Consider the following 57,457-nt stretch of genomic DNA (forward strand, 5'->3'; position numbering starts at 1 on the left):
GGCGCCGGCAGCTTCAAGAGCCAATTCAAGAAGGCCGACAAGAGCGGTGCGCTGTACGCATTGATCCTCGGCGACGACGAACTGGCCCAACAAGTGGTAGGTTTCAAACCCCTGCGTGGCCAGGGCGAACAACAAAGCATTGCCTGGGATGCGCTTGCCGCGCACCTGGCCACCTGCGTCGTGCAGGGTTGAAGCTGTCAAACAGCCGATTTAGCGATTAAGGAGTATTGGGGTGTCGAGTACCGAAGATGAACAGCTGGCGGATTTGAAGGACTGGTGGACGCGCAATGGCAAGCCGCTGGTCACTGGCGGCCTGTTGGCGCTGGTCATCGTGTTCGGCTGGCAGGCCTACCAGAAATACCAGAGCAACCAGTCGCAAGGCGCCTCGATGCTCTACCAGCAATTGCTGGAAACCACCCTGACCCCGGACGGCAAGCCTGACGCGGCCCGCGTGGCGGACCTGGCCGGCAAGCTCAACAAAGAGTTCGGCGGCACCGCCTATGCCCAGTACGGCAGCCTCTTCGTGGCCAAGGTCGCGGTGGACAGTGGCAAGCTGGACGATGCGGCCACCGAGCTGAAAGCGATCGTCGACAAGCCGGCCAACCCGACCCTGGGCGAAGTGGCGCGTCAGCGCCTGGCACAGGTGCTGGCGGCACAGAACAAGGCTGAAGATGCATTGAAGCTGCTCGACGGCGACGCCGACAAGGCGTTCCTGGCGACTCGCGAAGAACTCAAGGGCGACCTGCTGGTACAGCTGGGTCGTGCCGATGAGGCCCATGCGGCCTACCAAAAAGCCAAGGCTGCGCTGTCGGATGAAGCCGCGGTCGGTGGCCTGCAAATCAAGCTGGACGACCTGGCCAAAGGGGATGCGTGACGTGATCCGTTGGAAACATGCAGCATTGCTGACCCTGGCCATTCTGGCCGCGGGTTGCAGCAGCAACAGCAAGAAAGAACTGCCTCCGGCCGAACTGACCGACTTCAAAGAAGAAGTCGTGCTGCAGAAGCAATGGAGCCGCTCCATCGGTGACGGCCAGGGTGAAACCTACAATATGCTGGTGCCGGCCATCGACGGCGACACCATCTATGCCGGCGACGTTACTGGCGTCGTCATGGCCATGGATCGCACGAACGGCGACGTGAAGTGGGAAAAAGATCTCGAGCTGCCTGTGTCCGGCGCCGTTGGCGTGGGTTACGGGCTGGTCATGATCGGCACGCTCAAGGGCGAGATCGTCGCCCTTGACGCGAGCAGCGGCGAAGAGAAATGGCGCGCCCGCGTGACCAGTGAAGTCCTCGCGCCGCCTGCCACCAACGGTGATGTGGTCGTGGTCCAGACCCAGGACGACCGTCTGATCGGCCTGGACGCCGCCACCGGCGACCAGCGCTGGTTGTATGACAGTACCCCGGCGGTCCTGACCCTGCGCGGCACCAGCGCACCGATCGTCACCAACCGCCTCGCGGTGGCTGGCCTGTCGACCGGTAAAGTCGTGGCCCTGGACATTTCCAATGGCGTGCCGGTCTGGGAGCAGCGTGTAGCGATCCCTCAAGGCCGTTCGGAACTGGAACGCGTGGTCGACATTGACGGTGGCTTGCTGCTGTCCGGCGGTACGCTGTACGTCGCCAGCTACCAGGGCCGCGTCGCGGCGCTCGACCTGGAAACCGGTCGTCCGTTGTGGCAGCGCGATGCGTCCAGCTACGCCGGTGTCGCCCAAGGCTTTGGCAGCGTCTACGTAAGCCTGTCCTCGGGCACCGTCGAAGGCGTCGACGAGCGTTCCACCACCGCATTGTGGAGCAACGATTCCCTGGCCCGTCGTCAACTGTCGGCCCCGGAAGTTTTCTCCAGCTACGTTGCAGTGGGTGACCTGGAAGGTTACCTGCACCTGCTCAGCCAGGTGGACGGTCGTTTCGTCGGCCGTGAGCGCATCGACAGCGACGGCCTGCGTGCCCGTCCGCTGGTGGTGGGCAGCATGATCTATGTGTATGGCAACAGCGGCAAACTGGAAGCCCTGACCATCAAGTAAGACTATGCTTGGGGCTTATCCCCCAAGCGGCCTTGTTCGCGAGGCTTGCAGTGCTTGCACAGGCTGCCCCGAGCACCAGCCGCTGCCTCGCAGCGGCTTTTGTATTTTCTGGAAATAACGAAGTGGAGAGCCGCATGGTTCCCGTAATCGCCCTGGTGGGCCGACCGAACGTCGGCAAGTCCACCTTGTTCAACCGCCTGACCAGGACTCGCGACGCCATCGTCGGCGACTTGTCCGGTCTGACCCGTGATCGCCAATACGGTGAGGCCAAGTGGCAAGGGCGTACCTATATTCTGGTCGACACCGGCGGCATCTCCGGTGATGAACACGGCATGGATGAAAAAATGGCCGAGCAGTCGCTGCTCGCCATCGAAGAAGCGGATGTGGTGCTGTTCCTGGTAGACGCCAAGGCCGGTTTTACCGCCGCCGACCAGATGATCGCCGAGCATTTGCGCAAGCGTAACAAGCGTTCTTACGTGGTCGCCAACAAGGTCGACAACATCGACCCGGACATGGCCCGCGCCGAGTTTGCACCGTTGGGCATGGGCCAGGCGATCCCGATCGCCGGCGCTCACGGCCGTGGCATCACCCAGATGCTGGAAATCGCCCTTGAGAGTTTCCCCAAGGACGATGAAGACGAGCCGGAAGAAGGCGAGGAAGAAGTCGTTGCCGAAGGGGAGGAAGCCAAGCGCATTCCGGGCCCGAGCGAAAAAGACGGGATCAAGATCGCAATCATCGGCCGCCCGAACGTGGGCAAGTCGACCCTGGTCAACCGCATGCTCGGCGAAGACCGGGTCATTGTGTACGACCAGCCCGGCACCACCCGCGACAGCATCTATATTCCCTTCGAGCGTAACGAAGAGAAATACACGCTGATCGACACCGCCGGTGTGCGCAAGCGCGGCAAGATCCACGAGGAAGTCGAGAAGTTCTCCGTGGTCAAGACGCTGCAGGCGATCAAGGACGCCAACGTGGTGATCTTCGTGATGGACGCCCGCGAAGGCGTGGTGGATCACGACTTGAACCTGCTGGGCTTTGCCCTCGAAGCCGGTCGTGCGCTGGTCATCGCGATCAACAAGTGGGACGGCATGACGCCGAGCGAGCGCGACTTTGTGAAAGTCGAACTCCAGCGTCGGTTGTTCTTCGTCGACTTCGCCGACATCCACTTCATCTCGGCCCTGCACGGCACGGGCGTGGGCAACCTCTACGCTTCGGTGCAGAACTCGTTCAAGTCGGCGGTTACCCGCTGGCCGACCAACCGCCTGACCCAGATCCTCGAAGATGCGGTCGGCGAGCACGCGCCACCGATGGTCAACAACCGTCGGATCAAGCTGCGCTACGCCCACTTGGGCGGTGCCAACCCGCCGATTATCGTGATCCACGGTAACCAGATCGAAAAGGTGCCCAAGTCGTACGTTCGTTACTTGGAGAACACCTATCGCCGGGTCCTGAAGCTGGTCGGCACGCCTATCCGCATCGAGTTCAAGGGCGGTGAGAACCCGTACGAAGGCAACAAGAACACGCTCACCGACCGCCAGGTCAACAAGAAGCGCCGCTTGATGTCGCACCACAAGAAGGCCGACAAGAAGCGCCGCGACAAGCGCTGAATCAGGTTTGCTCAGGACCGCTCTGTGGCGAGGGAGCTTGCTCCCGCTGGGCTGCGCAGCAGCCCCAAAGATGTACCTGCCACCGCAGTGCATCAGATGAAACACAGGGGCTGCTTCGCACCCCAGCGGGAGCAAGCTCCCTCGCCACGGTGGTTCGGCGACAATTGAAGAGGGTGCCCACGGGCACCCTTTTTCATGCCCGGCGATTGGGCTATCCTCGACCTCTCCCGCGCCGCACCAGAGCCGGGTGCAGACCCAGGGAACCCTCGATGATCACCAGCAAGTTGCCGAACGTCGGCATCACGATTTTCACCCAGATGTCCCAACTCGCCGCACAGACCGGCGCGCTGAACCTGTCCCAGGGGTTTCCCGATTTCGACGGCCCGCAAGCCCTGCGCGATGCTGTCGGCCGGCACATCGCCCAAGGCCACAACCAATATTCCCCCATGACCGGCCTGCCGGCGCTGCGCCAGCAGATTGCGGCCAAAGTTGCCCGCAGCTATGGCGCTACCGTCGATGCCGATCAGGAAGTCACCGTGACCCCTGGCGCGACCCAGGCGATTTTCTGCGCCATCGCGGCGGTGGTTAACAGCGGCGATGAAGTCATCGTCTTCGGCCCCGCCTACGATAGCTACGAGCCGTCCGTGCAACTGGCCGGCGGGCGTTGCGTGCATGTGCCATTGAGCCTGGGCGATTTCGCCATCGACTTTGAAAAGCTCGGCGAAGCCCTGAGCCCGCGCACGCGCATGATCATCCTCAACACGCCGCACAACCCCAGCGGTGCGTTGATCAGCCGCGCCGAGCTGGACCAATTGGCGGCGTTGATCCGCGACCGTGACATCTATCTGATCAGCGACGAGGTGTATGAGCACCTGGTGTTCGACGGCGTGGCTCATGTCAGCGTGCTTGCCCATGAAGAGCTGTATCGCCGTGCCTTCGTGGTCAGTTCGTTTGGCAAGACCTACCACGTCACCGGCTGGAAGACCGGTTATGTCGTCGCGCCACCGGCCCTGACGGCGGAGTTGCGCAAGGTGCATCAGTACGTCAGTTTTTGCGGCGTCACACCGTTGCAGTATGCGTTGGCCGACTACATGGCCGCGCATCCGGAGCACGTCGACGAACTGCCGGACTTCTACCAGGCCAAGCGCGATCTGTTCTGCGATCTGCTGGCACCGTCGCGGTTCAGCTTCAAGCGCGTCACCGGCACCTATTTCCAGCTGGTGGATTACTCGCAGATCCGCCCGGACCTCAACGACGTCGACATGGCGGTGTGGATGACTCGCGAACATGGCGTGGCGACCATTCCGATCTCGGTCTTCTACCAGAACCCACCGCAAGGCCAGCGCCTGGTGCGCCTGTGCTTTGCCAAGCGCGAGGAGACGCTGCGTGAAGCGGCGCAAAAACTATGCGTGATTTGAGCACCTTGCCCAACCTGAACGTTGCCTTGATCCAGACAACCCTGGCCTGGCATGACCGTCGAGCCAACCTTGAGCATTTCGACGCGCTGCTTGAACAGGCGCGGGGGGCGGACCTGATCATCCTGCCGGAAATGTTCACCACGGGCTTTTCCATGGAGTCCGAGACGTTGGCGGAGCCCGAGAATGGTCCGACGCGCCAATGGCTCAAGGACCAGGCGGCGAAACTGGATGCAGTGATCACCGGCAGCGTGATCGTCCAGGCCGGCGATGGCAGCCATCGTAATCGCTTGCTGTGGGCACGGCCCGACGGCGAGGTGCTGCATTACGACAAACGCCATCTGTTCCGCATGGCCGGCGAGCACAACCACTACACGCCGGGTGATCAGCAGGTACTGTTCGAGCTCAAGGGTTGGCGGATTCGCCCGTTGATCTGCTATGACCTGCGCTTTCCGGCGTGGAGCCGCGACGCCGAGGACACCGACCTGTTGCTGTACACCGCCAACTGGCCGGGCGCTCGGCGTCAGCATTGGAACCGTTTGCTGCCGGCACGGGCCATCGAAAACCTGTGCTATGTGGCGGCGGTGAATCGGATCGGCACCGACGGCAAGGGCTTCGCCTACACCGGCGACAGCCAGGTGCTGGACTTCCAGGGCGAGACCTTGCTCGGCGCCGGCGAAGCCGACGGTGTGTTCACGGTTTGCCTGAGTGCCGCGGACCTGGCTGAGTATCGCAAACGCTTTCCAGCGAACCTGGATGCCGATCGTTTCGAATTCATCTATTGAAACGATTCAGCCTCAAGGAACGGTGTTGCGCGCCGATAACCGTTCAGCCAAGGAGGAATCCCTATGACCAGCATCAGCGCAACGACCGTAAACCCTTATCCATTGTCTGCTCCCACAGTCACCATCCGCGGGGCTGAGGAAGACAGGGCGGTCAGTCCAGTGACACCGACCGAAACCGCCGAAGACAAAGACAAACCACTGAAAGTCGACACCAGCGGCGCGAACATCGCAGGTGCCGGCGGCAGCAGCGGCAGCAGCGATGTCATCGAACAGTTGAAGAAGCAGATCGAACGAACCGAAAAATTGCTGGCCGACCAGCAAGCCCAACTGGCCCGCGTCCAGAAAAGCCAGGCCGACCAGGCGCAGAAGTCCCAGCAAGCCATGGCGATCCAGACCCAGATCATGGCGACCCAGGCAACCTTGCAGACCCTGCAGGCTGCGCTGTTGCAGGCGATGACGATTTCGATCGATACCCATGCCTGAGATTTTTATTGGCTGACTCGCGAACAGGCCAGAGCAGCCAATTCAAATCATCAGCCAAACAAAAAGGCCCTGAGGTTCACACCCCAGGGCCTTTTTGCATTTCAGCCTTGGTCAGGCCGCCTTGGCTTCCGGCTGGCTCAGCGAGCGGTTCAGTGCGCTGAACAGCGCCTTGAAGCTGGCGGTGGTGATGTTTTCATCGATGCCCACGCCATGCACCGCACGCTCACCGTTGACCCGCAGCTCGATGTAAGCCGCCGCCTTGGCGTTGGTGCCGGCGCCGATGGCGTGTTCGTTGTAGTCCATGATTTCCACCGGAATCGGCAGGCCGGCCACCAGCGCTTCCAGCGCACCGTTGCCTTTGCCACGCCAGTGCAGGTTGGTTTCGCCCTGGCCTTTGCTGGCAACTTCCACTTCCACGGCGCTGTTGCCGTTTTCTTCCTGCAGGCGATGGCTGACCAGCGCATACGGGGTGTTGGCTTGCAGGTATTCACGCTGCAACAGGGCATGGATCTGCTGGGCAGTCATTTCCAGGCCCAGGCGATCGGTTTCGCGCTGCACCACTTGGCTGAATTCGATCTGCATGCGACGCGGCAGGCTGATGCCGTATTCCTGCTCCAGCAGGTAGGCGATGCCGCCCTTGCCCGACTGGCTGTTCACGCGGATCACCGCCTCGTAGCTGCGGCCGATGTCAGCCGGGTCGATTGGCAGGTACGGCACTTCCCACAGGGTGTCGGGTTTCTGCTGGGCGAAGCCCTTGCGGATCGCGTCCTGGTGCGAGCCGGAAAATGCAGTGTGGACCAGGTCGCCCACATAAGGATGACGCGGGTGCACCGCGATCTGGTTGCACTCTTCGACCACTTTGCGCACGCCGTCGATGTCGGAGAAATCCAGCTCAGGGTCGATACCCTGGGTGTAGAGGTTCAGCGCGACGGTCACCAGGTCGACGTTGCCGGTGCGCTCGCCGTTGCCGAACAGGCAGCCTTCGACACGGTCGGCGCCGGCCATCAGGCCCAGCTCGGTAGCGGCCACGCCGGTGCCACGGTCGTTGTGGGTGTGCAGGCTGATGAGCACGCTGTCACGACGGCTGATGTTGCGGTGGAACCACTCGATCTGGTCGGCGTAGATGTTCGGCGTGGCGACTTCCACGGTGGCGGGCAGGTTAAGGATCACCTTGCGCTCCGGGGTCGGGTTCCACACTTCGATCACGGCGTCGCAGACTTCCTTGGCGAACTCCAGCTCGGTGGCGCTGAAGGTTTCTGGGGAATATTCGAACTGCCACTGGGTTTCCGGCTGCTGGGCGGCGTATTTGACGAACAGCTTGGCCGCGTTCACTGCAATTTCCTTCACGCCTTCCTTGTCCTGGTTGAACACGATGCGGCGGAACGACGGACAGGTGGCGTTGTAGAGGTGGACGATGGCTTTCTTCGCGCCACGCAGGGATTCGAAGGTACGGGCGATGAGGTCTTCGCGGGCCTGGGTCAGCACCTGGATGGTGGTGTCGTCCGGGATGTGGCCTTCTTCGATGAGGGTGCGCACGAAGTCGAAGTCAGTCTGGGAAGCGGCCGGGAACGACGCTTCGATTTCTTTCACGCCCACCGCCACCAAGGTTTTCCAGAAGCGCAGCTTCTTGGCCGCGTCCATGGGCTCGATCAGCGACTGGTTGCCATCACGCAGGTCGGAACTGCACCAGATCGGCGCGGCAGTGATGGTCTTCGACGGCCAGGTGCGATCCGGCAGGTTGATGGTCGGGAAGGCGCGGTATTTCGAAGACGGGTCTTTGAGCATGCTCATGAGGAAATCCTTATTGTCGTGGCCGGAAAAAAGGCGGCCTGCCGGTGGTTCGAATGGGGTGGCTTGTCAGCCGGGACGAGTTGCCGCGATTCAGCCCGGCAGTCGTGCGCTGACGAGGCACAGGCTGCGGTGCTGACGAAGCTGAATGAGGGTGTGAGAGGTTTTCATGCCCTCAACCCTAACCGCGTGGACGGGGGGTTGCAAGCAGTCAGAAAAAATTGGGAGAAGTTCTGTTTTTGGATGGGTTTGCGAGATTTAATCGCGTAAGCGGTCAGAATAGGCTCAAAGGATTGCGCTGATATTTAGGGCTCGGCAATTCCAAGGATGGTGGTGCCAGGGCCTACGTCTTCGCGAGCAGGCTCGCTCCCACAAGGGATCTTTGTGGTTGCAATGTTGTGGTCTGCGCAGATCCCAATGTGGGAGCGAGCCTGCTCGCGAAGAGGCCAGTAGCCTGACCGAAATGCTCAGGGCTGAAACGCCCCGATAAAAATCGCCGGATCCACACGAGCATCGTTCAGGCTGATGTTCCAGTGCATATGCGGCCCGGTCGCCCGGCCGGTGGCGCCGACCTTGCCGACCACTGTGCCACGGGTTAACTGCTGGCCGACCTTCACATCTATTTCCGACATGTGGCAGAACATGCTGATGAAGCCCTGGCCATGGTCGACGAATACCGTGTTGCCGTTGAAGAAATAGTTGCCGGTGAGGATCACCTTGCCGGCGGCCGGGGTCTTGATCGGTGTGCCGGCGGGCACGGCGAAGTCCAGGCCTGCGTGGGGGTTGCGTTCCTCGCCGTTGAAGAAACGGCGCACACCGAACTTGCTCGACAGCGGGCCGTTGACCGGTTTATCCAGCAACAGATTGCTGGGGATGTTCGGGCTGAAGCTGCGGTAGGCCTTCAACTGCACCGCCAGCTCGGCGTCGATGCGCTTGAGGTCCGCCGGGTTAGGGTTGACCTGACGCTTGTTCTTCAGCGTGATGTGCTGCTCGGGATACTTCTTGTAACCGACCACGAAGGGCTGAGCGCTGCCGCCGCTGCTGATCTGCTGCGTGCCGGGTTGTACCGTCAACGGAATGCCGACAATTGCCAGCCAGTTCTGCTGCTCCTTGACCACCAGCACCGGTTTGCCCTGGTAGGTGGCTTTTGGCGCCTGGGCCGCGCTGCCCAGGTCCACCACGGCCACACCGCCGGGCACCGGTTTGTTCAACAGGCGGGTGATGTAGCTGTCGGCGTGGGCGTTGAAGGTCAGGCACAGCAACAGCAGCGGAGCGAGGAATCGCGGCATGAATCAATCCAATAAAGAAAGGGTGACTGGCGTCAGGTGGTTGTCTTCGACCCGCACCAGCAGTTCGCCTTCGCCGAGCTTGGCGGTCAGGCGCTGGCCCATCTGGGTTTGCCCGGCGTTGCGGATGGCATGGCCGCGCTCGTCGAGCAGGATGCTGTAGCCACGACCAAGAGTCGCCAGCGGGCTGACGATGTGCAGCGTCTGCATCTGGTTTTGCAACTGCACGCGTCGCGTTTTGAGCCCTTCGCGCATCGCCCGGGGCAAGCGTTCGGCAAGGCTGTCGAGGCGATGACGCAACATGGCCAATTGCCGGCCCGGATGCTGTCCGGCCAGACGGGTTTCCAGGCGGATCAGCCTTTCGCGGCGGGTGTTGAGGCTGCGCTCGAAGGCCCGGCGCATGCGCATGTCCAGATCGTCGAGGCGCTGGGCCTGTTGGCGCAGCCGTTCGCCGGGATGACGCAGGCGCCGCGTGAGACCTTCGAGGCGCAGTTGGTCGCGCATCAGCCGGTCACGCATGCGCATCACCAACCGGCGGTGCAGACTTTCAACCCGGCGGACCAGGTCGCCGGCATCCGGTGCCAGCAGTTCGGCGGCGGCGGACGGGGTCGGGGCGCGCACATCGGCGACGAAATCGCTGATGGATACGTCGGTCTCATGGCCGACGGCGCTGACGATCGGCGTGACGCAGGCATCCACCGCCCGGGCCACGGCTTCTTCGTTGAAGCACCACAAATCTTCCAGCGAACCGCCGCCCCGGGCCAGGATCAGCGCGTCGAAGCCGCGGGCATCGGCCAGTTTCAGGGCGCGAACAATTTGCCCGGTGGCTTCTCGGCCTTGCACTGCGGTGGGAATCAAGGTCAGGGAAATCTGCGGCGCGCGGCGGCGGAAGACGCTGATGATGTCGCGAATCACCGCGCCGGTGGGCGAACTGATGATGCCGATGCGTTGCGGATGGGCCGGCAGCGGCACTTTGCGTTCGGCGCTGAACAGCCCTTCGGCGCTGAGCTTTTCCTTCAGGGCATCGAAGGCCAGGCGCAGGGCACCATCGCCGGCCGGTTCCACGGTGTCGAGGATCAGTTGATAGTCGCCACGGCCCTCGAACAGCGAGACCTTGCCGCGCACCTTCACCGCCAACCCATCCTTCAAGGCCTGGCGCACCCGTGCGGCGTTCTGCCGGAACAGCGCGCAGCGCACCTGGGCGCCGCTGTCCTTGAGGGTGAAATACACGTGGCCGGAAGCCGGGCGGGCGAGGTTGGAGATCTCGCCCTCGACCCAGATGTTGCTGAACACGTCTTCCAGCAACACCCGTGCACGGCCGTTGAGTTGGCTGACAGTCAGGACCTCGCGGTCCAGGCCCAGTCGGGCAAAGGGATCTTTAATCATGGGCGGCATGATAAGGGGATTCGCCAATGGTGTGCAGACAATTAGACCGGGTTGTCTGCATCGCGAGCAAGCTCGCTCCCACAGGGGATCCATGTCGCACCGAAGATCCAGTGTGGGAGCTTGCTCGCGATAGCAGTAGCCCAGTCACCACAAATACTGGATATGCCCCGACACATCTGGCTAAAGTCCCCGCTCTCCTCATCAAGGAAGTGCCGGATGAATCTTCTCCCATGGTTGGGCCAGTGGGCATTTGCCCCGATGGAATGGCTGGTAATCGCCTCGGCCATTGTCCTGGCCTACATTGTGTTCGGCATCGCCGGGTTCGGCACCGCCCTGGTGGCCGCGCCGATCCTGCTGTTGTTCATGCCGCTGTCGAAGATTGTCCCGCTATTGGTCTTGCTGGATTTTGTCGCCGCCTTTGGCAACTTATTGCCGTCGCGGCGGGACGTGTCCCGGCCGGAGCTGCTGCGGTTGCTGCCCTGCATGGCTGTGGGCTGCACCTTGGGTGTGATTTTCCTGCTCAACCTCAAGTCAGATTTTTTGCTGCTGTTGATGGGGCTGTTTATTAGCGCCTATGCGATCTACAGCCTGTTGATAAAAACCAGGCCCAAGCAGTTATCTTCATTGTGGGCGTTGCCGATGGGCACGGTGGGCGGGATGTTCGGCGCGTTGTTTGGCAGTGGCGGCTTTTTATATGCCATCTACCTGAACAGCCGTTTGCCCAAGGATCCGGCCCGTGCCACGCAAAGTGCCTTGATCAGTTGCAGCACCGTGGTGCGCTTGAGCCTGTTTATCATCGCCGGGGTGTATGCCGAGCTACCCTTGTTGGTACTGGCGCTGTGTTTGTTGCCGGCCATGGCGCTGGGGTTGTGGGTGGGCCGTCGCTTGATCATGAGGTTGTCGCGCGAGGCGTTCGTGCGACTGGTCACCTGGCTGGTGCTCGCCAGCGGTGTTGCCTTGATCGGGCGCTACCTGAGTGCTTGACCTGGCCCCACCAGGGATTAAGCTGCCGGCCCTTTATAAGATCCGCCAGGGAAACGTCCAGGCCTCGCCATGAATTCGCAAAGCATTATCGTCCCGAAAATCTCCACACTGCCGGTCCACGAGCCTCGGGCCCGGGCAATCGTGCGCTGGCTGGTGCGCAAGAACATTATCGAAGAGCAATTGACCACTTGCGGCCGCACCGGCAATCGCATGGCCCACGCCATCGCTCCCGGTGCGCGCGACGTGGTCATGCACCCCGAAGCCTTGCCGTTCGGCGAGCCGATCAACGGCCTGGAGATCATCACCAAGCGTTGCATCTATACCCCGGCCAAGGGTTTTCTGGAGGAGGCCGGTTGCGCCGAGTGCCGCAAGGAAGTCGGCGAAGCGCTGTTCGAAAGCCTGGAAGACTGGATGCCGGGGCGCACCGACAATTTCACTTGTCCTGAGTGCGGGCATGAGGACGACATCAATGGCTTCCTGTTCCTGCAACCCTGCGCGTTCTCCAACCTGGGGTTCATCTTCAATAACTGGCTGGAGGCAGGGTTCAAGCAGGGGTTTCTTGATGAATTCGCCGACTGGCTGGATCAGCCGGTGAGTTGGGTGAAGGTGGAGTTGTAGATAGGTACATCACAGGATGCTTTTGTGGCGAGGGGATTTAGCGAAACGTCGCACCGCCCCGCTGGACTGCGCAGCAGTCCCAAAGCAGTCGACTCAATCTGTCCGATGTACCGCAGGGCCTGGGTTTAGGGCCGCTTCGCGCCCCAGCGGGGCGGTGCGACGTTTCGATAAATCCCCTCGCCACAGGGTTTGGTGTACCACAAGGACAGTGGTTTTAGCCCGTCAATCACCCCGCCAATAATAGACAGAGTTTTACATTGAGCCAGACGGGGTGCATGAGTATAATGGCGCGCTTCCATTTTCCCGCTCGGGAGCCCCCGCGATGCTGCGTATCAGCCAAGAAGCTCTGACCTTCGACGACATTCTCCTAGTGCCCGGTTATTCCGAGGTGCTGCCTAACGAAGTCAGTCTCAAAACCCGTCTCACCCGTGGCATCGAACTGAATATCCCCCTGGTTTCCGCCGCCATGGACACCGTGACCGAAGCCCGTCTGGCCATTGCCATGGCCCAGGAAGGCGGTATCGGTATCATCCACAAGAACATGACCATCGAACAACAGGCCGCCGAAGTGCGCAAGGTCAAGCGGTTCGAGGCTGGCGTGGTCAAGGATCCGATCACCATCGAGGCTGACGCCACGGTCCGGGATCTGTTCGAACTGACCCGCATGCACAACATCTCCGGTGTTCCGGTGCTGCACGATGGCGACCTCGTCGGCATCGTTACTTCCCGTGACGTGCGCTTCGAAAGCCGCCTGGACGCCTCTGTTCGCCAGGTGATGACGCCTAAAGAGCGCCTGGTCACGGTCAAGGAAGGCACCAGCAAGGACGACGTCCGCGAATTGCTGCACAAGCACCGCATCGAGCGCGTGCTGATCGTCGATGACAAATTCGCCCTCAAGGGCATGATGACCGTCAACGACATCGAAAAAGCCAAGGCCTACCCGCTGGCCAGCAAGGACGACCAGGGTCGTCTGCGCGTCGGCGCCGCTGTCGGCACCGGCAAGGACACTGGTGACCGCGTCGCCGCCCTGGTCAACGCTGGCGTTGACGTGGTGGTGGTCGACACCGCCCACGGTCACTCCAAAGGCGTGATCGACCGCGTGCGCTGGGTCAAGCAGAACTTCCCCGACGTACAGGTGATCGGCGGCAACATCGCCACCGGCGCTGCCGCCAAGGCCCTGGCCGAAGCGGGCGCCGACGCGGTCAAGGTCGGTATCGGCCCAGGCTCGATCTGTACTACCCGTATCGTCGCCGGTGTCGGCGTGCCGCAGATCAGTGCCATCGCCAACGTCGCCGCTGCCCTTGAAGGCACCGGCGTGCCGTTGATCGCCGACGGCGGTATCCGTTTCTCCGGTGACCTATCCAAGGCCATCGTCGCCGGTGCCTACTGCGTGATGATGGGTTCGATGTTCGCCGGTACCGAAGAAGCGCCGGGCGAGATCGAACTGTTCCAGGGTCGTAGCTACAAGGCTTATCGCGGCATGGGTTCGCTGGGCGCCATGTCCCAGGCCCAGGGTTCGTCCGACCGTTACTTCCAGGACTCCTCCGCAGGTGCCGAGAAGCTCGTGCCGGAAGGCATCGAAGGTCGCGTGCCGTATAAGGGCACCCTGAGCGCCATCATCCATCAACTGATGGGCGGCCTGCGTTCCTCGATGGGCTACACCGGCAGCGCTGACATCGAAGAGATGCGCACCAAGCCGGAATTCGTGCGCATCACTGGCGCCGGCATGGCCGAGTCCCATGTACACGACGTGCAGATCACCAAGGAAGCGCCGAACTACCGCGTAGGTTAAGGCTTCCAGCAAAACGTTAATCACCGGGGCTGTTCATTCAGCCCCGAGTTGTTTCTGATTCACTACATGAGAATGAGTCATGGCCCTCGACATTCACGCTCACCGCATCCTGATCCTCGACTTCGGTTCCCAGTACACCCAGCTGATCGCCCGCCGCGTGCGTGAGATCGGCGTGTACTGCGAACTGCATCCGTTCGACATGGATGACGAAGCGATTCGCGAATTCGCTCCGAAAGGCGTCATCCTCGCCGGCGGCCCCGAGTCCGTGCACGAAGCCAACAGCCCGCGTTGCCCGCAAGCGGTGTTCGACCTGGGGGTACCGGTGTTCGGCATCTGCTACGGCATGCAGACCATGGCTGAACAGCTGGGCGGCAAGGTCGAGGGTTCCGACCTGCGTGAGTTCGGTTACGCTCGCGTCGACGTGGTCGGCAAGAGCCGCCTGCTGGACGGCATCGAGGATCATATCGACGCCGACGGCCTGTTCGGCCTCGACGTGTGGATGAGCCATGGTGACAAAGTCACCAAGATGCCTGAAGACTTCCACATCCTGGCCAGCACCCCGAGCTGCCCGATCGCTGGCATGTTCAGCGACGAGCGTCGCTACTACGGCGTGCAGTTCCACCCGGAAGTGACCCACACCAAGCAGGGCGGCCGCATTCTGTCGCGCTTCATCCTCGACATCTGCGAATGCGAAGCCTTGTGGACTCCGTCGAAGATCGCTGAAGACGCCATCGCCCAGGTCCGCGCCCAGGTCGGCACCGATAACGTATTGCTGGGCTTGTCTGGCGGCGTTGATTCCTCGGTGGTTGCCGCACTGCTGCACAAGGCCATCGGCGACCAGCTGACGTGCGTCTTCGTCGACAACGGCCTGCTGCGCCTGCACGAAGGCGAGCAAGTGATGGCCATGTTCGCCGAGAACATGGGCGTCAAGGTGATTCGCGCCAATGCCGAAGAGCAGTTCTTGAACAACCTGGCCGGCGAGTCCGACCCGGAGAAGAAACGCAAGATCATCGGTCGTACCTTCATCGACGTGTTCGATGCCGAATCCTGCAAGCTGGACAACATCAAGTACCTCGCCCAGGGCACCATCTACCCTGACGTGATCGAGTCGGCCGGCGCCAAGAGCGGCAAGGCCCACGTGATCAAGTCCCACCACAACGTTGGTGGCTTGCCGGAAGAGATGAACCTGAAGCTGGTCGAGCCGCTGCGCGAACTGTTCAAGGACGAAGTGCGTCGCCTCGGCCTGGAGCTGGGCTTGCCGTATGACATGGTCTACCGCCACCCATTCCCGGGCCCAGGCCTGGGCGTGCGGATCCTCGGCGAAGTGAAGAAGGAATATGCCGACCTGCTGCGTCGCGCCGACCACATCTTCATCGAAGAACTGCGCAAGGCCGACTGGTACCACAAGGTCAGCCAGGCATTCGTGGTGTTCCAACCGGTGAAATCGGTCGGCGTGGTCGGCGATGGCCGTCGCTACGCCTGGGTCGTGGCCCTGCGCGCCGTGGAAACCATCGACTTCATGACCGCTCGCTGGGCACACCTGCCGTACGAGCTGCTGGAAACCGTTTCCGGGCGGATCATCAATGAAATCGAAGGCATCTCTCGCGTGACGTATGACGTGTCGAGCAAGCCGCCGGCGACGATTGAGTGGGAGTGATGGGGGCGCCGGCGCTGACCGGTAGCCTCTAGCAAGGAACACCCTGAGCCCGCTTAATTGCGGGCTTTTGGCGTGTTGGGGGTCGGCACCTCCTTAGTCGGTCCGCGCCAGCACGCGGTCGGCTTCCAGATCCCTCTATTGCGGGATCAGCACTTTGTCACTGACGTGATGAGACTTGAAAGGCTCGCGTCATTGTCCGCCAAACACAAAACTGTGGCGAGGGAGCAAGCTCCCTCGCCACAGGGGTAGAGGCGATTCCAAGCTGTTTGTGCCCATCCATGCCAAATTTCCTATCGTTGTCCCTGGCTTGCCCACGTTTGTCCTTCGCTCCCTGTTAGGGAATGTCGCCTGGCGGTTCGGTCACCTTTCGCTACGATTCCTTGCCTCAACGGGCACCGAGAAATGCTTATCATCGGACGGCGAAGCCCCGCGGGAATTTCGCCGGCACGCCTCGCGAAACGCTGTCGCGTGCCAAGTAATGCGCCTCGTGCCCCCTGTGTCCATGCTCCGGCCGGGCAAACGTGATCCCGCTGGGCAGAGCGTCGTTTGAAAGAAAGAGTCAGGTTGTCATTTGACAACCTGGCTAATCATGCGAATACTGGAGATCACGGATGATTCGTCCAACGCACCCGAAGAAAGAAATCGAAGAAACGCTGAGGTATGCCGAAGGGCAAGGGTGGCGCGTAGACGTTGGCGGCAGTCACGCCTGGGGGCGGGTTTATTGCCCGTACAAAGAAGTGGAGTGCCGTTGCGGCGAGTTCTGCATCACCTCGATATGGAGCACGCCGAAGAGTCCTGGCAACCATGCGCGAGCATTGCGACGCGTCGTGGACAATTGCACTGCGCATCGCAATCGGCGCGAGGCTGATGACGATGCTGAGGAATAGAACAATGGAATATATTTTTACCTTGAAATATCAGCTTGCTGACGATGGCTGTGCCATGGATGAACTGGTGGAGCGGCTGGGCGAAGCGGGCTGCGACGATGCCTTGGTCGGTATCGGGCAACCGGGACGACTGGCGCTTGAGTTCACTCGCGAAGCGCCTGATGCGCTCAAGGCCGTGCTTAGCGCTCTGGCCGATGTCCAGCGCGCGGTGCCGTCGGCTAAATTGATCGAGGTTGCGCCTGATTGGGTCGGGCTGACCGACGTAGCGGAGATCGTAGGCGTATCTCGGCAGAACATGCGCAAATTGATGTTGGCTCATCCAGGCAGCTTCCCGACACCCGTGCATGAGGGGAGTACATCCATTTGGCATTTGGCGGATGTTCTGAGCTGGCTCCAGGCCAAGGGCAGCTATTCGCTTGCCGAGAGCGTGCTGGATGTGGCCCGGGTGGCCTTGCAGGTCAACGTTGCGAAAGAGGGCCGACGGTTACCTGGCATGGTTAAAGAGTTGGAAGCTCTGGTGGAGTGACTGCGTTTGGGGGGCTTTGCTTGGGCCTGCGTCAATATGGACGATTACCTGGCTGAACGAGCTCGATTAGAGGCTCGGTACGGTACAGCGACAATCCTTCACTTAATATTTCTCAATTGCAGGTGTATCGTATTCGCCTTTTGCGGCCCGCCGGTCCGTCGCAGATCCAGAGGTAGTTGCGTTCATGTCTTTCACCCGTCGCCAAATACTCGGTGGCCTGGCCGGTCTTGTTGTCGTTGGTGTGGGGGCGGGAGGCGCGTCGCGGTACTGGCTGGGGAAAATGGCCGATGCCGAGGCCGGTCACGACTACGAGCTGATCGCGGCGCCTTTGGACGTGGAGCTGGTGGCCGGGCACAAGACCCAGGCCTGGGCGTTTGGCCCCTCGGCACCGGGGACGGAGTTGCGGGTGCGTCAGGGCGAGTGGTTGCGGGTTCGCTTTATCAACCATTTGCCGGTCGCGACGACCATTCACTGGCACGGTATCCGTTTGCCGCTGGAGATGGACGGCGTACCTTATGTCTCGCAACTGCCGGTGCTGCCGGGTGAGTACTTCGACTACAAATTCCGCGTGCCGGACGCCGGCAGCTATTGGTACCACCCCCACGTCAATAGCAGTGAAGAACTCGGGCGCGGGCTGGTGGGGCCGCTGATCGTCGAAGAGCGCGAGCCCACCGGTTTCAAATACGAACAGACCCTGAGCCTCAAGAACTGGCACGTGGACGAGCAGGGCCAGTTCGTCGAATTCAGCATTCCCCGCGAGGCTGCGCGTGGTGGTACGGCTGGACGGTTGTCGACCATCAACGGCGTGCCGCAGGCGGTAATCGATCTGCCGGCAGGGCAGATTACCCGGGTGCGTTTGCTCAACCTCGACAACACGCTTACCTATCGCATCAACATTCCAGGCGTAGAGGCGCAGATCTATGCGTTGGATGGCAACCCCATCGAGCCGCGCCCGTTGGGCAAGGAATACTGGCTGGGGCCAGGCATGCGCATTTGCCTGGCGATCAAGGCCCCGCCGGCCGGTGAAGAATTGTCGCTGCGCAATGGCCCGGTGCGCTTGGGGACCCTGCGTTCGGTGCCAAACAATGAGGCGCCGACCCCATGGCCGCCGGCATTGCCGCCCAACCCGGTGGCTGAGCCGGACCTGGCCAATGCCGAGAAGCTCAACTTCAATTTCGAATGGGTCGGTTCGGTGTCGGTCAATGTCGACAATGGCAAGCCGCCGAGCCTGTGGCAGATCAACGGCAAGGCCTGGGACATCACTGACAAGACCTGTTCCGACCGGCCGATCGCCACGCTGAAAAAAGGCCAGAGTTACATTTTTGAATTGAAGAACATGACTCAGTACCAACATCCGATCCATCTGCACGGCATGAGCTTCAAAGTGATCGCGTCGAACCGGCACAAGGTCATCCCGTACTTCACCGACACCTACCTGCTGGGCAAGAACGAGCGGGCGCAGGTGGCGTTGGTGGCGGATAATCCGGGCGTATGGATGTTCCACTGCCATGTGATCGACCACATGGAAACCGGCCTGATGGCCGCCATCGAGGTGGCGTGATGCGCCAGATTCGTCCCGCCAAGATCATTGATCGTAGCCGTGACCAGGATTTCATGCGCGAAGCCCTAGCCCTCGCGGCACAAGGCGCCGCCCTGGGCGAAGTGCCGGTGGGTGCGGTGCTGGTGCAGGACGGTGAAATCATTGGGCGTGGTTTCAACTGCCCGATCAGCGGCCACGACCCCAGCGCCCATGCCGAAATGGTCGCCATCCGTGCCGCCGCCCAGGCGGTGAGCAACTATCGCCTGCCGGGTAGCACCCTTTATGTCACGTTGGAGCCGTGCAGCATGTGCGCCGGGCTGATCGTGCATTCACGCATCGCCCGGGTCGTCTACGGCGCATTGGAGCCCAAGGCCGGAATCGTGCAGAGTCAGGGGCAGTTTTTCAGCCAGGGGTTCTTGAACCATCGGGTACTGTTCGAGGGCGGGGTGCTGGCTGAGGAGTGCAGCACGGTGCTGAGTGAGTTCTTCAAGACACGAAGAGCCAAATCGCAAGGTTGAACACATACCCTTGTGGCGAGGGAGCTTGCTCCCGCTGGGCTGCGCAGCAGCCCCAAACCGTTCAACACAGTGCATCAGGAAAAACGGTTGGCAGCTTCTACGACTGCTGCGCAGCCGAGCGGGAGCAAGCTCCCTCGCCACAATGATTGGTAGCCCTTAGGTGAGTAGGTTGCTCTCCCACAGGGGGCTCGGGCGATTTATTTGCGCGCCACAATCACCGCCCGCATCGGCGCCGGCAGTCCTTCGATGGTCTTGCTGTGGTCCGCCGGATCGAGGAAATCACTGAGCGACTGATACTTCATCCATTCGGTGCCACGCTGTTCCTCCACGGTCGTCAGGCTCACGTCCACGCAGCGCACGTCGCTGAACCCGGCGCGACGCAGCCAGCGCTCCAAGGCCGGAACCGATGGCAGGAACCACACGTTGCGCATCTGCGCGTAGCGATCTTCGGGCACCAGCACTTGATGCTCGTCGCCCTCGATCACCAGGGTTTCCAGCACCAGTTCGCCGCCCTTGACCAGGCAATCCTTCAAAGCAAGTAGATGCTCGATTGGCGAGCGGCGGTGGTAGAACACGCCCATGGAAAACACCGTATCGAAGCCTTCGAGCTCTGGCGGCAGGGCCTCGAAGGGAAACGGCAGGTGCCAGGCATTGGGCTGGGACAGGTAGCGCTGTACCGCCTGGAATTGGCAGAAGAACAGCCAGTTCGGGTCGACGCCGATCACCATGTCGGCTCCGGCGCCCAGCATGCGCCACATGTAGTATCCGTTGCCGCAACCAACGTCGAGGATCCGCTTGCCCTTGAGATCCAGATGCGGGGCGACGCGCGACCATTTCCAATCCGAGCGCCATTCGGTATCCACATGCACGCCAAACAGATCGAACGGACCCTTGCGCCAAGGCGAAAGGCCCATCAACGCGGTACGCATTTGGGCGCGGGTTTCGTCGGAGCAATCGGCGTCCAGCGTCAGCCCATTCAGCAAATCCACCGTGGTGGGCTGCAAGAGCGGCAGCGCATCGAGGGCGCTTTGCCAACGCTCCAGGTCGCCGTGGCCCTTTTCCATCTTGACGTCGAGCTGCGTTTGCAACGTCGCGGCCCAATCGGCCAGGGGCGTGCCGGCCAGATGGCGGGCGAGGGGGGACAGATCGATCATGGCAGGGCAATCAACGAGGCAAAGTTAAGACACTGGAACCACGGCACGACTTTCGAGAACCCGGCGGCCAGCAGGCGCTCGCGGTGCTCTTCGAGGCTGTCGGGCTTCATGACGTTTTCGATGGCGCTGCGTTTCTGAGCGATTTCCAGTTCGCTGTAGCCGTTGGCGCGCTTGAACGCCACATGCAGGTCGGTGAGCAACGCGTGTTCCTCGGCATCGTTGAAGCGCAGCTTCTCCGAAAGGATCAGGGCGCCGCCGGGTAGCAACGATTGGCGAATGCGGCCCAATAGCGCGGTGCGCTGGTCCGGCGCGATGAATTGCAGGGTGAAGTTCAACGCCACCACCGAGGCCGGTTGAAACGTCAGGGCCAGGATGTCACCTTCGATCACTTCCACCGGCAGCAGCTCTTGGAACATCGAGTCCTGGCCGTTGAGGTATTCGCGGCAGCGCTCGACCATGGCCGAAGAGTTATCCACCGCAATCACCCGGCAACCCTCGGTGCGCACGTGGCGGCGCAATGCCTGGGTCACGGCTCCGAGGGAGGAGCCCAGGTCATAAAGCACGCTGTTGGGCTGGGCAAATTGCGCCGCGAGCACACCGAGGTTCTCGACAATGGTCGGGTAGCCTGGCACTGACCGCTTGATCATGTCCGGGAACACCCGCACCACGTCTTCATTGAAGGCGAAGTCGGGCACCTGGGCCAAGGGTTGGGCGAATAGGCGATCGGGCTCTTTGCTCACGGCGGTTCCAGCGGCTGGGGTGTTGAAAAGGCCGGCATTTTAACCAGAAAAATGCTGCTTTAGTGCGGCTTTCGGGGGAACGCCGATGCGGTGATGCCCCACTGTCCCAGCCAGTAACTGATGATGATCAGGTAGGGCGCGGCATGGAACGGCGCCACGAACCGGTTGATCCCGATCAGGCTGTCGGAAAAGACAAACCCCAGCGCTCCAACGGCTGCGAGCAGGGCCGAGCGTTTCGGCACCTCGGTCCCCAAGCGCGCCAGGGCCCTCCAGAGCATAGCGCTGATGACCAAGCCATAGACGACCACCGGCACCAGCAGCGGCCCGAGGCCGTTCGACACCAATATTCCCAACAGCAAGGCGCCAATGAACAAGGCAATCGTCAACGGCATGAGCGCCGGGCGGCGGCAGTCACTGAGGTAGGCTTTCAAATAGGCCAGGTGCGCCAACAAAAAAGCGCCGAGCCCCAATACAAACAAATCTCCTGGCCAGGCCAGCAATACGTCGCCCACCACTGAAAATATCAGGCCCAGGCTTATCCAGCGTCGGTATTCGCCCGGCGGCGCGTCGTGCAGCCAGCCCAGCAGGGCCAGCACCGGCATTGGCTTGACCAGCAGGCACAGCAACGTGGCATGCACGCTCAGGCCATATAGAAAGGTGGCCGCACCCATCAGCGCGAGGATCAGCCAACCCACAGTCATTTCACCGAAATAGCGCAGTCAAACGTTTCCACGGGTGGCACTTCGGGTGCCCATGGCTGTTGATAAGTCAGACGCAAGCGCCCGGTGCCAGCGTCGAACGCCTGGAAGCGCCAAGTCGAGACACCGGCGGCGCCGACGATGCCGGCGTCTTCCGGGTTACGGTAAACCTCGGGGCCGAGGCCTTTGAGAACACCGCCGGCCGAATCCTGGATGCTCCAGCGATAGCCGGTGGTGGGATTGCTCGGCAAACTCAGGATCAGGTTCTGCCCGCTTTTGAGCTGCACCGGGCATTGGCTCTGTTTTTCCACCGTCACATTGTGTTTCGGCAGTGTGGCGCAGGCGCTCAGCAAGGCGAGGCTGACGGGGACAAGCAGGCGGGTGAGGGACATAAGGGCTCCGGCATTCACGACGAACGGCGAGCATAACCGAAGATGCTACTGGGTGTGTCAGCTGGACATGTGCTGGTGCAGATGACGCCTTCGCGAGCAGGCTCGCTCCTACAAGGGTTCGTTGCGAATCACATACCGTGAACACCACAAATCCCCGGGGGAGCGGGCCTGCTCGCGATGAGGCCGATGCAGTCACTGCAGAACGATCAGAACAACACCTTCACCACGTCCGCAAACCGCTTGGCAAAGTGCACCGTGACGCCTTCCTTCAGGTAGTCCGGCAGCTCCTCGAAGTTGCCACGGTTGGCTTCCGGCAGGATCAACTCATTGATTTTCTGCCGGCGCGCCGCGATGACCTTTTCGCGTACGCCGCCAATCGGCAGGACGTGGCCGGTAAGTGTCAATTCGCCAGTCATGGCCACGCCTTTCTTCGCCGGCTGGTTGCGCGCAAGGGACAGCAAGGCGCTGGCCATGGTCACGCCGGCACTCGGGCCGTCCTTGGGCGTGGCGCCTTCCGGTACGTGCAGGTGCACGAAGGCCTCGTCAAAGAACTTCGGATCGCCACCGAATTGCTTCAGGTGGGAGCTGACGTAGCTGTGGGCTATCTCCGCAGACTCCTTCATCACCTCGCCCAGTTGCCCGGTGAGCTTGAAGCCGCGATTGAGAGTGTGGATCCGCGTTGCCTCGATCGGCAACGTGGCGCCGCCCATGCTGGTCCAGGCCAGGCCGGTGATGACCCCGACGCCAGACAGCACCTGCTCGTTGCGAAATACCGGTTTGCCCAGGGAGGCTTCGAGATCCTTGGGCCCGAGCTTGATCACGGCTTTTGGATCTTCGATCAGTTTCATCACGGCCTTGCGCACCAGTTTGCCCAGTTGTTTCTCCAACTGGCGTACCCCGGCTTCACGGGCGTAGCCGTCGATCAGGGCCTTCAGGGCGCTATCGTTGATGCTCAGGCTGCCCTTGGACACGCCGGCCTTGGCCAGTTGCTTGGGCCACAAGTGACGCTTGGCGATGGCAACCTTCTCTTCGGTGATGTAGCCCGACAGGCGAATGACTTCCATGCGGTCCAGCAGCGGGCCGGGGATCGAGTCGAGGGTGTTGGCGGTGCACACAAAGAGCACTTTCGACAGGTCCAGGCGCATGTCCAGGTAATGATCGAGGAATTCGACATTCTGCTCGGGGTCGAGGGTTTCCAGCAGCGCGGATGCTGGGTCGCCCTGGTAGCTCTGGCCCATCTTGTCGATTTCGTCGAGCATGATCACCGGGTTCATCACTTCGACGTCCTTGAGCGCCTGCACCAGCTTGCCCGGCTGGGCCCCGATGTAGGTGCGCCGGTGACCCTTGATTTCGGCTTCGTCGCGCATGCCGCCGACGCTGAAGCGATAGAACGGCCGCCCGAGGGATTCGGCAATGGATTTACCGACGCTGGTCTTGCCCACGCCGGGCGGGCCCACCAGCAACACAATGGAACCGCTGATCTCACCCTTGTAGGCGCCCACGGCGAGGAATTCCAGGATGCGCTCCTTGATGTCGCCCAGCCCGGCGTGGTGCTGGTCGAGAATCTTGCGCGCATGCTTGAGATCGAGCTTGTCCTGGCCATACACGCCCCAAGGCACTGATGTTGCCCAGTCCAGGTAATTGCGTGTGACGGCGTACTCCGGCGAGCCGGTTTCCAGGATGGAGAGTTTGTTCATTTCCTCTTCGATGCGCTTCTCGGCCTGGGCCGGCAATACCTTGCCTTCAAGGCGCTGTTCGAACTGTTCCAGGTCTGCGCTGCGGTCGTCCTTGGTCAGCCCCAGCTCCTGCTGGATGACCTTGAGTTGTTCCTTGAGGAAGAACTGGCGCTGATGTTCGCCGATCTTGCTGTTGACCTCGGCGGAAATTTCTTTCTGCAGCCGCGCGACCTCGACCTCCTTGCGCAGCATCGGCAGGACTTTTTCCATGCGCTTGAGCATCGGCACGCAATCGAGTACTTCCTGCAATTCGCTGCCGGTGGCGGAGGTGAGCGCGGCGGCGAAATCGGTCAGCGGTGACGGGTCGTTGGGGCTGAAGCGGTTGAGGTAGTTTTTCAGCTCTTCGCTATACAGCGGGTTGAGCGGCAGCAGCTCCTTGATCGCGTTGATCAGCGCCATGCCATAGGCCTTGACCTCGTCGGTCGGCTCGCTCGGCTGGTGCGGGTATTCGACTTCCACCAGGTACGGTGGGCGGTGGTGCTTGAGCCAGGTGCGGATGCGCACGCGGGTCAGGCCCTGGGCAACGAACTGCAATTTGCCGGCTTCACGGCTGGCGTGGTGGACCTTTACCAGCGTGCCGTAGAGCGGCAGCTTCGAAGTGTCGAAATGGCGCGGGTCTTCCTGGGGTGAGTCCATGAAGAACAGCGCCAGGGAATGATGTTCGGACTTGGCCACCAGTTCCAGGGTTTCGGCCCACGGCTCTTCGTTGACGATGACCGGCAGCACCTGGGCCGGGAAGAACGGGCGGTTGTGGATAGGAATGATGTAGACCTTGTCCGGCAGGCTCTGGCCGGGCAGGGCCAGGCCGGTGCCGGAAACGGTGTGTTCGATGTGCTCGGATTCTGTGTATTCGTTATTCGCTTCAGTAGAGTGCTGGTCGCTCATGGGGCACCTGCGCAATGGGGTATGGACCTTAGATGGGGCGGGCAGGGGGTTGTTTCAATGGCGGGCAATTGTCAGCGGTTATTTCATTGATGGGTATTCAGGTGGGCGACAGGTTGGCGTGGCGAGGGGGTGCCCCCCTCGCCACGCGTTTCAGCCTACGCGGTTCAGGTCGTTGTGGCGTGTTTCCTTCAGGCACAGCACCGCGATCACGCTGAGCACCGCGGCAGCGGATACGTAACCGCCGACGTAGCTCAGGCCGCCCATCGCCACCAGCTTCTGCGCGAAGAACGGTGCCGCAGAAGCGCCGACAATGCCACCCAGGTTGTAGGCCGCCGACGCGCCGGTGTAGCGCACATGCGTAGGAAACAGCTCCGGCAGCAACGCGCCCATGGGCGCGAAGGTCACCCCCATCAGGAACAGCTCGATGCACAGGAACAGCGCCACGCTTCCCGTGGAGCCTTGAGTCAGTAGGGGCTCCATGAGGAAGCCCGAGGCCACCGCCAGCAGGCCGCCGGTGATGAGCACCGGCTTGCGGCCAAACCGGTCGCTTGCCCAGGCCGACAGCGGCGTGGCGGCGGCCATGAACAACACTGCAAAGCACAGCAGGCCGAGGAAGGTCTCGCGGCTATAGCCCAGGGTCGCGACGCCATAGCTCAAGGAAAATACCGTGGAGATGTAGAACAGGGCGTAACACACCACCATCGCGGCCGCGCCAAGCAGTGTCGGCGCCCAGTACTGGCTGAACAACTCCACCAGCGGGATTTTCACCCGTTCCTGGCGGGCCATGGCGTTGGCGAACACCGGCGTCTCGTGGAGCTTGAGACGTACATAGAGGCCGACGATCACCAATACGGCGCTGAGCAAGAACGGAATCCGCCAGCCCCATGAGCGGAACTGCTCGTCATCCAGGGTCATGGCAAGGGTAAGAAACAATCCGTTGGCCGCCAGGAAACCGATAGAGGGGCCCAGTTGCGGGAACATGCCGAACCAGGCGCGCTTGCCTTTTGGGGCGTTCTCGGTGGCCAGCAAGGCCGCGCCGCCCCATTCGCCGCCAAGCCCCAACCCTTGGCCGAAACGCAAAAGGCACAAGAGAATCGGGGCCCAGGCGCCAATGCTGGCGTAGCCAGGCAGCACGCCGATGAGCGTGGTACACACGCCCATCAGCAGCAGCGAGGCCACGAGTGTCGACTTGCGCCCGATGCGGTCGCCGAAGTGACCGAACAACGCCGAGCCCAGGGGGCGGGCGAGAAACGCGATACCGAAGGTCAGAAAGGACGACAGCATCTGTGCCGTGCCTGAGGTCTGCGGAAAGAATACCGGTCCGATCACCAGGGCCGCGGCGGTGGCATAGACGTAGAAATCGTAGAACTCGATGGCGGTGCCGATGAAGCTCGCGGTCGCCACGCGGGTGGCGGAGTTGGTCGGCTCGACAGGCACTGCTTCGTTGCAGGTAGTGGTTGTCATGCGGTTGTCCCTGACAGTCATATGCTCCGTTGGAGCGAATTATTATGGTCAAACACCCAGGGATGTGGGGTGGGCGCTGTCGCTGTTTCGGGTAGGAACAGTCGCAGGGCTGAAGCGAATAGAACCGGTGAACGGCCCGGAACCGTCTGGGTGCAGGGTAGGCACGAGGTTCGGGCGGGGCTGGGTAAGCGGGTTGAGTATAGGAAGGAGGCTAACGAATCAACAAGTGAGCCCGCACACAATTTGGAACATGCGCTGAGCTTTTGTAGCGAGGGAGCAAGCTCCCTCGCCACGGTGCGGTGATTAGAGAACTACCGGCACCGAACTGTTATGCCACACCAGCACCTGGCTGACGCGGTTGTCGACGGTCTCGATGATTTCCAGGCGGTAGCGGCCGATCTTCAGGCACACCGGGCTTTCCGGGATGGTTTCCAGTGCTTCGGTCACCAAGCCATTGAGCGTCTTGGGGCCGTCGCAGGGCAAATGCCAACCGAGGGTCTTGTTCAGCTCGCGGATCGACGCGGCGCCATCGATCATCAAGCGGCCGTCGGGTTGGGGATGAACGTGGGGATTGTCGAGGCTGTGCTCGCTTTCGAACTCGCCGACAATCTCCTCCAGGATGTCCTCCAGGGTCACGATGCCCATGACTTCGCCATATTCGTCCACCACCATGCCCAAGCGGCGTTGCTGCTTGTGGAAGTTGAGCAACTGCAGCTGCAGGGGGGTGCTCTCGGGAACGAAATACGGTTCGTGGCAGGCTGCCAGCAGTGCTTCCTTGGTCAGGCTCGCATCCGCCAGTAGATGGCGAACCTGGCGGGTATTGAGGACTGCTTCGACCTGGTTGATATCGCTGTGGAACACGGGCAGGCGGGTTCGCCGATTCAGGCGCAACTGCTCGATGATGTCGCCGATGGGGTCGTCGAGATTGATCCCGTCCACCTCGCTGCGAGGGACGAGGATGTCGTTGACGGTGATGTTGTCCAGCGCGTGGATACCGGAAACCGGATGCACCCGACCGCTGGTCTGTTCCTGTTCCTCGGCACGCGGCGTCGCGGGGGGCTCGTCGTCGCTTTGCTGGACCGCGCCAGCCTTGCGGGCAAAAGGGCGCAGCAGCAACTGGCTGAGGCCATTGAGCAGCCAGGCCACCGGATAAACGATTTTCAACGGAACGCCCAGCAAACCGTTGCCCAGGGCCAGCACCGCATCGGGATGACGGGTGGCGAGCGTGCGTGGCAGGTAGTCGGCGAAAACCAGCAGGGCCACGCTGGTGCCGAGCCAGGCCAGCCAGGGACCGTTTTCCAGCCAGGTGAAAATAGCCAGCCACGTGCCGATGACCACGGCGAGGGCGCGACAGAGGGTGTTGCACAGGATCAGGCTGGCCAAGGGAAAGCTGAGCTTCGCCAATGGCTTGTCGCCGGAGCGCGAGGCCCTGCGTTGGGCGAGCAGATACTGTTGGGCGGCTTCGATGGCCGTGAACAGGGCTGACCACAGGATCAGCACGACCATTACCGCAAACAATGGCCCCAAGGGCAGCCTATCCATCAGCGTCGTCCGTCAGACATGCAGGATGTATTCGCGGACCAGCTTGCTGCCGAAGTAGGCCAGCATCAGCAGGCAGAATCCCGCCAGGGTCCAACGAATGGCTTTGTGGCCACGCCAGCCGAGGCGGTTGCGACCCCACAGCAGCACGCTGAAAACGACCCACGCCAGGCACGCCAGCAGAGTCTTGTGCACCAGATGCTGGGCGAACAGGTTCTCGACGAACAGCCAGCCGGAGATCAACGACAGCGAGAGCAGGGTCCAGCCGGCCCAGAGGAAGCCGAACAGCAGGCTTTCCATGGTTTGCAGGGGCGGGAAATTGCGGATCAGACCGGAGGGGTGCTTGTGCTTGAGCTGGTGGTCCTGCAACAGCAGGAGCAGTGCCTGGAACACCGCGATGGTGAACAGGCCGTAGGCGAGGATCGACAACAGGATATGCGCCAGGATGCCCGGTTCCTCGTCGATGATCTGCACGGTGCCCGAGGGCGCGAATTGCGCCAGCAGCACCGTGGCCAGCCCGAGGGGGAACAGCAGCACCAGCAGGTTTTCCACGGGGATGCGCGAGCAGGCCAGCAGCGTCAGCGCGATCACGGCCATGGCGATCAGGCTGGCGGCGTTGAAGAAGTCCAGGCCCAGGCCGATCGGCGTCATCAAGTGGGTGAGCAGGCTGACCGCATGGCCGAGCACCGCCAGCACGCCGAGCGTGACCAGCAGGCGCTTGTTCGCCTTGGCGCCGGAGGCCAGACGGGTGCCCTGATAGAAGGTCGCAGCGGCATAAAGACAAGCGGCGGCGAGGGTTGCAAGCAAGCTGGGTGACAAGGGGAGCATAAATCCTGTTAGGCAGGCCCGAAAGGCGCTGAGTTTGGCATAGAACCCCTACCGCACGAAAGACCGCCGCAACCGACGGCGAGGTGTACGTCGCACGCTTCTTCGCTATAATCCGCGACCTGCCCACGCCGCAGGCTCGCCGAGCACATATTTCACGGTCTGGGCCGCCATTATCCCGGTCTTATCTGGGCCTGAAAGGATCGCGCATGTTTGAAAACCTAACCGACCGTCTCTCGCAGACGCTGCGCCATGTCACCGGCAAAGCGAAACTGACCGAAGACAACATCAAAGACACCTTGCGCGAAGTGCGCATGGCGTTGCTCGAAGCCGACGTTGCCCTGCCGGTGGTGAAGGACTTCGTCAATTCGGTGAAGGAACGCGCCGTCGGCACCGAAGTGTCCCGCAGTCTGACCCCGGGCCAGGCGTTCGTGAAGATCGTCCAGGCCGAGCTCGAAAGCCTGATGGGCGCCGCCAACGAAGACCTGAACCTCAGCGCCGTGCCGCCAGCGGTGGTGCTGATGGCCGGTCTGCAAGGCGCGGGCAAGACCACCACCGCCGGCAAGCTGGCGCGCTTCCTTAAGGAGCGCAAGAAGAAGTCGGTGATGGTGGTGTCGGCGGACATCTACCGTCCGGCGGCAATCAAGCAGCTGGAAACCCTGGCCAGCGATATCGGCGTGACGTTCTTTCCGTCCGATCTGAGCCAGAAGCCGGTGGACATCGCCCAGGCGGCTATAAAGGAAGCGAAGCTCAAATTCATCGACGTGGTCATCGTCGACACCGCCGGTCGCCTGCACATCGATGAAGAGATGATGGGTGAGATCAAGGCGCTGCATGCCGCGATCAACCCCGTGGAAACGCTCTTCGTGGTCGATGCCATGACCGGCCAGGACGCGGCCAACACCGCCAAGGCGTTCGGTGACGCACTGCCGCTGACCGGCGTGATCCTGACCAAGGTCGACGGCGACGCCCGTGGCGGTGCCGCGCTGTCGGTACGCGCCATCACCGGTAAGCCCATCAAGTTCATCGGCATGGGCGAGAAGAGCGAAGCGCTCGAGCCGTTCCACCCCGAGCGTATCGCTTCGCGCATCCTCGGCATGGGCGATGTGCTCAGCCTGATCGAGCAGGCCGAACAGACCCTCGACAAGGACAAGGCCGACAAACTGGCCAAGAAGCTGAAGAAGGGCAAGGGCTTCGACCTCGAAGACTTCCGCGACCAGCTGCAACAAATGAAGAACATGGGCGGCCTCGGCGGCCTCATGGACAAACTGCCGAACATCGGCGGCGTGAACCTGGCGCAGATGGGCAATGCCCAGGGCGCGGCTGAAAAGCAGTTCAAACAGATGGAAGCCATCATCAACTCCATGACCCCGGCCGAGCGCCGCGACCCTGAGCTGATCAGCGGTTCGCGCAAGCGTCGTATCGCCATGGGGTCCGGTACCCAGGTGCAGGACATCGGACGCTTGATCAAGCAGCACAAGCAGATGCAGAAGATGATGAAGAAATTCTCCGCCAAGGGCGGGATGGCCAAGATGATGCGCGGCATGGGCGGTATGTTGCCCGGCGGCGGCATGCCGAAAATGTAAAGAATCTGCGCCGGCTGTCATGTCGGCGTTGCCCCGCACGGAAGCGGGGATTTCCAGCAAACCCGCGCTACGCGGGAGCTGACCCGCCGTTTTTCATGACGGCTCTATGGCAAATCTTGATTGCACCGCGCCAGGCGCCGGAAAAAGTCATTTGCAAAAGTCCGGATATTCCTTAGAATATGCGGCCTTTCGGGCACCTATGCCCGCTGTGCATTTAGATTTGCAGCACCGACTACAGGAACGATGTTCACATGCTAACAATCCGTCTTGCCCTTGGCGGCTCCAAAAAGCGCCCGTTTTACCACCTGACCGTAACCGACAGCCGCAACCCGCGTGACGGTTCCCACAAGGAACAGGTTGGTTTCTTCAACCCTGTTGCCCGTGGTCAGGAAGTTCGTCTGTCCGTGAACCAAGAGCGCGTAGCCTACTGGCTGAGCGTTGGTGCACAGCCTTCTGAGCGTGTTGCTCAGTTGTTGAAGGAATCGGCTAAGGCCGCGGCCTGAGCAATATGAACGCGACGCCAAAAGATGCCGGTGATTTGATCGTTGTCGGCAAGATCTACTCTGTACATGGCGTTCGCGGCGAAGTGAAGGTGTATTCCTTTACTGATCCGATCAAGAACCTGTTGGAGTACAAAACCTGGACGCTCAAGCGCGAAGGTAGCGTGAAACAGGTGGAGCTGGTCAGCGGACGCGGGAACGACAAGTTCCTGGTCGCGAAGCTCAAGGGTCTCGATGATCGTGAAGAAGCGCGTCTTCTGGCCGGTTATGAGATCTGCGTGCCGCGCAACCTGTTCCCTGAACTGACCGACGGCGAGTACTACTGGTACCAGCTGGTGGGTCTGAAGGTCATCGACCACCTCGGGCAATTGCTCGGGAAGATCGATCATCTGCTCGAGACCGGTTCGAACGATGTCATGGTGGTCAAGCCTTGCGTCGGCAGCCTGGATGATCGCGAACGCCTGTTGCCCTATACGGAGCAATGCGTGTTGGCAGTCGACCTTGAAGCAGGCGAGATGAAGGTGGAATGGGATGCGGATTTCTAAACGTGGCTAATTTGCGCGTTGAAGTCATCACGCTGTTTCCCGAGATGTTTTCCGCCATCAGCGAATACGGCATAACCAGCCGCGCGGTGAAACAGGAGCTGTTGCAGCTCACCTGTTGGAATCCGCGAGACTACACCACGGATCGGCATCACACTGTGGACGATCGCCCGTTTGGCGGTGGTCCGGGCATGGTGATGAAGATCAAGCCCCTGGAAGATGCGCTGGTTCAGGCCAGGATGGCAGCCGGGGAGGGTGCGAAGGTGATCTACCTGTCGCCCCAAGGCCGTCAGCTGACTCAGTCGGCGGTACGCGAGCTGGCGAATTCGGATGCATTGATCCTGATTGCCGGCCGTTATGAAGGCATTGACGAGCGTTTCATTGAAGCTCATGTCGATGAAGAGTGGTCGATTGGCGACTATGTACTGTCTGGCGGCGAGCTGCCGGCGATGGTCCTGATCGATGCGGTTACACGACTGCTGCCTGGAGCTTTAGGGCATGCGGATTCCGCCGAGGAAGATTCCTTTACGGATGGTCTGCTGGATTGCCCGCACTACACCCGACCGGAGGTGTATGCGGATCAGCGTGTTCCCGACGTGTTGCTAAGTGGCAACCACGCGCACATCCGGCGTTGGCGTTTACAGCAGTCCCTTGGTCGGACCTCTGAACGACGCGCCGATCTTCTGGAAAGCCGCTCGCTTTCTGGAGAAGAGAAGAAGCTGCTCGAGGAATACATCCGCGAGCGGGACGATAGTTAACAACGTATCGATGGTAAGTCCGTTGACTTGCCTTAGGAGCACAGCATGACTAACAAAATCATCCTTGCACTCGAAGCAGAGCAGATGACCAAAGAGATCCCTACCTTTGCCCCAGGCGACACCATTGTCGTTCAGGTGAAAGTGAAGGAAGGCGACCGTTCGCGTCTGCAAGCGTTCGAAGGCGTTGTTATCGCCAAGCGTAACCGCGGCGTAAACAGTGCATTCACCGTTCGTAAAATCTCCAACGGTGTTGGCGTAGAGCGTACTTTCCAGACCTACAGCCCGCAAATCGACAGCATGGCTGTGAAGCGTCGCGGTGACGTGCGTAAAGCCAAGCTGTACTACCTGCGTGACCTGTCGGGTAAAGCAGCTCGCATCAAGGAAAAACTGGCTTAAGTCCAGCTTCCGATGCAAAAAAAAGCAGCCTGCGGGCTGCTTTTTTGTTGCCTGCGATTTGTGCTTTGAGCACTCTTCACTCGTCGTTTTTATGCGACGCAGCCTTCGCTAGCTCATGAGTCTTTATGCCAGCCATCGACCATCCACTGATAGACCAGTTCCTCGACGCCCTGTGGCTGGAGAAGGGGCTCTCCGATAACACCCGCGGCGCCTATCGCAGCGACCTGGCCTTGTTCAATGGCTGGTTGCAGGAACAGAACCTGGAATTGATCAACGCCGGAAGGGAATTGATCCTCGACCATCTGGCGTGGCGTTTGGAGCAGAACTATAAACCCCGCTCTACCGCCAGATTTCTTTCCGGGTTGCGTGGCTTCTATCGCTATTTGCTGAGGGAAAAAGTGATTGCGGTGGACCCGACCTTGCGCGTGGAAATGCCGCAACTGGGCCGTCCGCTGCCAAAATCCCTGTCGGAAGCGGACGTGGAAGCATTGCTGGCGGCCCCCGACCTCAGTGACCCCATCGGCCAGCGCGACCGAGCGATGCTGGAAGTGCTGTACGCCTGTGGTTTGCGGGTCACCGAACTGATCAGCCTGACACTTGAGCAAGTGAACCTGCGCCAGGGCGTGCTGCGGGTGATGGGCAAGGGCAGCAAGGAACGCCTGGTGCCCATGGGCGAGGAAGCGATCGTCTGGGTCGAGCGCTACATGCGCGATGCGCGTCATGACCTGCTGGGTGGGCGTCCCAGCGATGTGCTGTTTCCGAGCCTGCGCGGCGAGCAGATGACCCGCCAGACTTTCTGGCACCGCATCAAGCACCAGGCCAAGGTGGCGGGAATCAATAAATCGCTATCCCCCCACACCTTGCGCCATGCCTTCGCCACGCACCTGCTCAATCATGGCGCTGATCTGCGGGTAGTACAGATGTTGCTGGGGCATAGCGACCTGTCCACCACCCAGATCTACACCCACGTGGCTCGGGCGCGGTTGCAGGACCTGCACGCCAAGCATCATCCCCGCGGCTGAAGAAGAACCCCACGGATAAGCGCTCGCCATTGCCTTGCATCACCGGCATTCGGCCACGCCAGCCTTATGTGGTAGGCTTTCCCGGTTTGCACGGTGGGCGGCTGGAACCCGAATCTGCGGGTCGTTGGTTCCCGTCCCATTTGTTCGCCTCAGGAGTCCTCATGCGTTTGATCCAGATGTTCACCGCCGCCGCCATTGCGTTGGCCAGCACCTTTGCCATCGCCGACGACGCGGCTGACCAGGCTATCCGCAAGAGCCTGGCCAACCTCGAGCTCGAAGTGCCGATCGAAGCCATCTCTGCCAGTCCCATGTCCGGGCTCTATGAAGTCAAGCTCAAGGGCAGCCGCGTGCTGTACGCCAGCGCCGACGGCCAGTACATCGTCCAGGGCAACCTGTTCACGCTCAAGGACGGCAAGCCGGTCAATCTCACCGAGATCACCGAACGCCAGGGCATTTCGAAGTTGATCAACGGCATCCCGGTCGCCGAAACCGTGGTCTATCCAGCAGTCGGCGAAACCAAGTCGCACATTACCGTGTTCACCGACACCACCTGTCCTTATTGCCACAAGCTGCACGCTGAAGTGCCCGAGCTCAACAAGCGCGGCATCGAAGTGCGTTATGTAGCGTTCCCGCGCCAGGGCCTGGGCTCGCCGGGTGACGAGCAGTTGCAAGCGGTCTGGTGTTCCAAGGACAAAAAAGCGGCCATGGACAAGATGGTCGATGGCAAGGAGATCAAGTCCGCCAAGTGCGAGAATCCGGTTTCCAAGCAGTTCGTCCTCGGCCAGTCCATCGGCGTCAACGGTACGCCGGCCATCGTTTTGGCGGACGGCCAGGTGATTCCGGGCTATCAGCCGGCGCCGCAAGTCGCCAAACTGGCTTTGGACGCAAAATGACCTGCGTCGATCCGCTTTTGAAGATCACGGCTCGGCGAAAACGTTCGTCGGGCCGTTAAACACAAAGTCGCGTTGCTGCGCGGCTGTATTTCACGGCCGACCTTGCGTCGGCCGTTTCATGGGGAGTCAAGAGTGAATCCGGTCAAAGTAGGCATCTGTGGGTTAGGTACCGTCGGTGGCGGCACCTTCAACGTACTTCAGCGCAACGCCGAGGAAATTGCTCGTCGTGCCGGGCGTGGAATCGAAGTGGCACAAATTGCCATGCGCACGCCAAAGCCTCAGTTCCAGACGACCGGTATTGCGATTACCACCGATGTCTTCGAAGTGGCCACGAACCCTGAGATCGACATCGTGATAGAGCTGATGGGCGGCTATACCGTTGCCCGAGAGCTGGTACTCAAGGCCATCGAGAATGGCAAGCATGTGGTCACCGCGAACAAGGCGCTTATCGCCGTTCACGGTAATGAAATCTTCGCCAAGGCACGAGAGAAAGGCGTGATCGTGGCGTTCGAAGCCGCCGTGGCGGGTGGCATCCCAGTGATCAAGGCGATTCGCGAAGGCCTGTCGGCCAACCGTATCAACTGGCTTGCGGGAATCATCAACGGCACCGGCAACTTCATCCTCACCGAGATGCGCGAGAAAGGTCGCACCTTCGAGGACGTCCTCACCGAGGCCCAGGCCCTGGGTTATGCCGAGGCGGATCCAACCTTCGACGTGGAGGGCATCGACGCGGCGCACAAGCTGACGATCCTGGCTTCCATCGCCTTTGGTATACCGCTGCAATTCGACAAGGCCTACACCGAAGGCATCACCAAGCTGACCACCGCTGACGTGAACTATGCCGAAGCCTTGGGCTACCGCATTAAACACCTGGGCGTGGCGCGCAGCACCGCCAGCGGCATCGAATTGCGCGTACACCCGACGCTGATCCCGGCCGACCGCCTGATCGCCAACGTCAACGGTGTGATGAACGCAGTGATGGTCAATGGTGATGCCTCCGGGTCGACGCTGTTCTACGGGGCTGGCGCGGGCATGGAGCCGACTGCATCGTCGGTGATCGCCGACCTGGTGGATGTGGTTCGCGCGATGACCTCGGATCCAGAGAACCGAGTGCCGCACCTGGCCTTCCAGCCGGATTCGCTGTCGGCCCATCCGATTCTTCCGATCGATGCTTGCGAAAGTGCCTACTACTTGCGTATCCAGGCCAAGGACCATCCGGGCGTATTGGCCCAGGTGGCGAGCATTCTTTCGGAGCGCGGCATCAACATCGAGTCGATCATGCAGAAGGAAGTCGAGGAACATGATGGCCTGGTGCCGATGATCCTGCTGACCCATCGCGTGGTCGAGCAGCGCATCAACGATGCGATTGCGGCATTGGAAGCGCTCCAGGGGGTCGTTGGCCCAGTGGTCCGTATCCGCGTCGAACATTTGAACTAATTTAGCGGCAAGCTATAAGCTGCAAGCTGCAAGTAAAAGCCGAACCGCTTTTCACTTGTAGCTTGCAGCTTGAGGCTTGAAGCTCAAACCGAAGGTTTGCCCCTATGCGCTATATCAGCACCCGCGGCCAGGCACCGGCCCTGAATTTCGAAGATGTCCTGCTGGCCGGCCTGGCCACGGATGGCGGTCTTTATGTGCCGGAGAACCTGCCACGTTTCACCCAGGAAGAGATTGCCTCCTGGGCCGGCCTGCCGTACCACGAGCTGGCTTTCCGGGTCATGCGCCCGTTTGTTGCCGGCAGCATTCCGGACGCCGATTTCAAAAAGATTCTGGAAGAGACCTATGGGGTCTTTTCCCACAATGCCATCGCACCGTTGCGCCAGCTAAACGGTAACGAATGGGTTATGGAGCTGTTCCACGGTCCGACCCTGGCGTTCAAGGATTTCGCCCTGCAGTTGCTCGGCCGCCTGTTGGACTACGTGTTGCAAAAGCGTGGCGAGCGCGTAGTGATCGTCGGCGCAACGTCCGGCGACACCGGCTCGGCCGCGATCGAAGGCTGCAAGCATTGCGAGCACGTCGATATTTTCATCCTGCACCCGCACAACCGCGTCTCGGAAGTGCAGCGTCGGCAGATGACGACGATCTTCGGCGACAACATCCACAACATCGCCATCGAAGGCAACTTCGATGACTGCCAGGAAATGGTCAAGGCCAGTTTCGCCGACCAGAGCTTCCTCAAGGGCACCCGGTTGGTGGCGGTGAACTCGATCAACTGGGCGCGGATCATGGCCCAGATTGTCTACTACTTCCACGCGGCGCTGCAGTTGGGCGGCCCGGCCCGTTCGGTGGCGTTCTCGGTGCCTACCGGCAACTTCGGCGATATTTTCGCCGGTTACCTGGCGCGCAACATGGGCCTGCCGATCAACCAATTGATCGTCGCCACCAACCGCAACGACATCCTGCATCGCTTCATGAGCGGTAACCAGTACGTCAAGGAAACCCTGCACGCCACGCTGTCACCTTCGATGGACATCATGGTGTCGTCGAACTTCGAGCGCCTGTTGTTCGACTTGCACGGTCGCAATGGTGCCGCGATTGCCGGCCTGATGGACAGCTTCCGCCAGGGTGGCGGTTTCAGCGTCGAAGCCGAGCGCTGGACCGAAGCCCGCAAACTGTTCGACTCCCTTGCAGTGGATGACGCGCAGACCTGCGAAACCATCGCCGAGGTGTTCGAGCAGAGCGGTGAGCTGCTCGACCCACACACCGCCATTGGCGTGAGAGCTGCACGCGAGTGCCGCCGCAGCCTGGATACCCCGATGGTCGTCCTGGGCACCGCACACCCGGTCAAGTTTCCGGAAGCCGTGGAGAAAGCTGGCGTAGGAAAAGCGCTTGAACTGCCTGCACATCTTTCGGATTTGTTTGAGCGAAACGAGCGTTGCACGGTGTTGCCCAATGACCTGAAAGCCGTGCAGGCCTTTGTCAGCCAGCATGGCAACCGCGGCAAGCCTCTCTGATAGCTGGAAGTTGTCACATTTTGAAGCCCGTCTCCTGACGGGCTTTCTTGTTTCTGCATGCCAAACTGGCCGGGTTTCCGCCCTTGGAGGGACGGGCGGGTAATCTCGAAGGAAGTGCAGATGTTGTTCTTTATACGTTGCAAACCAGTGATGAGCTGGATGATGGGCCTGGTGTTTTTGTTTGGGGCGCCATGGGGAGGCGCGGCCCAGTTGGCGGCCTCTGGCAAGCCACCGTTCGAATCCAGCGGACGGATCGCGCTCGATGCCCAGGAGCTGAAGTGGATCAGCGAGAACCCTCGCGTCGTCGTCGCCTCGATGCAGTTCCCGTTGTACCTGTTCAAAAATGAACGTGGGCAATGGAACGGGCTGAACGACGATATTCTCCGGCGTATCGAGCACATGACCGGACTTGAATTCGTTCATCGGGAGTCGTTCTCTCCCGATCAATTAATGGCCCTGTTGGAAAAAGGCGAGGCCGACATGACGACTACCCTGGCGATGAACGACGAGCGCAGGGAGTTCTTGAGTTTCAGCCACGCCTTCGGAGGTTCCGGTTGGGTCTTCGTCGGACGTGACGCAGAGCCCGCACTTCGTTCGCTGGAGCAACTCGAAGGCAAGGTGCTGGTGTTGCCGGCACGGCATGCGTTGGAGTCGGAGATCAGGCGCAATCATCCAGCCATCGAGTTGCGCACGGTCAAGACGTACGGTGAAGCTCGGGCGCTGGTGGAAAGCGGTGAAGCCTACGCCACCATTGAAAATGAAACCGGCGCGCACCTGTACCCTGCGGGACAGCTGCAAGTAGGAAGCAATCTCGAAGGCAAGTGGGAGCCCGACTATCTGGCTGTGCGCCAAGACCTTCGGCCATTGTTAAGCATCCTGAACAAGGCGCTGGAAGCGTTCCCCGCCGAAGAGATGCGAGCGCTGCGCTCGAAGTGGCTGACAGGCATCGCTCCCCATCCGTCACCGTCTTCCTGGTTGTACATCAAACAGTGGGGCTACTGGTGTGTCGTCGTGTTCGGGGTGTTTGGCCTGTTGTCCCTGCTGTCGCTGTTATGGAACCGACGCCTGCAGGTCCAGATTGATCAACGCCTCAAGGTCGAGGCCGTACTCAATGACCAACTGAAGTTCCAGCGAGCCCTGATGGACGCGATTCCCGATCCGATCTTCATTCGCGACCTGGAAGGTCGCCTGATCATGTGCAACAAAAGTTATGAGGATCAGTTCGAGACTCGCTTCGAGAAGCTGCTGGGCACGCGCCTGACCGATTCCGCGACGTTTCCAGCAGCAACCGCCGAATTGTTGCACGGCGAGTTGATGGAGCAGCTGCAAACCCGCCAGCCGCGTTTTGTGGACCGCCAACTGATGTTCAGCGGTGGCTTGCGGGACATCTATCACTGGTCAGTGCCGTTCTATGGGGCCGATGGTCAGTTGCGCGGTCTGCTGGGAGGGTGGATCGATGTTGGGCATCGTTGGCGCCGCAACCGCTTCCTGGCTTGATGATGGCCGTGCCTGTTGCCAACCTGTCATATTGGGCGCGCATGCTCGGTTGAACACGCTGCAAAAGTGTCGGTTCGTTGCGCTGGCAGAACTTTAGGCCATGGCCCACGGTCACTTAATATGCAGTTGTTTTCTCGGACTATTGAAGGGTGATCGAATGGAAAGTATCAGCCTGTTGCTGAATGAAGCCTTGAGCCCGTATCAGGTCACGCTCACTCCCTCCGGTGCCAAGGGTGAATGCCTGGTAACGCTGAAAAACCCCACGGGGGCCATCATGGTCGAGCGGGTGTTCAACCAGGCCCAGCTGGCCGACAAGCGCCAGCTCACCGACGTGGTCGATGGCCTGCACCGCGATGTACTGATCGCCGAAGGCCGCCTGGAGCCCTGCGTGATCGCGGCTTTGCGTAATCTGGCAGGGGACAAGGCCATGGCTGTCCCTAATTGAGCGACGGTTTGAGGGAACCTTCCTACGTCCCTGTGAGTCAGACCTTTTACCAACAAGAGCGAGCATTGTGCTCCGGTGCTTGTCGCTTGTTGCACGGACCTTGAATGGTCACGTTTAACCCCGAGTTGTCTCCCCACTTCTCGGGGTTTCTTTTTGCCTGGCGTTCAGGGCTTGGCTCGTTCTATCCCGCCAAGGGCATCGCTCCCACAGTTAAAGATCTGACAACGTGCTTTAGCTGCTTATTTCAAATAGCACCATCGGCCCGCAGTTTGGCGATCCGCTGCGCATCGTAGCCCAGCTCGCCGAGTACCTGTGCCGTGTGCTCACCCAGCGCCGGCCCGACCCATTCGGATGTGCCCGGCGTGTCCGACAGTTTCGGTACGATGCCCGGCATCTTGAACGCCTTGCCGTCCGGCAGCTTGGCCTGCAAGAACATTTCCCGGGCGAGAAACTGCGGGTCGCTGAACATGTCTTCGGCGCTGAAGATCCGGCTGGCCGGTACTCCGGCCTGGTTCAGTTGGTCGATGACAGCCTCCAGCGGCAGTGAGTTGACCCAGCGATCAATCACGCCATACAGCTCGTCGCGGCGACTGTCGCGTCCATCGTTGCCGGCCAGTTGCGGGTCGTTGGCCAGGTCGTCGCGGCCGATGATCTGCATGAAGCGCTTGAAGATTGCGTCACCGTTAGCGCCGATCTGCACGTGCTTGCCGTCGGCACTGGTGTGGATGGATGACGGGGTGATGCCGGGCATGATATTGCCGGTGCGCTCGCGGATGAAGCCGAACACATCGAACTCCGGCACCATGCTTTCCATCATGGCGAAGATCGCCTCGTACAGCGCCACGTCCACCACTTGTCCGGTCCCGCCATTTACCTCGCGGTGACGCAAGGCCATCAGTGCGCCGATCACGCCCCAGAGTGCGGCAATGGAGTCGCCGATTGAAATTCCGGTACGCACTGGCGGACGATCCTCGAAACCGGTGATGTAGCGCAGGCCGCCCATGGATTCGCCGACGGCGCCAAACCCCGGTTGATCCTTCATCGGCCCGGTCTGGCCGAAACCGGAGAGCCGCACCATGACCAGTTTAGGGTTCAGCGCGTGCAATACGTCCCAGCCCAGACCGAGCTTTTCCAGCACGCCCGGGCGAAAATTCTCGATCAGGATGTCCGCTTCGCCGATCAGCTGTTTAAGGATCGACAGGCCTTCGGGGTGCTTGAGGTTCAGAGTCAGGGACTTTTTGTTGCGTGCCTGGACGAACCACCACAAGGACGTGCCTTCATACAGCTTGCGCCATTTGCGCAGCGGATCGCCGCCGTCGGGGGATTCGACCTTGATCACCTCGGCACCGAATTCACCGCAGATCCGCGAGGCGAAAGGGCCGGCGATCAAGGTGCCGAGTTCAATGACTTTGACGCCGGCAAGGGGTTTGGCAGTAAGCGACATGACGAATCCTGTAGGACAAAGGCAGAACGAATAGAGCGTTTTATCATAGGCCAACGCCTGTCGCCGCAGGTTGATGGTCGGCAATTCGTGGATTGGCCGCCTCATCGGTTAGACTTGCCGACTTTCCTCGTATCAAGAAGCCCGTTCATGGCCCAGCCGTCCACGACCTACAAATTCGAACTGAACCTCACCGACCTCGACCGCAGTGTGTATGAGAGCGTGAAGCAGACCATCGCTCGCCATCCTTCGGAAACCGAGGAACGCATGACCGTGCGCTTGTTGGCCTACGCGTTCTGGTACAACGAGCTGCTGGCGTTTGGTCGTGGCCTGTCAGACGTCGATGAACCTGCCCTGTGGGAAAAAAGCCTGGATGACCGTGTTCTGCATTGGATCGAAGTCGGCCAGCCGGATGCCGAACGCCTGACGTGGTGCTCGCGTCGTACCGAGCGCACCAGCCTGCTCGCCTATGGCAGCCTGCGTGTCTGGGAGGGCAAGGTGATTCCAGCCGTGAAGACCTTGAAAAACGTGAACATCGCCGCCGTGCCCCAGGAAGTCCTCGAAACCCTGGCCAAGGACATGCCCCGCGTCATCAAGTGGGACGTGATGATCAGCGAAGGGACCATTTTCGTGACCGACGACCGTGGCCAGCATGAAGTCCAGTTGCAATGGTTGCTGGGCGAGCGTGGTTGAGCCATTGACAAGTATTGAGTGAACTCATTGTGGCGAGGGAGCTTGCTCCCGCTTGGGTGCGCAGCGCCCACAATCAAGGGGGCCGCTACGCAGCCCAGCGGGAGCAAGCTCCCTCGCCACGGTCCAGGACCAAAAAGTAGAGAAATGTCCGTCCCCCATGCGCATAGAACCCCGCCAACTGCCCGACACCCTACCGTTCCTCGGTGACCTGCCGCCCCTGTTGACCCGCCTGTACGCAGCACGCGGCGTGCAGTCCGAGGCCGAACTGGACAAGAGCCTGGCGCGCTTGATTCCGTTCCAGCGGCTCAAGGGGATCGACGCCGCGGTGGATCTGCTGGTGACCGCGCTGGAGCAACGCCAGCGGATCCTGATTGTCGGCGACTTCGACGCCGACGGCGCGACGGCCAGTGCCGTGGGTGTGTTGGGCCTGCGGCTGCTGGGCGCGGCTCATGTCGATTACCTGGTGCCCAATCGCTTCGAATACGGCTATGGCTTGACGCCGGAGATCGTCGAAGTCGCCCTGACACGCGAGCCACAGTTACTGATCACCGTGGACAACGGCATTTCCAGCATGGAAGGCGTGGCGGCGGCCAAGGCGGCGGGCCTGAAGGTGCTGGTTACCGATCACCACTTGCCTGGGTTGGAGTTGCCGCAGGCCGATGCCATCGTCAACCCGAACCAGCCGGGCTGCGAATTCCCGAGCAAGGCTTTGGCGGGCGTCGGGGTAATTTTTTATGTACTGATGGCGCTGCGGGCGCGCCTGCGCGGCCTGGGCTGGTATGCCAGCACGCCCCAGCCGAACATTGGTGAGTTGCTGGACCTGGTGGCGCTGGGCAGCGTGGCCGACGTGGTGCCCCTGGACGCCAACAACCGGATCCTGGTTCATCAGGGTCTGGAGCGTATTCGCGCTGGCCGCGCGCGTCCCGGGATCAAGGCTATCCTGGAAGTGGCCAAGCGCGATCCGTCGCGCATCACCTCCACGGACCTGGGTTTCATCGTCGGTCCACGACTGAATGCGGCGGGACGCCTGGACGACATGAGCCTGGGCATCGAATGCCTGCTGACCGCCGACCCAACGCTGGCCCGTGAGATGGCGGCCCAGCTGGACGGAATGAACCAGGATCGCAAATCCATTGAGCAGGGCATGCAGCGTGAAGCCCTCGCTCAGCTCAAGGACCTGCCGGTGGAGTCGATGCCGTTCGGCTTGTGTCTGTTCGACCCGCAATGGCACCAAGGCGTGATCGGTATCCTCGCCTCGCGCATGAAGGAGCGTTATTTCCGTCCGACCATCGCTTTCGCCGATGCCGGCGACGGTCTTCTGAAGGGCTCCGGTCGTTCGGTGCCGGGCTTCCATATCCGCGATGCCCTGAGTGTCGTTGCGGCACAGCATCCAACCCTCATCAGCAAATACGGCGGCCACGCCATGGCGGCGGGGCTGACATTGCCCGAGGCGAATTTTCCGTTGTTCGCCGAGGCATTCGACGCTGAAGTTCGTAGGCAACTGCGTGAGGAGGACCTGACTGGACGACTGCTGTCGGACGGCACCCTGGCGGTCGAGGAATTCCATCTGGAACTGGCCCGGGCACTGCGCCATGCGGGACCGTGGGGCCAGCATTTCCCGGAGCCAGTGTTCCATGGTGTTTTCCAGTTGGTCGAGCAGCGAGTGGTGGGCGAACGTCACTTGAAGGTTGTTCTCAAAAGTGAGTGCGGCTCGCTGAAGCTCGATGGCATCGCCTTTGGCATCGACCGTGAGATCTGGCCGAACCCGACTGTGCGCTGGGTGGAACTGGCCTACAAGCTTGACCTCAACGAGTTTCGTGGCCAGGAAACGGTGCAACTGATGATCGCCCATATCGAGCCGCGATAGCAGAACCCAAGCGAAACCTGTGGCGAGGGAGCAAGCTCGCTTGCCACAAGACCCAGGCAAACAGCTTGGCCGGCCAGGGTCGGTTTTTGGAATCGGAACCCTCCCTCCTTCGAAGTTGTCGACTAGTCTCTAAGCACTGCTTGATAGCCCTTGTGACGTCTTGTCGGATTTTTTGCCCGCGGGGGCGGGTGTTGTACCTTTTTGTCACTCGTCGACTTTTCAAACAGAACCCTGGAGCCTGCCCACTGATTCGAGAGGTGCCCCATGAGTCTGCTGCTGGAACCCTATACCCTTCGCCAACTGACCCTTCCCAATCGCATCGCGGTTTCGCCGATGTGCCAATACTCGAGCGTCGATGGCCTGGCCAACGACTGGCACCTGGTACACCTTGGCAGTCGCGCCGTGGGCGGCGCCGGACTGGTGTTCACCGAAGCCACCGCAGTCACCGCGGACGGCCGTATCACCGCCCAGGACCTTGGGTTGTGGAACGATGAGCAAATCCCGGCGCTGCAACGCATCACCCGTTTCATCACCGCCCAAGGGGCCGTCCCCGGCATCCAGCTGGCGCACGCAGGTCGCAAGGCAAGTACCTGGCGGCCCTGGTTGGGCAAGCATGGCAGCGTCAAGCCGGAGGACGGCGGCTGGGTGCCGGTCGGTCCTTCGCCAATCGCCTTCGACCCACAACACACCCAGCCGATGCAATTGGACGAGGGGCAGATCGCTGGCGTGATCCAGGCATTCGTGGACGCGGCCAAGCGTGCCCTGACCGCAGGCTTCAAGGTGGTCGAGGTCCATGCGGCCCACGGTTACCTGCTGCATCAGTTCCTGTCGCCCTTGAGCAACCAGCGCCGCGATCAATACGGCGGGTCGTTCGAAAACCGTATCCGGCTGGTGCTGCAAGTGACTGAAGCGGTGAGGGCGGTGTGGCCAGAAGAACTACCGGTGTTCGTTCGCGTCTCCGCCACCGACTGGGTCGAAGACGGTTGGAACCCGGACGAAACCGTGGAACTGGCGCGACGATTCAGGATGTTGGGGGTGGACTTGATTGACGTGTCGTCGGGCGGAACCGCCGCGAATGCGGAAATTCCCACCGGCCCGGGTTATCAGACCCGCTTCGCCGAGCGGGTACGTAAGGAGTCGGAGATTGCCACCGGCACCGTGGGCATGATTACCGAGCCGGCCCAGGCCGAGCACATCCTGCGCACCTGCCAGGCCGATATCATCTTCCTCGCCCGGGAATTGTTGCGCGATCCGTATTGGGCCTTGCATGCCGATGATGACTTGGGTGGGCGCAAGGCCACTTGGCCGGCGCAGTACCAACGGGCGACGCATCGGGACCAGCCGATCCATGAGTCGGATCTTCGGGACTGAATTGGCGATGAAACAAAAAGCCCCGGTCATTGGCCGGGGCTTTTTGTTTTTTGTTTATCGGGTGTCCAGAGTTGGTTCAGGGATACTTACGCCGATCCGGCGCCGGCGGGAAATACTGGTACAGCCAGGTCTCGCTCAACGTGCGGTCCTTGGAACGCAGGAAGAGCCGCATTTCTACCGGGTCCACGCGATCGTCGGTCGGGTACCAGTCGAAAGTAATGCGGTAGCCCTTGATCGCGTCCAGTACCAACACGTTGAAGTCCTTGACCTCGCCGTGGGAGCAGGTCACGACCGGTTCGATACCGGTGCCCGGAGGCAACTGGTCGAGGCCACCGCCCGTGAAGTCCACGGCAAAGCGCCGCGCCCAGACGGTCGGGTAATGCTCGCCGGGTGCCCAGCCTTCGATGAAGCCGCCCATGCCGGAGCGGGTGGCATCGACACGCGCCAGGTCGGTGCTCACGGGTGGCAAGGCACTCCAGTAGAGCTTGTAGCCGTAGTTCAGCGAATCACCGGCGGCGACGGGTTTTTTCGGGGTCCAGAACGCGACGATGTTATCCAGGGTTTCGCCGGTTGTAGGAATTTCCAACAGATCGACTGAGCCTTCTCCCCATGCGGTCGTAGGCTCGACCCACAGGCTCGGACGTTTGCTGTACCAATCCACGGTGTCCTGGTAGCTGTCGAAGTCATGGTCGGTCTGCACCAGCCCGAAGCCTTTCGGATTCTTGTCGGCGAACGCGTTGAATTGCAGGGTGGCGGGGTTGTTCAGCGGGCGGCAGACCCATTCGCCGTTGCCGCGCCACATGGCCAGCCGGTCGGAGTCGTGGATTTGCGGGTGAATGGTGTCGCACATGCGCCGCTCGACCGTGCCGCAGCTGAACATGCTGGTCATCGGCGCGATGCCCAGTTGCTCAATGGCGGTACGGGCATGGATGTGCGCATCGATTTCCATGACGACCCGGGTCGGCTGGCAATCGATATCGAAACGATAGGCGCCGGTGGCGCTGGGGGAGTCGAGCAGGGCGTAGACCACGAAACGGGTGCTGTTCTTGTCCGGGGTTTCGAACCAGAACTTGGTGAAATCCGGAAACTCCTCGCGCTTCTTCGCATAGGTGTCGATGGCCAGGCCCCGGGCCGACAGCCCGTACTGGCCGCTGGCATCGACGGCGCGGAAATAGCTGGCCCCCAGGAATGAAACGATGTCGTGCCGGTCCAGCTCCGGTGCCTTGAACACCCGGAAACCCGCGAAGCCCAGGTCACCGGTCAATTGCGAGGTATTGACCGTGGTCTTTTCGTAGTTGAACAGCTCTGGGCGGAAATGCACCTCACGGGCCATACGCGTCTTCGGGTCGACGCTGTACATGCGAACCGGCTGCTTGAAACCCATGCCGACATGGAAGAACTGTGCGTCCAATTGCCCGTCCAGCTCATTCCACAGGGAGTGGTTGGCGTCGTACCGGATGGCATTGAACTGCAGCGGCGACATCTGGGCCAGGGTCGGTGGCAGGACTTGCTTGGTGTCGACGTAGCGGCTCTCGGCCAGCTGCCGGGCCTGATCCTTCAGCCCTTTGAAATCGAAGGGACGGGCTTCGCCGTCGGCGGTCTGGTCAGCGGCCCAGGCGCGTGCGGCCATGAGTCCCGACGCCGATAGCCCGGTGTAGGCGGCGAAGGCCATGGAGGCCTTGAGCAAATTCCTGCGGTGCATAAATACAACCTTAATCAAAGCAATCCCGAGCCGATCCTGGCAACAGAGATTGAAAAAGGAGTTCGGACATGCCTTTGGCCAAACGCGACGAACGTAAGAACAGATACCTGAGAGCTGGATCGGTTCACCGAGGCGCAAAATCATAGGGGAAATGCGAGCTTGGAGAGATAGGAAAGCGTGACCTGGTCAAAATTTCTTACAGTTATTTCCTTTTTTATGAACATTTTGGGTTTTTTTGACTAATTACTCTAAAACTCCCTTTTCACCCGATGAATCCTCCCTATTCTTGAGTGTGAAGGACGATGTAACCGGTTCACCGGGCGCTATCAGGTCAACTCGACGTAACAGAAGGACAAGTCATGACGAAAATACAGGGCCTTACCGAAATGCTGGGAGTCTTCCCGGGCCTGATCAACGCGCGCAAGAAACGCCGGCTCAGCCGGGAAGAATTGAGATTGGTCGAACGGTACCGGGAGCTGTCGGAAAGCGACCGGATCGCCATGCGCTACCTGCTGGATGCGATGCGCAGTGTTTCGCGGTTTTGAATACCCATGGAGATCGGCGGCTGGGTCGGGAGGTGTTAGTCGGCGTTACTGCTCTGACCAGTCCTGGGGGCGCTCGGTGCGCTGGTGCAATACTCGCAGGACCTGCAGTTGCCCATGCAAGAGTCGGTAAGGCGCAAAAAACGGATAGCGCGCCAGCACCAGCTCTCGGATATCGGGAGCAGGTGAGGGACGACCCGAGCCAGGAAAACGCTGCAGTTGCTGCAACGTTTCAAGGATCGTGAGGACGACCTCATCAGCATCGTCCGGGCCGATAGCGTGGGAGTAATATTCATGGATCGAGTCGAGGTCACTCTGTGCTTTGTCGGTCAGTACGATGCTCGGCACGCTTTGCCCACTTAGCCTTCACGGCGTCCAGGTCGGTCAGATGTCCAGCATCGGCATCCGCCATGCCTTCGCTGATCGCTTGCAGATGCCACGATTCGGCTTCCACATATCGAACCAATGCACGCTTGAGGTGATATTGACGGTCGCGGTCGGTGGCGGCAGCCAGCAAGTCCAATTGCTGGGCCAGACCTTCTTCGACACGAAAGGACAAAACGGGCGAGGCCATGGTTCATCTCCTGATGTATACATTGTAGACACCCTAGGCGCTGCCAGAATCTCCGTCAACCGGCGGCGTGCACCGATCGACGAAAACCTTAGCAGGACGAACGCGGGGCAGGCATGGGCATGTGTTGCCAACGTTGTCTTTACATCAGTGCTTGAACATCACATGCCGCACCACTGTGTAATCCTCCAACCCATACATGGACATGTCCTTGCCGTAGCCAGAACGTTTCTGACCGCCATGGGGCATTTCGCTGACCAGCATGAAGTGGGTATTCACCCAGGTGCAGCCGTATTGCAGCCGCGCCGAGAGGCGATGGGCGCGGCCGATGTCGGTGGTCCATACCGATGAGGCCAGTCCGTAGTCCGAATCGTTGGCCCAGGCCAACACTTGCGCTTCATCAAGGAACGGCGTGACGGACACCACCGGGCCGAAGATTTCGCGCCGGACGATTTCGTCATCCTGCTGTGCATCGGCCAGCACTGTCGGTTCGAAAAAGAAACCGTTGCCTTCTACCGCCTTGCCCCCGGTGACCAGGCGGATGTGGGGCTGGGCGATGGCTCGCTCGACGAAGGCGGCCACTCGGTCACGATGCTGGGCAGTGATCAGCGGCCCCATCTCGGTGTCGGGCTCGTTCTGCAGACCGTACTTGATGCTGGCGACGGCGGCGCCGAGTTTCTCGACAAACTTGTCGTAGATGCCTTGCTGGGCGTAGATGCGGCAAGCGGCGGTGCAATCCTGGCCAGCGTTATAGAAGCCGAAGGTGCGGATGCCTTCCACCGCAGCGTCGATGTCGGCATCATCGAAAATGATCACCGGGGCCTTGCCGCCCAACTCCATGTGCATGCGTTTGACGCTGTCGGCGGTACTGGAAATGATGTTCGAGCCAGTGGCGATGGAGCCTGTGAGGGATACCATGCGCACTTTCGGGTGGGTGACCAGCGGGTTGCCCACGGTTTGCCCGCGGCCGAAGATCACGTTGAGCACGCCCGCCGGAAATATCTCTGATGCCAATTCCGCCATGCGCAACGCTGTCAGCGGCGTCTGCTCCGACGGCTTGAGCACCACCGTGTTGCCGGCGGCCAGGGCGGGGGCGATTTTCCAGGCAACCATCATCAACGGGTAATTCCACGGTGCGATGGACGCGATGACGCCCACCGGGTCGCGACGGATCATCGAGGTGTGGCCCGGCAGGTATTCACCGCCCGCCGAGCCGTTCATGCAGCGACTGGCGCCGGCAAAGAAGCGGAACACGTCGGCGATTGCCGGGATTTCGTCGTTCAGCGCGGCGTTGAACGGTTTGCCGCAGTTATCCGATTCCAGTTTCGCCAGTTCCTCGCCATGGGTCTCGATGGCGTCCGCCAGCTTGAGCAGCAACAGGGAACGGTCCTTGGGCGGCACCTGCGACCAGGATTCGAAGGCGTTGTCGGCAGCGCGGACCGCGGCATCGACCTGGGCCTCGCTGGCTTCGTTGATTTCCACCAGCACCCGGCCCAGGGCCGGATTGAAAACGGCCTGGCCAGGGCCCTCGCCGTTGACGAGGTGGCCGTTGATAAGCAGTTTGGTTTGCATGTCCATGTCCTCTTGAACGTTAGTGCTTTTCTGTGGGAGCGAGCCTGCTCGCGAAGGCGTCCTTGCAGCCGACATCTGTGTTGAGCGCTGGTCAGTCATCGCGAGCAGGCTCGCCCCCACAGGGGATAGTCATCTTGGCGGCGAATCTATTTCCCACCGCTCCCCGCTACGCTTTCACCACCACGGGTCAGGTAATACGCGCCGAGGATCGGCAACATCGTGACCAACATCACCAGCATCGCCACCACATTGGTTACTGGGACGTCGCGAGGGCGGCTGAGCTGGTTGAGCAGCCAGAGCGGCAAGGTGCGCTCGTGGCCGGCGGTGAAGGTGGTGACGATGATTTCATCGAACGACAAGGCAAACGCCAGCATCCCTCCGGCCAGCAGGGCCGATCCCAGGTTGGGCAGGACGATGTAGCGAAAGGTCTGCCAGCCGTCGGCGCCCAGGTCCATCGAGGCTTCGATCAGACTATGGGACGTGCGGCGCAGGCGGGCGATGACGTTGTTGTAGACGATCACCACGCAGAAGGTTGCGTGGCCGACGATGATGGTGAACATCCCCGGCTCGATGCCCAGGCTCTTGAAGGTCGCCAACAGCGCAATGCCGGTGATGATCCCTGGTAGGGCAATCGGCAGGATCAACATCAGGGAAATGCCTTGTTTGCCGAAGAAGTCCCGGCGATACAGCGCCGCCGAGGCCAGGGTGCCGAGCACCATGGCGATCAGCGTGGCGACAGCCGCCACTTGCAACGACAACTTGATCGCTTCCAGCACGTCCGGGCGCGAAAAGGCCACGCTAAACCATTTCAACGTCAGGCCCTTGGGCGGGAAGCTGAACGCGGCGTCTTCGGTGTTGAAGGCATATAGGAAGATGATCAGGATCGGGAAGTGCAGGAACACCAGCCCGCCCCATGCCGCGATGCGCAGGCCCCATGACGCTCGAGAGTCAGAGTGCATCGAAAGCCCCCAGTCGCTTGACGATGGAAAGATAGATGGCGATCAGCACGATGGGCACCAGCGTGAATGCCGCGGCCATGGGCATGTTGCCGATGGCGCCTTGCTGGGCGTAGACCATGCTGCCGACGAAGTAGCCCGGCGGGCCCACCAGTTGCGGCACGATGAAATCCCCCAGGGTCAGCGAGAAGGTGAAGATCGAGCCGGCCGCGATGCCTGGGACCGACAGCGGCAGGATTACCTGCATGAATGTCTGGTGTGGACGGGCGCCCAGGTCCGCCGAGGCCTGCAGCAGCGACGGCGGCAGGCGTTCGAGGGATGCCTGGATCGGCAGGATCATGAACGGCAGCCAGATGTAGACGAACACCAGGAAGCGCCCCAAGTGCGATGTGGACAACGTGCTGCCGCCCACGCCGGGAATCTCCAGCGCCCATTGCAGCAGCGGCCCCAGGCCCAGGTGCTGGACGAACCATTGCGCCACGCCGCCTTTGGCCAGCAACAGCGTCCAGGCATAGGCCTTGACGATATAGCTGGCCCACATCGGCAGCATCACCGCGATGTAGAAGAACGCCTTGGTCTTGCCGCTGGTGTGGCGCGCCATGTAATAGGCAATCGGGAACGCAACCAGGGCGCTCGCGATGGACACGGCAATCGCCATGGTCAGGGTGCGAGCGATGATGTCGAAATTCGATGGCTGAAACAGTGCTGAAAAATTCGCCAGGGTCAGGTCCGGCGTGACCGCCATGGTGAAGTCGTCGAAAGTGTAGAAGCCCTGCCAGAGCAGGGTCAGCAACGAACCCAGGTAGATCGCGCCGAACCAGATCAGCGGAGGCACCAGCAGCATCGACAGATACAGATTCGGTCGTCGGTACAGCAGATTCGAAAAGCGCCGCAACGCCGAGCCGTGCGTCGCTGTTTGAGTCATGGCCAGGGTGCTCATCTCAGACCTCGCTGCCGACGGTGTCGTGCAGGGCAACCATCGCCTCGCGGGCCCAGCGCACGGCCAGGTGCTGGCCGGCCTGATGCCGGGTGCCGTTGTCGCTCCACTGGGTGTTGGCCTGGCTGAGGCTCAGGGTCTGGCCGTTTTCCAGCTTCAATTCGTAGCGTGTCGCGCTGCCTTGGTACTGGATGTCATGGAGCAGGCCATTGACCTCTATTTCATGACTCTCCAGCGGTCCTTCGGCAAAACGCACGTGTTCCGGACGAATCGAGAACGGCTGTGGATAACCGCTCAGTTGTCGCGCCAGTTCGCCGCGGATCACGTTGGAGGTGCCGACGAATTCGGCAACGAAGGTGGTGGCCGGTTTCATGTACAGGTTGCGCGGCGTATCGACCTGTTCAATGCGGCCCTTGTTGAACACCGCCACGCGATCGGACATCGACAACGCTTCGGTCTGGTCATGAGTAACGAAAATGAAGGTGATGCCCAGCTGCCGTTGCAGCTTCTTCAGTTCGCCTTGCATCTGTTCACGCAGCTTCAAGTCGAGGGCGCCCAGCGGCTCGTCCAGCAACAATACCCGTGGGCGATTGACCAACGCACGGGCCAGGGCGACACGCTGGCGCTGGCCGCCGGAAAGTTGCACCGGCTTGCGCTCGCCGTAGCCGCCCAGGGCTACCATCTCCAAGGCTTCGTCGGCGCGCTTGATGCGCTCGGCCTTGGCGACGCCTTTGACTTTCAAGCCATAGGCCACGTTGTCGCGCACATTCATATGGGGGAACAGGGCGTAGTCCTGGAAAACCGTATTCACGTCCCGCTGGTAGGGCGCAAGACCCACGGCTTCTTCACCGTGGATACGGATCGAACCGGCGCTGGGTTGCTCGAAGCCTGCGATCAGCCGCAGGCAGGTGGTCTTGCCGGAGCCGGAGGGGCCCAGCATGGAGAAGAACTCGCCGTCCTGGATGTCGATGGAGACCCGATCGACGGCCTTCACATCGCCGAACTGACGGGACACATGGGTGAACTGGACTGCAAGCGTCATGGTGCGGGGCTCCACAAAACGGGGCGCTATGAATATTGAAATGCAATCCCGTGGCGAGGGAGCTTGCTCCCGCTGGCGGGCGAAGCACGCCCAAAACCGACCGATGCGGTCTTGCCTGTTTGACCGCATCGGCTGGTTTTGGGATGGCTGCGCCATCCAGCGGGAGCAAGCTCCCTCGCCACGGAGATAGTGCGTTAACGCCCACCCATGATCGCTATGTAATCCTGGGTCCAGCGGCTGTACGGTACGAACTTGCCACCCTCGGCCTGGGGCGTTTTCCAGAAAGCGATCTTGTCGAACTGGTCGAAACCGTTGGTTTTGCAACCTTCGGCGCCCAGCAGTTCGCTGCCTTTGCACGCCTCGGGCACGGCAGGCAAGGAGCCGAACCATGCGGCCACGTCACCCTGGACTTTCGGTTGCAGCGACCAATCCATCCACTTGTAGGCGCAGTTGGGGTGCTTGGCCTCGGCGTGCAGCATGGTGGTGTCGGCCCAGCCGGTGGCGCCTTCTTTGGGAATGGTCGAGGCGATTGGCTGTTTCTCGTTCATCAAACCGTTGACCTGATACGGCCAGGCGCCGGACGCCACCACGCCTTCGTTCTTGAAGTCGCTCATCTGCACGGTGGTGTCATGCCAGTAGCGGTGAATCAACGGTTGCTGGGCCCGTAGCAATTGGAGCACAGCCTTGTACTGGGTTTCGTCGAGCTGGTACGGGTCCTTGATACCCAGTTCAGGTTTGGCGGTCATGAGATAAAGCGCCGCGTCGGCGATGTAGATCGGGCCGTCGTAGGCTTGCACGCGCCCCTTGTTCGGCTTTCCGTCGGGCAGGTTCTGGGTTTCGAACAGCACGCTCCAACTGGTCGGTGCCTGCTTGAATACCTGGGTGTTGTACATCAACACGTTTGGGCCCCACTGGTAGGGCGTGCCGTAGGTCTGTTGATTGACCACATACCACGGCGCGTCTTTGAGGCGCGGGTCGAGGTTTTTCCAATTGGCGATCAGCGCGGTATTGATCGGCTGCACGCGTTTGCCGGCAATCAGCCGCAACGAGGCATCGCCCGAAGCAGTGACGAGGTCATAGCCGCCCTTGCTCATCAGGCTGACCATTTCATCGGACGTGGCGGCGGTTTTCACGTTGACCTTGCAGCCGGTTTCCTTTTCGAAACCGGTGACCCAGTCATAGGCCTTGTCGCTTTCACCGCGTTCGATGTAGCCCGGCCAGGCGACGATATCCAATTGGCCTTCGCCGGCACCAATGGCCTTGAGCGGTTCGGCGGCCTGGACGCTGACGCTGGTCAGCAGCGCCGTGGTGATTGCACTGAGCAATACGGTCTTGTGCGCGTACATGGAAATCCCTCTTGCTTTAATTATGGTCGGGGCAGTTTTTTGAGAACGTGTCGCTGGTTATTGTTTTAGCTTAGCTGCAAGCCTTGAGCCGCAAGCTGCAAGGCAGCGAAGGGCTTGAAAGCTCGCAGCTCAAAGCTCCCGGCCATGCCGGGCCATGATATGGCGCACCACGCTGTAGTCCTGAAGCGAGTCGCTGGACAGATCTTTCCCATAGCCCGAGCGTTTCAAGCCGCCGTGGGGCATCTCGCTGACCAGCATGAAATGGCTGTTGATCCAGGTGCAGCCGTATTGCAGCCGTGCCGCCACTTGCATCGCCTTGTCCAGGTTCTGGGTCCATACCGAGGAGGCCAGGCCATATTCCGAATCGTTGGCCCAGTCCACCGCTTGGCTGAGCTCGTCGAAGCGGGTCACGGTGACCACCGGGCCGAACACTTCCCGTTGGACGATCTCATCGCTTTGCTTGCAGCCGGCCAGCAGCGTCGGCTGATAGTAGAAACCGGCCCCGGAATGCACCGCCGCACCGGTGATGCGTTCGATGTGCGGCTGGCCAAGGGCTCGCTCGACAAAACTGGCGACACGGTCGCGCTGGCGCACGCTGATCAGCGGACCGATTTCATTGTCGGCGTCGCGCTTGCCGGCAAAGCGCAGGCTGCCGACCGCCGCGCCGAGTTCCGCCACCAGCCGGTCGTGGATACCGGCCTGGGCGTAGATCCGGCAGGCGGCGGTGCAATCCTGTCCGGCGTTGTAATAACCATAGGTGCGCACGCCCTCGATCACCGCTTGGAGATCGGCGTCGTCACAGACAATCACTGGGGCCTTGCCACCCAGTTCCAGATGCGTGCGCTTGAGGGTTTTCGCCGCCGCCTGAAGGATCTTCTGGCCGGTGACGATATCGCCGGTCAGCGAGACCATGCGCACCTTCGGATGGCTGACCAGATGGCTGCCGACGCCTTCGCCGCCACCGCAGATGATGTTGATGACGCCGGGCGGCAGGATCTCGGCCAGTATTGGCGCCAGGGCCAGGATCGACAGCGGCGTGTGCTCGGAAGGCTTGAACACCAAGGTATTGCCAGCGGCCAGGGCTGGGGCGATCTTCCAGGCCGCCATCATGATGGGGTAGTTCCACGGCGCGATGGAGGCCACCACGCCGATCGGGTCGCGGCGCACCATGCTGGTGTAGCCCGGCAGGTATTCACCGCTGAGCTGGCCGGTCTGGCAGCGCACCGCGCCGGCAAAAAAACGGAACACATCCACCGTGGCGCTCAAATCATCCTGGCGAGCCAGGTGCAAGGGCTTGCCGCAGTTCAAGGATTCGAGACGGGCCAGGTGATCGGCGTTTTTTTCGATGGCGCTGGCGATTTCCAGCAGCAGGTTCGAGCGTTGTTGCGGCGTGGTACGTGACCAACCGCCGAAGGCGTGATGAGCCGCGAGGATCGCGGCTTCGACCTGTTCGATACTGCCCTCGGCGATTTGCGCAACCACTTCACCCGTGGCCGGGTTGAGAATCGGCTCGACAAAACCCTCGCCGGCCGCCAATTCTCCGTTGATCAACAACGCGGTACACAACGGGGTTTGCGTGCCAGCCATGTTTTATTTCTCGAGTTGTCAGCAGTCTTGAGGATTCAGCAAGACTAGTGCGCACTCGCAAGGCCTACAAATTCGAAATACTCAACGCTGCGTTCGATTAAATCGATGGCTTGCGTCCGCCATGGGATTGTTCCCGAGCGACCGCCAGGAACGGGTCGACCGAGGCCGGGCGTGCAGTTCCCCGGCGCCAGGCCAGCCCGACATCCAGCGTCTGGTTGAGGTCGGCGATGGGGCGCGCCTCGATGATGTCGCCTTCCAGCGACCAGGGGCGGTAGGTCATGTCCGGTTGGATCGAAACACCCAGGCCGGCCGCCACCAGGCTGCGTACCGCTTCGGTCGAGGCTGTGCGCAGGGTGATTTGCGGTTGCAGGCCGGCGCCGCGCCAGAGGCGTTGCGCGTTGCGGTCCATTTCATCGACGTTCAATTGGATCAGTTGTTCCCGGGCGACATCCGCCAGGTGGATGCTGTCGTTTTCAAGCAGCGGATGCTGTGCCGGCAACCACAAGCGATGGGGTGAGTGGGTCAGCACTTCGGTCTGCAGGGCGTGGCGGTCTTCCAGGTTGGAGAGGATCAGCACGCCGACATCGATCTCGCCGCTGACCAACAGATGTTCGATGTAGGGACGTTCGTCCTCCATAACCCGGATTGCCACATTGGGGTAGGCGCGCTGGAAACGGGTCAGGAGATCCGCCAGGTAGTAACCGGCGACCAGGCTGGTCACGCCGATGGTGATCTGGCCGGCCACCTGGTCGGTGCTTTGCTGCAGGCTACGCTTGGCGTTATCGACCGTGGCGAGAATCAGATGGGCCTGGCGCAGGAACTGGTGTCCCTGGTGGGTCAGCGTCATGCCTTTCGCGTGGCGGTTGAACAGGCTGACGCCGATTTCCTCTTCCAGTTGCTGGATTGCCAGGGTCAAGGTCGATTGGGAGATGAATGCGGTCTGCGCGGCGGCGGAGATCGAGCCGGTCTCGGCCACCGCGATGAAATGACGGATCTGGCGCAGGGTCATCATGACGCACATCCTGAGATCGGATTTATCGAGGCCTTGAAGTGTATATCGTTTTTATCGAATAGCGCCGGCGAGACTCTGGTTGCCCAGGCAACATCTCGAAGCAATGTGACCAAGGGTAGTAGGGCACTTTCGTTCTAGGCTGAGGGCCTTATGATCCGGTTAACCCGAATGCGTGGAGGCGGCAAATGAACACCCGTGGATTGCTCGATCAGTTACTCAAGTCCGGTCAGGAAATGTTGCAGAACAAGGGCGGCGGTTCGCAAGGCAAGCCATCCAGCGGCCTGGGCGGTTTGCTCGGCGGCTCCGGCAACCTGGGCGGCATGCTGTCCGGCGCGGGGGGCGGGGCGCTGGCGGCGAGCGCCATGGGCATGCTGCTGGGCAACAAGAAAGCCCGCAATTTTGGTGGCAAGGCGCTGGCTTATGGTGGCCTGGCTGCCCTGGGCGTGATTGCCTACAAGGCTTACGGCAATTGGCAGGCCCAACAGGGCAACGCGCCGAAAACCGAGCCGCAGACTCTGGACCGCGTGCCGGCGGCGCAAGTCGAGCAACACAGCCAGGCGATCCTCAAGGCTCTGGTCGCGGCGGCCAAGGCTGACGGCCATGTGGATGACCGCGAGCGGCAGTTGATCGAAGGCGAATTCACCAAGCTCGATAATGACCAGGAGCTTCAACACTGGCTGCATGCCGAGCTCAACAAACCGCTGGACCCCACCGACGTGGCACGTGCCGCAAGCACGCCGGAAATCGCCGCAGAGATGTACATCGCCAGTGTGATGTTGGTGGACGAAGAGAATTTCATGGAAAAATCCTACCTCGACGAACTGGCGCGGCAGTTGAAGCTGGAGCCGGGGTTGAAGGCGGAACTGGAAAAGCAGGTGCGCCAGGCGGCTGCCTGATCTGCTCGTAGAGTAATTGGAAGAGTTGAAACTATACCTGTGGAGGTTGCTGCGGGATCAGTCCCAGCCGTCGCTGCTGATCCTCCGACCTTCCGGCCGGCAATCGGGTGGGGGGTTAAATAGGTTTGCGGGGGAAAGATGCTTTTCGTGGCGAGGGAGCTTGATCGCGCTGGGTTGCGCAGCAGCCCTAAAATGGCTCCCTCGGTCAACCTGACACACCGAGCCAACTGGTTTCAGGGGCGCTGCGCGCGCCAGCGGGAGCAAGCTCCCTCGCCACAGGGGGCGTACGCGGAATCTCATTGCCCCTAAAGCCGCCGGGCGGGCTGCCGCTGGCGTTTGATTACGTTATACTCGCCGGCTTTCAAAAGTTCGCCAACGAGTGCTGCCCGCCATGGAAATCAACCCGATCCTGAACACTATCAAGGACCTGTCCGAGCGCTCCGAAACTATTCGGGGGTATCTTTGACTACGATCAAAAGCATGAGCGCCTGACCGAAGTCAATCGCGAGCTTGAAGATCCGAATGTCTGGAACAACCCTTCCTACGCCCAGGAACTGGGCCGCGAGCGTTCTGCGCTGGCGCAGATCGTCGAGACCCTGGACGAATTGT

General features: G+C 61.0%; 54 protein-coding genes (2 of these 54 only partly in view). 32 read left to right on the forward strand and 22 right to left on the reverse strand.

The genetic code is table 11. From position 1 onward, the window contains the following. The 7 genes from hisS to M1D68_RS05035 form a co-directional block, all read left to right on the forward strand. Positions 1-192, forward strand: partial view of a histidine--tRNA ligase gene (gene hisS / locus M1D68_RS05005; RefSeq protein WP_434562435.1) — the end only. Its footprint begins 1,098 nt before the window's first position; 192 of the gene's 1,290 nt are visible here — the last part of the coding sequence; the start codon falls outside the window, past its left edge; its stop codon occupies positions 190-192. Between the two features lie 40 nt (positions 193-232). Next, on the forward strand, positions 233-874 hold the full coding sequence (locus M1D68_RS05010; protein WP_039592112.1) for a tetratricopeptide repeat protein: 642 nt from the start codon (positions 233-235) through the stop codon (positions 872-874). Beyond that, positions 867-2,018 carry an outer membrane protein assembly factor BamB gene (gene bamB, locus M1D68_RS05015; RefSeq protein WP_420764157.1) on the forward strand — a complete coding sequence of 384 codons (1,152 nt, stop codon included), beginning with the start codon at positions 867-869 and terminating at the stop codon, positions 2,016-2,018. Before M1D68_RS05010 ends, bamB begins: the two co-directional genes overlap by 8 nt. A gap of 134 nt (positions 2,019-2,152) precedes the next feature. After that, positions 2,153-3,625 (forward strand): ribosome biogenesis GTPase Der, encoded by a 1,473-nt coding sequence (gene der, locus M1D68_RS05020; RefSeq protein ID WP_045155133.1) that lies wholly within the window; start codon positions 2,153-2,155, stop codon positions 3,623-3,625. A gap of 269 nt (positions 3,626-3,894) precedes the next feature. Continuing rightward, positions 3,895-5,043 (forward strand): pyridoxal phosphate-dependent aminotransferase, encoded by a 1,149-nt coding sequence (locus tag M1D68_RS05025; protein ID WP_457969496.1) that lies wholly within the window; start codon positions 3,895-3,897, stop codon positions 5,041-5,043. Further along, positions 5,031-5,825, forward strand: a complete 795-nt coding sequence (locus M1D68_RS05030; protein ID WP_420764159.1) for an amidohydrolase — start codon at positions 5,031-5,033, stop codon at positions 5,823-5,825. Before M1D68_RS05025 ends, M1D68_RS05030 begins: the two co-directional genes overlap by 13 nt. Positions 5,826-5,888: 63 nt before the next feature. Next, complete coding sequence (locus tag M1D68_RS05035) at positions 5,889-6,308, forward strand: hypothetical protein (protein WP_420764160.1); 420 nt, start codon at positions 5,889-5,891, stop codon at positions 6,306-6,308. Between the two features lie 111 nt (positions 6,309-6,419). On the opposite strand, the gene leuA is transcribed toward M1D68_RS05035, so the two are convergent. From leuA to xseA, 3 genes are all read right to left on the reverse strand, one after another. Further along, positions 6,420-8,099 (reverse strand): 2-isopropylmalate synthase, encoded by a 1,680-nt coding sequence (gene leuA / locus M1D68_RS05040; protein WP_420764161.1) that lies wholly within the window; start codon positions 8,097-8,099, stop codon positions 6,420-6,422. Positions 8,100-8,563: 464 nt separating this feature from the next. Beyond that, positions 8,564-9,385, reverse strand: coding sequence for a peptidoglycan DD-metalloendopeptidase family protein (locus M1D68_RS05045; protein ID WP_457969497.1), 822 nt, complete (start codon positions 9,383-9,385; stop codon positions 8,564-8,566). 3 nt (positions 9,386-9,388) lie between these two features. After that, positions 9,389-10,768 (reverse strand): exodeoxyribonuclease VII large subunit, encoded by a 1,380-nt coding sequence (gene xseA / locus M1D68_RS05050; protein ID WP_420764163.1) that lies wholly within the window; start codon positions 10,766-10,768, stop codon positions 9,389-9,391. Between the two features lie 216 nt (positions 10,769-10,984). Between xseA and M1D68_RS05055 the strand changes: the two genes are divergently transcribed. From M1D68_RS05055 to tadA, 8 genes are all read left to right on the forward strand, one after another. Continuing rightward, entirely contained in the window at positions 10,985-11,752 is a 768-nt protein-coding gene (locus tag M1D68_RS05055) for a sulfite exporter TauE/SafE family protein (protein WP_457969499.1), read from the forward strand. 69 nt (positions 11,753-11,821) lie between these two features. Next, on the forward strand, positions 11,822-12,370 hold the full coding sequence (locus M1D68_RS05060) for a sugar ABC transporter ATPase (RefSeq protein ID WP_420764165.1): 549 nt from the start codon (positions 11,822-11,824) through the stop codon (positions 12,368-12,370). A 322-nt stretch (positions 12,371-12,692) separates the two neighbouring features. Then, positions 12,693-14,162 (forward strand): IMP dehydrogenase, encoded by a 1,470-nt coding sequence (gene guaB, locus M1D68_RS05065; RefSeq protein ID WP_420764166.1) that lies wholly within the window; start codon positions 12,693-12,695, stop codon positions 14,160-14,162. A gap of 79 nt (positions 14,163-14,241) precedes the next feature. After that, positions 14,242-15,819, forward strand: coding sequence for a glutamine-hydrolyzing GMP synthase (guaA, locus tag M1D68_RS05070; RefSeq protein ID WP_420764167.1), 1,578 nt, complete (start codon positions 14,242-14,244; stop codon positions 15,817-15,819). Positions 15,820-16,430: 611 nt separating this feature from the next. Continuing rightward, the gene (locus tag M1D68_RS05075) at positions 16,431-16,706 is read left to right on the forward strand and encodes a hypothetical protein (RefSeq protein WP_457969502.1); all 276 of its coding nucleotides are present in this window, start codon (positions 16,431-16,433) and stop codon (positions 16,704-16,706) included. Between the two features lie 4 nt (positions 16,707-16,710). After that, positions 16,711-17,232 carry a helix-turn-helix transcriptional regulator gene (locus M1D68_RS05080; RefSeq protein ID WP_457969504.1) on the forward strand — a complete coding sequence of 174 codons (522 nt, stop codon included), beginning with the start codon at positions 16,711-16,713 and terminating at the stop codon, positions 17,230-17,232. Positions 17,233-17,416: 184 nt separating this feature from the next. Continuing rightward, the gene (locus M1D68_RS05085) at positions 17,417-18,793 is read left to right on the forward strand and encodes a multicopper oxidase family protein (protein WP_457969506.1); all 1,377 of its coding nucleotides are present in this window, start codon (positions 17,417-17,419) and stop codon (positions 18,791-18,793) included. Continuing rightward, the gene (tadA, locus tag M1D68_RS05090) at positions 18,793-19,290 is read left to right on the forward strand and encodes a tRNA adenosine(34) deaminase TadA (RefSeq protein ID WP_420764171.1); all 498 of its coding nucleotides are present in this window, start codon (positions 18,793-18,795) and stop codon (positions 19,288-19,290) included. Before M1D68_RS05085 ends, tadA begins: the two co-directional genes overlap by 1 nt. A 197-nt stretch (positions 19,291-19,487) precedes the next feature. Here the strand turns inward: tadA and cmoB are convergent, their stop codons facing one another. From cmoB to M1D68_RS05130, 8 genes are all read right to left on the reverse strand, one after another. Continuing rightward, complete coding sequence (gene cmoB / locus M1D68_RS05095) at positions 19,488-20,444, reverse strand: tRNA 5-methoxyuridine(34)/uridine 5-oxyacetic acid(34) synthase CmoB (RefSeq protein ID WP_457969507.1); 957 nt, start codon at positions 20,442-20,444, stop codon at positions 19,488-19,490. Then, the gene (gene cmoA / locus M1D68_RS05100) at positions 20,441-21,184 is read right to left on the reverse strand and encodes a carboxy-S-adenosyl-L-methionine synthase CmoA (RefSeq protein ID WP_434609744.1); all 744 of its coding nucleotides are present in this window, start codon (positions 21,182-21,184) and stop codon (positions 20,441-20,443) included. The genes cmoB and cmoA overlap by 4 nt, the downstream gene beginning before the upstream one ends. Before the next feature lie 59 nt (positions 21,185-21,243). Next, a complete protein-coding gene (locus M1D68_RS05105) occupies positions 21,244-21,879 on the reverse strand; it encodes a lysoplasmalogenase (RefSeq protein WP_420764174.1) in 636 nt (211 codons plus the stop codon). 2 nt (positions 21,880-21,881) lie between these two features. After that, entirely contained in the window at positions 21,882-22,274 is a 393-nt protein-coding gene (locus tag M1D68_RS05110; RefSeq protein ID WP_457969509.1) for a protease inhibitor I42 family protein, read from the reverse strand. Positions 22,275-22,480: 206 nt separating this feature from the next. Then, a complete protein-coding gene (gene lon / locus M1D68_RS05115) occupies positions 22,481-24,895 on the reverse strand; it encodes an endopeptidase La (RefSeq protein WP_420764176.1) in 2,415 nt (804 codons plus the stop codon). Positions 24,896-25,045: 150 nt separating this feature from the next. Then, the gene (locus M1D68_RS05120) at positions 25,046-26,359 is read right to left on the reverse strand and encodes an MFS transporter (RefSeq protein ID WP_434562467.1); all 1,314 of its coding nucleotides are present in this window, start codon (positions 26,357-26,359) and stop codon (positions 25,046-25,048) included. Positions 26,360-26,662: 303 nt separating this feature from the next. Then, complete coding sequence (locus tag M1D68_RS05125; protein WP_434562469.1) at positions 26,663-27,901, reverse strand: CNNM domain-containing protein; 1,239 nt, start codon at positions 27,899-27,901, stop codon at positions 26,663-26,665. A gap of 12 nt (positions 27,902-27,913) precedes the next feature. Next, positions 27,914-28,726 carry a cytochrome C assembly family protein gene (locus tag M1D68_RS05130; RefSeq protein ID WP_457969512.1) on the reverse strand — a complete coding sequence of 271 codons (813 nt, stop codon included), beginning with the start codon at positions 28,724-28,726 and terminating at the stop codon, positions 27,914-27,916. Positions 28,727-28,932: 206 nt separating this feature from the next. Here M1D68_RS05130 and ffh point away from each other — a divergent pair, with 206 nt between their 5' ends. The 11 genes from ffh (at position 28,933) to M1D68_RS05185 (ending at position 39,313) form a co-directional block, all read left to right on the forward strand. After that, entirely contained in the window at positions 28,933-30,309 is a 1,377-nt protein-coding gene (gene ffh, locus M1D68_RS05135) for a signal recognition particle protein (protein ID WP_413794151.1), read from the forward strand. 251 nt (positions 30,310-30,560) lie between these two features. Next, positions 30,561-30,812: a 30S ribosomal protein S16 gene (gene rpsP / locus M1D68_RS05140; RefSeq protein WP_003198088.1), complete on the forward strand. Its 252-nt coding sequence runs from the start codon at positions 30,561-30,563 to the stop codon at positions 30,810-30,812. A gap of 5 nt (positions 30,813-30,817) precedes the next feature. Further along, positions 30,818-31,354 carry a ribosome maturation factor RimM gene (gene rimM, locus M1D68_RS05145; RefSeq protein WP_457969515.1) on the forward strand — a complete coding sequence of 179 codons (537 nt, stop codon included), beginning with the start codon at positions 30,818-30,820 and terminating at the stop codon, positions 31,352-31,354. After that, positions 31,336-32,109 carry a tRNA (guanosine(37)-N1)-methyltransferase TrmD gene (trmD, locus tag M1D68_RS05150; RefSeq protein ID WP_457969516.1) on the forward strand — a complete coding sequence of 258 codons (774 nt, stop codon included), beginning with the start codon at positions 31,336-31,338 and terminating at the stop codon, positions 32,107-32,109. The genes rimM and trmD overlap by 19 nt, the downstream gene beginning before the upstream one ends. A gap of 45 nt (positions 32,110-32,154) precedes the next feature. Next, positions 32,155-32,505, forward strand: a complete 351-nt coding sequence (gene rplS, locus M1D68_RS05155; protein ID WP_003175895.1) for a 50S ribosomal protein L19 — start codon at positions 32,155-32,157, stop codon at positions 32,503-32,505. Between the two features lie 125 nt (positions 32,506-32,630). Further along, complete coding sequence (gene xerD / locus M1D68_RS05160) at positions 32,631-33,527, forward strand: site-specific tyrosine recombinase XerD (RefSeq protein ID WP_420764181.1); 897 nt, start codon at positions 32,631-32,633, stop codon at positions 33,525-33,527. 161 nt (positions 33,528-33,688) lie between these two features. After that, on the forward strand, positions 33,689-34,420 hold the full coding sequence (locus M1D68_RS05165; protein WP_457969526.1) for a DsbC family protein: 732 nt from the start codon (positions 33,689-33,691) through the stop codon (positions 34,418-34,420). A 132-nt stretch (positions 34,421-34,552) separates the two neighbouring features. Then, positions 34,553-35,857: a homoserine dehydrogenase gene (locus tag M1D68_RS05170; RefSeq protein WP_457969528.1), complete on the forward strand. Its 1,305-nt coding sequence runs from the start codon at positions 34,553-34,555 to the stop codon at positions 35,855-35,857. 104 nt (positions 35,858-35,961) lie between these two features. Further along, positions 35,962-37,371 carry a threonine synthase gene (thrC, locus tag M1D68_RS05175; RefSeq protein WP_420764184.1) on the forward strand — a complete coding sequence of 470 codons (1,410 nt, stop codon included), beginning with the start codon at positions 35,962-35,964 and terminating at the stop codon, positions 37,369-37,371. Between the two features lie 120 nt (positions 37,372-37,491). Continuing rightward, positions 37,492-38,868 carry a transporter substrate-binding domain-containing protein gene (locus M1D68_RS05180; RefSeq protein ID WP_434562475.1) on the forward strand — a complete coding sequence of 459 codons (1,377 nt, stop codon included), beginning with the start codon at positions 37,492-37,494 and terminating at the stop codon, positions 38,866-38,868. 157 nt (positions 38,869-39,025) lie between these two features. After that, complete coding sequence (locus tag M1D68_RS05185; RefSeq protein ID WP_420764186.1) at positions 39,026-39,313, forward strand: DUF3509 domain-containing protein; 288 nt, start codon at positions 39,026-39,028, stop codon at positions 39,311-39,313. 244 nt (positions 39,314-39,557) lie between these two features. Here the strand turns inward: M1D68_RS05185 and M1D68_RS05190 are convergent, their stop codons facing one another. Continuing rightward, on the reverse strand, positions 39,558-40,757 hold the full coding sequence (locus M1D68_RS05190; RefSeq protein WP_434609757.1) for a CaiB/BaiF CoA transferase family protein: 1,200 nt from the start codon (positions 40,755-40,757) through the stop codon (positions 39,558-39,560). 147 nt (positions 40,758-40,904) lie between these two features. Between M1D68_RS05190 and M1D68_RS05195 the strand changes: the two genes are divergently transcribed. From M1D68_RS05195 to M1D68_RS05205, 3 genes are all read left to right on the forward strand, one after another. Then, positions 40,905-41,447, forward strand: a complete 543-nt coding sequence (locus tag M1D68_RS05195; RefSeq protein ID WP_420764188.1) for a YaeQ family protein — start codon at positions 40,905-40,907, stop codon at positions 41,445-41,447. Positions 41,448-41,604: 157 nt separating this feature from the next. Continuing rightward, entirely contained in the window at positions 41,605-43,314 is a 1,710-nt protein-coding gene (recJ, locus tag M1D68_RS05200; RefSeq protein WP_457969530.1) for a single-stranded-DNA-specific exonuclease RecJ, read from the forward strand. A 264-nt stretch (positions 43,315-43,578) separates the two neighbouring features. Then, on the forward strand, positions 43,579-44,685 hold the full coding sequence (locus M1D68_RS05205; RefSeq protein ID WP_420764190.1) for an NADH:flavin oxidoreductase/NADH oxidase: 1,107 nt from the start codon (positions 43,579-43,581) through the stop codon (positions 44,683-44,685). A 76-nt stretch (positions 44,686-44,761) separates the two neighbouring features. Here the strand turns inward: M1D68_RS05205 and M1D68_RS05210 are convergent, their stop codons facing one another. Continuing rightward, on the reverse strand, positions 44,762-46,387 hold the full coding sequence (locus M1D68_RS05210) for a glucan biosynthesis protein D (RefSeq protein WP_457969532.1): 1,626 nt from the start codon (positions 46,385-46,387) through the stop codon (positions 44,762-44,764). Between the two features lie 359 nt (positions 46,388-46,746). Between M1D68_RS05210 and M1D68_RS05215 the strand changes: the two genes are divergently transcribed. Next, positions 46,747-46,932: a hypothetical protein gene (locus tag M1D68_RS05215; protein ID WP_434562483.1), complete on the forward strand. Its 186-nt coding sequence runs from the start codon at positions 46,747-46,749 to the stop codon at positions 46,930-46,932. A 45-nt stretch (positions 46,933-46,977) separates the two neighbouring features. Here the strand turns inward: M1D68_RS05215 and M1D68_RS05220 are convergent, their stop codons facing one another. The 9 genes from M1D68_RS05220 to M1D68_RS05260 all read right to left on the reverse strand — a co-directional run bounded on the left by M1D68_RS05220 (position 46,978) and on the right by M1D68_RS05260 (position 55,952). Beyond that, positions 46,978-47,277 carry a type II toxin-antitoxin system RelE/ParE family toxin gene (locus tag M1D68_RS05220; RefSeq protein ID WP_457969533.1) on the reverse strand — a complete coding sequence of 100 codons (300 nt, stop codon included), beginning with the start codon at positions 47,275-47,277 and terminating at the stop codon, positions 46,978-46,980. Then, the gene (locus M1D68_RS05225) at positions 47,240-47,503 is read right to left on the reverse strand and encodes a CopG family ribbon-helix-helix protein (protein WP_420764194.1); all 264 of its coding nucleotides are present in this window, start codon (positions 47,501-47,503) and stop codon (positions 47,240-47,242) included. Before M1D68_RS05225 ends, M1D68_RS05220 begins: the two co-directional genes overlap by 38 nt. Before the next feature lie 144 nt (positions 47,504-47,647). Next, on the reverse strand, positions 47,648-49,072 hold the full coding sequence (locus tag M1D68_RS05230) for a gamma-aminobutyraldehyde dehydrogenase (protein ID WP_457969534.1): 1,425 nt from the start codon (positions 49,070-49,072) through the stop codon (positions 47,648-47,650). A gap of 146 nt (positions 49,073-49,218) precedes the next feature. Beyond that, on the reverse strand, positions 49,219-50,031 hold the full coding sequence (locus M1D68_RS05235) for an ABC transporter permease (RefSeq protein WP_434609768.1): 813 nt from the start codon (positions 50,029-50,031) through the stop codon (positions 49,219-49,221). Next, positions 50,021-50,968 (reverse strand): ABC transporter permease, encoded by a 948-nt coding sequence (locus M1D68_RS05240; RefSeq protein ID WP_420764197.1) that lies wholly within the window; start codon positions 50,966-50,968, stop codon positions 50,021-50,023. Before M1D68_RS05240 ends, M1D68_RS05235 begins: the two co-directional genes overlap by 11 nt. A gap of 1 nt (position 50,969) precedes the next feature. Beyond that, entirely contained in the window at positions 50,970-52,007 is a 1,038-nt protein-coding gene (locus M1D68_RS05245; protein ID WP_434562491.1) for an ABC transporter ATP-binding protein, read from the reverse strand. Positions 52,008-52,201: 194 nt separating this feature from the next. Next, positions 52,202-53,353, reverse strand: coding sequence for a putative ABC transporter substrate-binding protein YdcS (ydcS, locus tag M1D68_RS05250; protein ID WP_457969536.1), 1,152 nt, complete (start codon positions 53,351-53,353; stop codon positions 52,202-52,204). Between the two features lie 129 nt (positions 53,354-53,482). Continuing rightward, entirely contained in the window at positions 53,483-54,940 is a 1,458-nt protein-coding gene (locus M1D68_RS05255) for a gamma-aminobutyraldehyde dehydrogenase (protein WP_420764200.1), read from the reverse strand. Between the two features lie 97 nt (positions 54,941-55,037). Continuing rightward, the gene (locus M1D68_RS05260) at positions 55,038-55,952 is read right to left on the reverse strand and encodes a LysR family transcriptional regulator (RefSeq protein WP_420764201.1); all 915 of its coding nucleotides are present in this window, start codon (positions 55,950-55,952) and stop codon (positions 55,038-55,040) included. A 185-nt stretch (positions 55,953-56,137) separates the two neighbouring features. Between M1D68_RS05260 and M1D68_RS05265 the strand changes: the two genes are divergently transcribed. Both M1D68_RS05265 and prfB read left to right on the forward strand, forming a co-directional pair. Beyond that, positions 56,138-56,848: a tellurite resistance TerB family protein gene (locus M1D68_RS05265; protein WP_434650084.1), complete on the forward strand. Its 711-nt coding sequence runs from the start codon at positions 56,138-56,140 to the stop codon at positions 56,846-56,848. A 391-nt stretch (positions 56,849-57,239) separates the two neighbouring features. After that, positions 57,240-57,457 (forward strand): peptide chain release factor 2 gene (prfB, locus tag M1D68_RS05270; protein ID WP_095963568.1). Its coding sequence is split into 2 segments (ribosomal slippage): positions 57,240-57,311 and positions 57,313-57,457, totalling 1,095 coding nucleotides; it runs 878 nt beyond the window's last position; the frame shifts between segments, so codons are not numbered across the junction.

It is taken from the genome of Pseudomonas sp. R4-84 (assembly GCF_054130985.1).

Coding starts and splice junctions, on each gene's coding strand:
- bamB (WP_420764157.1), top strand. CDS start 867: ATGCGTGACGTGATCCGTTGGAAACATGCAGCATTGCTGACCCTGGCC.
- der (WP_045155133.1), top strand. CDS start 2,153: ATGGTTCCCGTAATCGCCCTGGTGGGCCGACCGAACGTCGGCAAGTCC.
- M1D68_RS05025 (WP_457969496.1), top strand. CDS start 3,895: ATGATCACCAGCAAGTTGCCGAACGTCGGCATCACGATTTTCACCCAG.
- M1D68_RS05030 (WP_420764159.1), top strand. CDS start 5,031: ATGCGTGATTTGAGCACCTTGCCCAACCTGAACGTTGCCTTGATCCAG.
- M1D68_RS05035 (WP_420764160.1), top strand. CDS start 5,889: ATGACCAGCATCAGCGCAACGACCGTAAACCCTTATCCATTGTCTGCT.
- leuA (WP_420764161.1), bottom strand. CDS start 8,099: ATGAGCATGCTCAAAGACCCGTCTTCGAAATACCGCGCCTTCCCGACC.
- M1D68_RS05045 (WP_457969497.1), bottom strand. CDS start 9,385: ATGCCGCGATTCCTCGCTCCGCTGCTGTTGCTGTGCCTGACCTTCAAC.
- xseA (WP_420764163.1), bottom strand. CDS start 10,768: ATGATTAAAGATCCCTTTGCCCGACTGGGCCTGGACCGCGAGGTCCTG.
- M1D68_RS05055 (WP_457969499.1), top strand. CDS start 10,985: ATGAATCTTCTCCCATGGTTGGGCCAGTGGGCATTTGCCCCGATGGAA.
- M1D68_RS05060 (WP_420764165.1), top strand. CDS start 11,822: ATGAATTCGCAAAGCATTATCGTCCCGAAAATCTCCACACTGCCGGTC.
- guaB (WP_420764166.1), top strand. CDS start 12,693: ATGCTGCGTATCAGCCAAGAAGCTCTGACCTTCGACGACATTCTCCTA.
- guaA (WP_420764167.1), top strand. CDS start 14,242: ATGGCCCTCGACATTCACGCTCACCGCATCCTGATCCTCGACTTCGGT.
- M1D68_RS05075 (WP_457969502.1), top strand. CDS start 16,431: ATGATTCGTCCAACGCACCCGAAGAAAGAAATCGAAGAAACGCTGAGG.
- M1D68_RS05080 (WP_457969504.1), top strand. CDS start 16,711: ATGGAATATATTTTTACCTTGAAATATCAGCTTGCTGACGATGGCTGT.
- M1D68_RS05085 (WP_457969506.1), top strand. CDS start 17,417: ATGTCTTTCACCCGTCGCCAAATACTCGGTGGCCTGGCCGGTCTTGTT.
- tadA (WP_420764171.1), top strand. CDS start 18,793: ATGCGCCAGATTCGTCCCGCCAAGATCATTGATCGTAGCCGTGACCAG.
- cmoB (WP_457969507.1), bottom strand. CDS start 20,444: ATGATCGATCTGTCCCCCCTCGCCCGCCATCTGGCCGGCACGCCCCTG.
- M1D68_RS05110 (WP_457969509.1), bottom strand. CDS start 22,274: ATGTCCCTCACCCGCCTGCTTGTCCCCGTCAGCCTCGCCTTGCTGAGC.
- lon (WP_420764176.1), bottom strand. CDS start 24,895: ATGAGCGACCAGCACTCTACTGAAGCGAATAACGAATACACAGAATCC.
- M1D68_RS05120 (WP_434562467.1), bottom strand. CDS start 26,359: ATGACAACCACTACCTGCAACGAAGCAGTGCCTGTCGAGCCGACCAAC.
- M1D68_RS05125 (WP_434562469.1), bottom strand. CDS start 27,901: ATGGATAGGCTGCCCTTGGGGCCATTGTTTGCGGTAATGGTCGTGCTG.
- M1D68_RS05130 (WP_457969512.1), bottom strand. CDS start 28,726: ATGCTCCCCTTGTCACCCAGCTTGCTTGCAACCCTCGCCGCCGCTTGT.
- ffh (WP_413794151.1), top strand. CDS start 28,933: ATGTTTGAAAACCTAACCGACCGTCTCTCGCAGACGCTGCGCCATGTC.
- rpsP (WP_003198088.1), top strand. CDS start 30,561: ATGCTAACAATCCGTCTTGCCCTTGGCGGCTCCAAAAAGCGCCCGTTT.
- rimM (WP_457969515.1), top strand. CDS start 30,818: ATGAACGCGACGCCAAAAGATGCCGGTGATTTGATCGTTGTCGGCAAG.
- trmD (WP_457969516.1), top strand. CDS start 31,336: ATGGGATGCGGATTTCTAAACGTGGCTAATTTGCGCGTTGAAGTCATC.
- rplS (WP_003175895.1), top strand. CDS start 32,155: ATGACTAACAAAATCATCCTTGCACTCGAAGCAGAGCAGATGACCAAA.
- xerD (WP_420764181.1), top strand. CDS start 32,631: ATGCCAGCCATCGACCATCCACTGATAGACCAGTTCCTCGACGCCCTG.
- M1D68_RS05165 (WP_457969526.1), top strand. CDS start 33,689: ATGCGTTTGATCCAGATGTTCACCGCCGCCGCCATTGCGTTGGCCAGC.
- thrC (WP_420764184.1), top strand. CDS start 35,962: ATGCGCTATATCAGCACCCGCGGCCAGGCACCGGCCCTGAATTTCGAA.
- M1D68_RS05180 (WP_434562475.1), top strand. CDS start 37,492: ATGTTGTTCTTTATACGTTGCAAACCAGTGATGAGCTGGATGATGGGC.
- M1D68_RS05185 (WP_420764186.1), top strand. CDS start 39,026: ATGGAAAGTATCAGCCTGTTGCTGAATGAAGCCTTGAGCCCGTATCAG.
- M1D68_RS05190 (WP_434609757.1), bottom strand. CDS start 40,757: ATGTCGCTTACTGCCAAACCCCTTGCCGGCGTCAAAGTCATTGAACTC.
- M1D68_RS05195 (WP_420764188.1), top strand. CDS start 40,905: ATGGCCCAGCCGTCCACGACCTACAAATTCGAACTGAACCTCACCGAC.
- recJ (WP_457969530.1), top strand. CDS start 41,605: ATGCGCATAGAACCCCGCCAACTGCCCGACACCCTACCGTTCCTCGGT.
- M1D68_RS05205 (WP_420764190.1), top strand. CDS start 43,579: ATGAGTCTGCTGCTGGAACCCTATACCCTTCGCCAACTGACCCTTCCC.
- M1D68_RS05210 (WP_457969532.1), bottom strand. CDS start 46,387: ATGCACCGCAGGAATTTGCTCAAGGCCTCCATGGCCTTCGCCGCCTAC.
- M1D68_RS05215 (WP_434562483.1), top strand. CDS start 46,747: ATGACGAAAATACAGGGCCTTACCGAAATGCTGGGAGTCTTCCCGGGC.
- M1D68_RS05225 (WP_420764194.1), bottom strand. CDS start 47,503: ATGGCCTCGCCCGTTTTGTCCTTTCGTGTCGAAGAAGGTCTGGCCCAG.
- M1D68_RS05230 (WP_457969534.1), bottom strand. CDS start 49,072: ATGCAAACCAAACTGCTTATCAACGGCCACCTCGTCAACGGCGAGGGC.
- M1D68_RS05235 (WP_434609768.1), bottom strand. CDS start 50,031: ATGCACTCTGACTCTCGAGCGTCATGGGGCCTGCGCATCGCGGCATGG.
- M1D68_RS05240 (WP_420764197.1), bottom strand. CDS start 50,968: ATGAGCACCCTGGCCATGACTCAAACAGCGACGCACGGCTCGGCGTTG.
- M1D68_RS05245 (WP_434562491.1), bottom strand. CDS start 52,007: ATGACGCTTGCAGTCCAGTTCACCCATGTGTCCCGTCAGTTCGGCGAT.
- ydcS (WP_457969536.1), bottom strand. CDS start 53,353: ATGTACGCGCACAAGACCGTATTGCTCAGTGCAATCACCACGGCGCTG.
- M1D68_RS05255 (WP_420764200.1), bottom strand. CDS start 54,940: ATGGCTGGCACGCAAACCCCGTTGTGTACCGCGTTGTTGATCAACGGA.
- M1D68_RS05260 (WP_420764201.1), bottom strand. CDS start 55,952: ATGATGACCCTGCGCCAGATCCGTCATTTCATCGCGGTGGCCGAGACC.
- M1D68_RS05265 (WP_434650084.1), top strand. CDS start 56,138: ATGAACACCCGTGGATTGCTCGATCAGTTACTCAAGTCCGGTCAGGAA.